Genomic DNA, 56,025 nt, shown 5'->3' with positions numbered 1-56,025 from the left:
CGCAGTTCGCGGTCTCGGGCAACGCCCAGGGCGGCCTGGTGGCCCATTCCCTGGCGCTGGCGCCGCGCATCGCCGCGCGCGGCGAGAGCGCCCTGGTCCCGGCCGAATGGCACTCGCCGCTGCGGCAGAGGATGGTGCTGCTGAAGGAGGCCGGGGCCGTCGCCGGGCGCTTCCACGACTACCTGTCGACCCCGGCGGCGCAGGCCACCCTCGGCAGGAACGGCTTCGTCCTGCCCGAGGGGACGCGCTGAGCGGCGGGAAGGAGGGGACGGGGTGGACTGGACCGCGCTCTGGCTGTCGCTTCGCCTGGCCGGCCTGACGGTGCTGATCCTGCTGCCGATCGGCATCGCGGCCGGGCGCTGGCTGGCCTACCGGGACTTCGCGGGCAAGGGCTTCGCCGAGGCGCTGGTCGCCCTGCCGCTGGTGCTGCCGCCGACGGTCTTCGGCTACTACCTGCTCGTCGCCTTCGGCGCGGCCTCGCCGATCGGGCGCTTCTGGGAGGCCGCCGTCGGCGGCCAGCTGGTCTTCACCTTCGAGGGGCTGCTGCTCGCCTCGATCGTCTTCAACCTGCCCTTCGCGATCCAGCCGATGCAGCGCGGCTTCGAGGCGATCCCGGCCGAGGTGCGTGCGGCGGCGGCCTGCTGCGGGCTGTCGCCCTGGCGCGCGCTGCTGAAGGTCGAGCTGCCGCTCGCCTGGCCGGGCGTGCTGACGGCGATGGTGCTGTCCTTCGCCCATACCCTCGGCGAGTTCGGCATCGTGCTGATGGTCGGCGGCTCGATCCCCGGCGAGACCCGGACCGTCGCGATCGCCATCTACGACCGCGTGCAGGCCTTCGACGACGCCGGCGCGGGCCGGATGTCCGCCCTGCTGCTGGTCATCTCCCTGACCACCATCGCCCTGACCTACGCCTTCTCGCGCCGCCTCGGCCGGCGGCTCGGGTGAGCGCGGTGGCGGGCCTGGAGGTCGAGCTCGAGCAGGCCGGCCCGATTCCGCTGGCTGCCGCCTTCTCCTGCGCGCCCGGGGAGGTGCTGGCGCTGGTCGGCCCCTCGGGGAGCGGCAAGTCGACGATCCTGCGCTCGATCGCCGGCACCTACCGCCCCAGGGGCGGGAGCATCCGGGTCGGCGGCGCCTGCTGGTTTTCGGCGGGCGAGGGAATCTTCGTGCCGCCGCACCGCCGGGCCGTCGGCATGGTGTTCCAGAGCTACGCCCTCTTTCCGCACATGAGCGCGCTCGGCAACCTCGTGATCGCCATGGGCCAGCGGCCGGCGCCGGAGCGGGAGGCGCGCGCGCGCGGCCTGCTCGAGCTGGTCCACCTGGCCGGCCTCGAGGACCGCCGGCCGGCCGAGCTGTCCGGCGGCCAGCAGCAGCGCGTCGCCGTCGCCCGGGCGCTGGCGCGCGAGCCCAAGGTGCTGCTGCTCGACGAGCCCTTCTCGGCGGTCGACAAGGCGACCCGCCAGCGGCTCTACCGCGAGATCGCCGAGCTCAGGCGCGGCCTCGAGATGCCGGTCGTGCTGGTCACCCACGACCTCGAGGAGGCGGCGATGCTGGCCGACCGCATGACCGTGCTGCATCGCGGGCGCACGCTGCAGACCGGCACGCCGGAGGAGGTGACGACACGGCCGGTCTCGGCCGGGGTCGCGCGCCTGGTCGGCCTGCGCAACCTCTTCGAGGGGCGGCTCGCGGCCCCCCGCCAGGCCGACGGGAAGGCCACCTTGGACTGGGCCGGTCTCGTCCTGGAGACCGCGGGCGGCCTCGAGGGCGCGCCCGGGCGGCCGGTCACCTGGGTCGTACCCGACGGCTTCGTCGTGCTGCATCGCCGCGACCGCCCGTCCCGGGGCGAGCACGAGAACCCGATCCCGGGGATCGTCGACACCCTGCTGGTGATCGGGCAGACGGCGCACCTGACGCTGCGGCCGGACCACGATCCGCGCCTGCCGATCCACTTTTCCGTGCCGCTGCACGTCGCCCGCCGCAACGCCGTCGCCAGGGGCGTCGCGGCGACGGTGTCCCTGCTCTCGGAAGGCATCCACGCCGTCGCGCCGACGCCCGAGGCCCAGGAGGCCGGCGGCTGACTCGCGCGGCCGTCGGCGTCGGTAACCAGTCGTTAACCAAAGCGGCGGAAGCTGGACGAAAAGGGAACGCTGGCGGCCGCCGGGGCCGGGCACCGATAGACGATGGGCCCGACGATCTCTATAAGGCGGCCATCATTCCAACAAGGTGTCGAGTCGAGCGGCCATGCACGATCTGAAGCGGATTCGCGAGCAGCCGGAGGCCTTCGACCGGGCCCTGGCGCGACGGGGCCTGGCCGGCCAGGCCGAGGCGCTGCTCGCGCTCGACCGGCGCAACCGCCAGGCGCAGACCGAGCTGCAGGAGCTGCAGGCGCGGCGCAACGAGGCGAGCCGCGAGATCGGCCGGCTCAAGCGCGAAGGGGGCGAGGCCGAGCCGCTGATGGCCGAGGTCCAGGCGATCAAGGAGCGCATGGCCGCCCTGGAGGAGGAGACCCGCAGCCTCGAGGAAACCCTGCGGCAGCAGCTCTCGGGCCTGCCCAACGTCCTGGCCGAGGACGTGCCCGACGGTCCCGACGAGAGCGCCAACGTCGAGCTCAGGAGCTGGGGCGAGAAGCCGGCCTTCGACTTCGACCCCAAGGAGCACTGGGAGCTGGGCGAGGCGCTCGGCCTGCTCGACTTCGAGGCGGCGGCCCGGCTGTCCGGCGCGCGCTTCGTCGTCATGAAGGGGGCGGTCGCGCGCCTGCACCGGGCGCTGGCGCAGTTCATGCTCGACCTGCACACCCGCGAGCACGGCTACCTGGAAGTGGCGCCGCCCTACCTGGTGCGCGACGATGCGCTCTACGGCACCGGCCAGCTGCCGAAGTTCGCCGAGGACCAGTTCCGCACGACCGAGGGCTTCTGGCTGATTCCGACCGCCGAGGTGCCGCTGACCAACCTCGCCGCCGGGCAGATCTTCAAGGAATCCGAGCTGCCGCTCCGGGTCGCGGCGCTGACCCCCTGCTTCCGCTCGGAGGCCGGCTCGGCCGGCCGCGACACCCGCGGCATGCTGCGCCAGCACCAGTTCGAGAAGGTCGAGATGGTCTCGATCGTCCACCCCGAGCAGTCCGAGGCCGAGCAGCAGCGCATGACCGGCTGCGCCGAGGCCGTGCTGCAGAAGCTCGGGCTGCCCTACCGGGCGGTCGTGCTGTCGGCGGGCGACACCGGCTTCGGCGCGCGCCGCACCTACGACCTCGAGGTCTGGCTGCCGGGCCAGGGCGCCTACCGCGAAATCTCGAGCTGCTCGACCTGCGGCGACTTCCAGGCGCGCCGGATGAACGGCCGCTTCCGGCCCGAGGGCGAGAAGGGCACGCGCTTCCTGCACACCCTGAACGGCTCAGGTGTCGCAGTTGGACGCGCATTGATTGCGGTGATGGAGAACTATCAGCGCGCCGACGGATCGATCGCCGTGCCCGAGGCGCTGGCACCCTATCTCGGCGGACAGGAGGTCATTGGCGCTCATGGCTGACAGCAAGCCCCTCTCGCCGAAGCCGCTGGCCGGCAAGCGAATCCTGGTCGGCAACGACGACGGCATCCACGCCCCGGGCCTGAAGGCCCTGGAGGAGGTCGCCCACAGCCTCTCCGACGACGTCTGGACGGTGGCGCCCGAGGTCGAGCAGTCGGCGACCAGCCACTCGCTGACCACCCGCCGGCCGCTGCGCCTGCGCCGTTTCGGCGAGCGCCGCTACGCGGTCGACGGCACGCCGACCGACTGCGTCGTCGTCGCTGTCGCCCACCTGCTGAAGGACCAGCGCCCCGACCTCGTGCTTTCGGGGTTCAATCACGGGGCCAACCTGGGCGAGGATGTCGGCTATTCAGGAACCGTCGCGGTCGCCATGGAGGCAGCCCTGTTCGGTATCCCGGCGATCGCCATGAGCCAGCAGCGCGAGCACGAGCAGCCCGTCGACTTCACCCCCGCCAGGACTCTGGCCGGCGACATCATCGCGCGCCTCTTCACCGAGGACTGGCCGCGCGACCTGCTGGTCAACGTCAACTTCCCGCCGCTCGCGCCCGAGGCGGTCAAGGGCGTGCGGGTCGGCCGCCAGGGCCGGCGCGACACCCAGATCGGGGTCGTCGAGGGCGCCGATCCCGGAGGGCGCCCCTACCTCTGGATCGGCGACTTCCTGCGCCACCACAGCGCCGACGGCGACAGCGACCTGGGTCTGGTCGCGCGCGGCTACGTCTCGGTGACGCCGCTGCACCTCGACCATACGCACCACGACGGACTGGAACGCCTGCGGGGACTGCTCGGATGAGCCTGGAGGCGCGCAAGATCCGCCTGCTGATGCAGCTGCGACGCGCCGGCATCACCGACACCGCCGTCCTGGCGGCGATCGAGAAGGTGCCGCGCGAGCGCTTCGTGCCGCCCTCCTTTCGCGACCAGGCCTACGAGAACATCGCCCTGCCGATCGGCCTCGGCCAGACGATCAGCCAGCCCGAGGTCGTGGCCACCATGACCCAGGCATTGGAGGCGACGCGCCGGCACACCGTGCTGGAGGTCGGCACCGGCTCCGGCTACCAGGCCGCCGTGCTGAGCCGGATCTGCCGGCGCCTCTACACCATCGAGCGGCACGCCGACCTGCTGAAGGAGGCCGAGGCGCGCTTCGCCGAGCTGCGCCTGCACAACATCACCTGGCGGCGCGGCGACGGCAGCCGGGGCTGGCCGGAGCCGCGCCGCTTCGACCGCATCATCGTGACCTGCGCGGCCGAGCTCACCCCCGAGCCGCTGCTGGAGCAGCTCCAGGAAGGCGGCTGCCTGATCCTGCCGGTCGGCGGCCAGGGCCGAACCCAGGAGCTGCTGCGCCTGCGCAAGACCAAGGACGGCATCCGCCAGGAGGAGCTCGGCTTCGTGCGCTTCGTACCCCTGGTGGCGGATCCCGTGGAAAGGCGGTCGGCAGGATGAGGCAGCGGCGGTCCGGTCCGGGAGTCGCGCGCGGGGTGGCGCCGCTTCGGGCCCGGCTGCCCCGGTTCGTCCTGCCCCGGTTCGTCCTGCCTCGGTTCCTCATGCCCCGCTTAGGCTTCCCGGGGCTGCTGCTGGTCCTGCTCGGCCTGTCGGCTTGCAGCGATCCGGAGCGGGTCGCCGAGGCGCTGTCGCAGCCGGCGCCGCCGCCGCCGCCGGAGCTGCCGCCGACGCCGGTGCCCTCGCCGCAGAAGCCCTGGCACTTCGCCAACAACCCGGAGGTCGGCGGCTACATCTGGGCGCAGCGCGGCGACACCCTCTACGACATCGCCCGCAAGTTCCGCCTGACGCCGCGCGAGCTCGCCGAGGCCAACGAGATCGCTCCGCCCTACGAGCTCAAGCACGGCCAGAAGCTGCGCATCCCGCCCCAGCGCCTGCACCTGGTCGCCGCCGGCGACACCGTCTACGGCCTGTCCCAGCGCTACCACCTGGGCATGGCCGAGCTGACCAAGCGCAACGGCATCGAGCCGCCCTACGAGATCGTCGTCGGGCAGCGCCTCTACCTGCCGGCCGAGAAGCCGGCGCCGGCCGGCCCCGCACCCTTCGCGCCGGCGCTGGCCGCCAGCCCGGGCAGCCAGGTGCCCTCGGCGACCCAGCAGGCCGCCGTGCCCATGCCGCCCGAGGAGCCGGCGCCCCTGCGCCCGACCCCCTCGGCCGCGGTGCCGATGCCGCCGCCGCTTGCCGACGGCCAGTTCGCCTGGCCGGTGCGCGGCCGCGTCGTCTCCTACTTCGGGCCGCAGGCCGACGGCCGGCACAACGACGGCATCAACATCGTGGTCGCCGCCGGGGCGCCGGTCGAGGCGGCCGAGAACGGCGTCGTCGCCTACGCCGGCAACGAGCTGCGCGGCTTCGGCAACATGGTGCTGATCAAGCACGCCGAGGGCTGGGTCACCGCCTACGCCCACAACCGGGAGCTCCTGGTCGCCAAGGGCGACGAGGTCGCCCGCGGCCAGGTCATCGCCCGCGCCGGGGCGAGCGGCAGCGTCAGCGAGCCACAGGTCCACTTCGAGGTCCGCAAGGGCACCCGCGCCCTCGACCCCCTGACCATGCTGGGCCCGCAGTCGGCCACGAACTAGCTTCTCTCGTCCCGCCGCACCGCCACGACGACGAACAGCCCGGCGTAGAGCAGCCCCAGGACCAGCGGCAGGCCGTTCGAGCCGAGGATGTCCATGGCGGCGCCGGCGAGCGGCGGGCCGGCCAGCCCGCCGGCGCCCCAGAGCAGGGCGAAGGCGGCATTGCCGGCGAGCAGCTGCGCGCCGCGGAAGCGGTCGCCGAGCTGAATCAGCGCCAGGGTGTAGACGCCGTAGGCCGCCGAGCCCCAGAGGAACAGCAGCGGCCAGAGCAGGGGCGGTGCGCCGACCGTCAGCGGCAGCAGCGCCGCGCCCGCGATGGTCAGGGCGCAGAGCAGCAGGGTCGTGCCGCGGCGCGACCAGCGGTCTGCGAGCCAGCCGATCGGAACCTGGAACAGCACGTTGCCGATCGCCAGGACCCCGACCGTCCCGGCGGCCAGCGCCTCCGGGAGACCGACGCGCAGCCCGTAGACCGGCAGCAGCGACAGCGCCGCCTGGTCGAAGGCCGCGGCGGCGCCGACCAGGAACAGCAGCAGCGGCGCGAGCCGGAGGAAGGCGAACAGCGAGCCGCCCTCGGAACCCTCCAGGCCGGGCAGGCGGTGCCGCGCCAGCAGCAGGAGGATCGTCGAGAGCAGGGCAATGGTGATGCCGACCAGGAAGGCCGGCCAGCCCTCCGAGCCCAGCAGCGCGACGACGAGGGGCCCGGTGGCGAAGCCGAGCGCCAGGACCGACGAGAAGAAGCCCAGGATCCGGCCGCGGCGTCGCGGCGGCGCCAGCTGGTTGATCCAGGTTTCGCAGGTGATGTAGAGGCCGTCGATCGCGAAGCCGAGCAGGAAGCGCGCGGGAAACCAGATCCACAGGCTGCGCGTGGCGCCGATCGCCGCCAGCAGCAGCGCGACGGCGAGCGCGCTGAACAGGGCGATCCTGAAGGGTCCGATCCGCCGCGCAAGCCCCGGCAGCAGCGGCGCCGACACGAGCAGCCCGAGCGGCGTCATCGCCGTGTTGAGGCCGATCAGCGTCGGCGAGACGTCCTGGCGCTCCAGGATCAGCGCGAGCAGCGGGTAGGTCAGGCCCTGGGTGACGGCGAAGACGCCGGCGAGCAGGACCACGACGAGGACGGCGGCTGGGGCGCCGTAGTCGCCGCCTGCTGTCGCCTTCGCGTGCTGCCCTCGACCCATCCCTCGCTTCCCTTCGCCCTGCATCGGAACCCGGCCGTTCCGGAACCGAACGCGCCCAGTCACGTTGCTCTGCCGGTTCGCATCGAAAGGAACAAGTGATGAAGTCTCTCTTCCCGCTGTTCGCAGCCGCGCTGCTCGCCAGCGGCGTCGCCCTCGCCGGTTGCGAGGAAGAGGACGGTCCGGCCGAGCGCGCCGGCGAGGCCATCGACGAGGCCGTGAAGGACACCGAGCGCGCCGTCGAGGACGCGGCCGACTGAGCCTCCGCCCGTCGCGGCCGAACCCGTCGCGGACAGGCGGCTCTGCGGACCCGCGAGGTCCGCTTCGGCTCCCGGGGGGCGCCGGAGCGCTCGAACGTTCTAGCTTGAGCCTTCGACGCCCCGCGCCCCAGGAGACCCATGCTCTTTCCTTTCCGTGCTCGCCCCGTCCAGGCCAGCGGCGACGACTCGCCGGCCCGCCACGTCTTCTCCTACGTCTGGCGCATGAGCGGCCACCACCAGGTCTGGCTCTGCCTGCTCGCGCTGTTCCTGGCCGCCTTGGGCGTCGCGCCCCTGGAGCTGCAGCGGCGGATCGTCGACGGCGCGCTGGAGGGGAGCGACGCTGTCCTCCTGTGGTGGCTCTGCGGCTTCTACCTCGTCGTGGTGCTGACGCAGGCAAGTGCCAAGTATGCCCTGCGGCTCTACCAGAGCTGGCTGGCGGAGAGCGCGATCCTCTACACCCGCCGGCACCTGTCCCGGCTCTACGAGACGCGCGCCGAGGAACGCGCGCGCAGCGAGTCCGGCGAAGGCGGACAGGCGGTCTCGATCATCGGCGCGGAGGTCGAGAAGCTCGGCGGCTTCGTCGGCGACGGCTTGTCGCAGCCGGTGGTCAATGCAGGCATGTTGCTGGCCCTGCTCGCCTACATGCTTGCGGTCGAGCCCCTGGTCGCCGTGGTCACCTTGCCCTTTCTGCTGCCCCTGCTGGTCGTGCTGCCGCTGATCCAGGTGCGCATCAACCGCCTGCTGGAGCGTCGCCTCGTCATCCTCCGTGACGTCGGTGACGAGATTGCCGCGGCGGGCGAGACGAACCTGGAAGAATTCGAGGGCGCGCTGCATCCCAAGTTGGAGCGGGTGTATCGGCTGCGGATCAAGCTGGCGCTGCTGAAGTTCGCCGCAAAGGGGCTGATCAACCTTTCCAACAACCTGGCGCCGGTCGCGATCCTGCTGACCGGCGGGCTGATGGTCATCGAGGGCTCGAGCACGGTCGGCACGGTGGTCGCCTTCGTCTCCGGCTTCCAGCGCATGACCGACCCTGCCCGGGAGCTGCTCAACTACTACCGCCTGGCCTCGCAGGCGCAGGTCCAGCACCGCATGATCGCAAAATGGATGTAGTGGGTCCGCCGCTTGCGGCGGCTGCGGGACGGCCGCAGCGCGGGCGGCGGGGTCCGATGCGGGCGCGGCCGCTTCAGCGGGGGCTCACTGCCCGCCGCTCTCCGCCCAGGCCTGGAGCCGCGGCCGCCGGGCCGCGCTGCAGGCGAGCAGCGCCTCGACCGCCGTGGCCAGCTCGGGGTGGCGGCGCGCGACGGAGCGGCCCCAGCCGACCAGCTCGCCCGGGGTCTGCAGGGCCATGGCTGCGACTGAGAGCAGCAGCAGCTCCGCGATATCGAGATTCTCGTCGCGAACCAGACGGTCCGCCGTGCGGGTCAAGAGGTCGCTGGCCGTCTCGTCCTCGGCGTAGTGGACCGCCGCACGCAGTTCGGCGACATATCGGCTCTCCGCCGCCTGCCGATCAGCCTCATCGGGCTCGGCCGTCACGTCCCGCCCTGGTCCGGCCCGCGCCGCCGGTCCTTTCGCCAGACGAATTGCATCAGCCAGCCGAGCGACAGGCCGAGCAGCAGGATCATCAGCGGCGGCACGACGTAGGCGACGTAGCTGGGCCCCACGAGACCCTCGAGCGCCAAGGGTTCGAAAAACGCGACAAAGGCGGCGACCGCGACGGTCAGGACGACCCACGCCTGGAACAGGCGGCGCCGTCTGTGGCCCGAGCGCCGTCCGCTTCGGTGCGGGGCCGCGTCGGAAGGGGGGCTGTGGCTCTCGGACATGGGCTCGCTCCGGCTCGCTGGCACCCGAACGAAAGATGCCGCTCGACAGGGGGAACGAATGGGGCACGCCCTTGTTCCCCGCCGAAACGCGTCCGGAAGGCGGAATCGAACCGGCCCCGGAGCGGCTGGTCCGGGCGGCGAGCGGTCCATCGGGAAAGCGGGATCGGGGGAGGGGTGGAACCGGCCGCGGCATCGGGGGGTGGGGGGCAGGGGTTGCCGCGACCGGTTCCGAGAAGTCTTGGCGACTTCTGACATCAAGAAAACGCCGTCCTCCGATATCGGTTCCAGCGCGGCGTGTTTTTTCGGCGGCCCTCGCTCCAGTCGCGCCCAGTGCGATTCGGAACCCTGCGAAAATGGCACGCGTTCCCTTTCACGAGGCGAGACGCGCCCAACGGCGCGCTACGCGCAAACCGGAAGGAAGGTTGGATGACGCGAAGGAAGAGTCACAGGGAGTTCGAGCACGAGCGGGATCTACCGGCCGACACGGCCTCGGGAGACCATCGCGACCGCCACGGTCACAGCCTCAGGGTCGGCGACGCCTTGCTGCGGCAGACCGAGGCCCGCAGCGCAGACCTGCGTGAGACGGAATTGCCGGGCGCTGGCGTGCGCGCCAATGCCGATGCCCGCGGCGACCAGGGCCGCAAGGCCGGCCCCTCCAAGGGCAAGGTCGGACGCTAGGTCGGCCGGGAGCCGGCGCTCGCTAGTCGCCGCCGCCGGTGCGGCCTTGCTCGGCCGTCAAGGTGAGGTGGTAGCGGTAGCGGTCGGCGCGGAAGTGCAGCTGGACCAGTTCCACCGGGCGGTCGCGATCGTCGCGGAACAGACGCTCGACCAGCAGCAGGGGACTGCCTTCGGCGGTGTCGAGGCAGCGGGCCAGCGTGCCGCAGGCCGCGGTCGCTCCGATCGACTGCTCGACCCGGCCGATGACCAGGCCGCTGCGCACCAAGAGAAGCAGGAGCGGCTCGCGCTCCAGAGCCGGTTCCGAGAGCGCCGGTGCGAAGCGGGCGGGCAGGTAGGCGAGCGAGCGGCAGAGCGGCTCGCCCTCCAGGCGGCGGAGGCGCAGGGAGCGATGCACCGGCTCGCCCGGCCGCAGCGCCAGCCGTGCTGCGACCTCCTCGGGTGCGGGCACGATGCCGACGTCCAGGACCTGGGCCTCGGTGCGGAAACCGAGGCTGATGATGCCGGCGATCTCGGCTTCCAGCGCCGGCGAGGCCTGGGCTTCCGGGGTGGCGAGCCGCGTGGCGCGGCCCTGGTGCCGCTCGATCAGGCCACGGTGCTCGAGTTCCTGGAGCGCCCGCCGCACGGTGATCCGGGAGACCCCGTAGGTGCGCTCGATGCAGGCCTCGCTCGGGATCTGGTTGTCCCGGTCGAACTGCCCCGCCGAGATTCGGCGCTCGAGGTCGGCCAGCAGCTGCCGGTAAAGCGGAACGGGCGACCCGGGGTCCAGGCGGCCTGCGTCCTCGGCCCCGCCGTTCCTGCTGCTCTCTGAGTCCTGGATCGTCATCGCCCCTGTCCGCCGCCCTCCGACGGCGCCCCTGCCCGAGACTTCGGTCGCGCCCTTTGTCAACGCCGCCCGGTCCCCGAGGTTCGCCTGCCCCCGGTAGGAGCCGGGGCGCGGGCAGGGCCTTGCGGTCGACCGGATCTGCGGGGAGGATCGGCCGTCTTCTCCCGTGAACCGCCCCAGCCGAGGACTCAGCATGCGCCCAACCGCCCGCTTCCGGAACCTGCTCGCCGCGCCGGAGATCCTGGTCATGCCTGGCGTGCACGACGCACTCTCCGCGAAGATCGCCGAGGCCGAGGGCTTCCAGGCGCTGACCATGGGAGGCTTCGCCGCGACCGGCGTGCTGCTCGGCGAGCCCGACACCGCGCAGCTGACCGCGATCGAGCTGGCGGACCACTACGCGCGGGTCTGCGATGCCGTCTCGCTGCCGGTCTTCGCCGACGCCGATACCGGCTTCGGCAACGTCACCAACGTCGCGCGCACGGTCCGCCTCTACGAGCGCGCCGGCGTCGCCGGCCTGTTCATCGAGGATCAGGTCTTCCCCAAGCGCTGCGGCCACATGCCGGGCAAGGGGGTGATCGGCCTCGAGGAGATGCTCGGCAAGCTCAAGGCCGCGCTCGACGCGCGGGTCGATGCCGACCTGGTGATCATGGCGCGCACCGACGCCCTGGTGGTCGAGGGCCTGGAGCCGGCGCTGGAGCGCGCGCAGCGGTTCCGCGAGGCCGGCGCCGACCTGATCTTCGTCGAGTCGCCACGCAGCGAGGATGAGATGCGGCGGATCGTCGCCGAGGTCGGTGGCCTGCAGCTCGCCAACATGGTCGAAGGGGGACTGACGCCACCCATGACGGCAGGTCGGCTGGAGGCGCTGGGCTTCGCCGCGGCGGTCTGGCCGGTCGCCGGCGTCTTCGCGGTCGCCTGGGCGCTGAAGCAGTTCTACGCCGGTCTGAAGCGCGACGGCGGCACCGCCGGCCTGCAGGACCGCATGCTGAGCTTCCGGGAGTTCACGGACCTGGTCGGCCTGCCCGAGCTGCGCGAGAGCGAGCAGCGCTACCTCGACGCGGCGGCGCAGCTGATGGCTAGACGCGGGTCCAGTTGAAGCAGCCGACCGGCAAGAGCGAGTTGCTGACCAGCAGCGCGCCGTGCCGGTAGAGCGCGCTCGCCTCGCCGCCTGAGGCTAGGTCGAAGGCCCAGAGCTGGCCCGAGGGGTCGCTCCAGAGCAGGCGCCCGTCGACGGCTGCCATGGCGTTCAATGCCGACACGGCGGTGGTTCCCGGCCTGAACAGCACGACGACGCTGGTCACGTCCGGCGGCGGCAGCGCCGCCACCGGCCCGGCGACGAGCGCGGCGAGGGCGAGCAGCGCCGGTGCCGTGCCGTGCCGGCCGGGCGCCCGCTCCCTGCGGCCCCCGGACCGGCCGCCCCCCGACCTGGCGCTACCGCCGCGCCGGAGCAGCCAGCCAGCGGCGACGAAGGCGACGCCGAAAAGGAAGAACCACAGCAGGTCCCAGAACAGCGGGTTGTCGACCTCGACGCGGATGCGGTGGATGCCCAGGATCCAGTGCGACAGGATGCTGTCGAGGATGTGCCAGGCGCCGAAGCCGATCAGGGCGTTGGCGAACAGCAGGCGGTCGGCGCCGGGCTCGCCGTATTCCCTGCGCGTGCGCCACAGCAGCCACAGGCCGGCACCGGCGATCAGGTACATCAGGACGTGGAACAGGCCGTCGGCGAGGATCTGCACCCGTATGTCCCGGAAGGCGGAGCCCTCGAGGGAGCTCAGCAGATGATGCCATTGCAGCACCTGGTGCAGCAGGATCCCGTCGAAGAACCCGCCGAGCCCGAAGCCCAGCAGGTAGCCGGCCCAGCCGAAGCGGCCGGTGAAGGAGGCCGGGCGGCTTACATGCCGCGCGCTGTCGCTCATCGTGCGGTCCTCGCCTGTAGCGCCCGCCCGCGAGGAGCGGGCGCGGGACGGGCCGGCTGACAGGTCGAACGATGCCCGAGCGGCCCGGGTTCCTGGCGCCGCGGCGGCTTCCCGGCCGCTCAGAAGCCGGCCAGCACCGTCTTGCCGATCGCCTTGCCGCTCTCGACCAGCGCGTGGACCCGCCGCAGGGTTGCGGCGTCGATCGGGCCGGCGACCTCGGCAAGGGTCGTCTTCAGCACGCCGGCGTCGACCAGGGCCGAGACCTCGTTCAGCAGGCGGTGCACCTCGATCATGTCCGGGGTGCCGAACAGCGAGCGCACGAACATGAACTCCCAGCAGACCCGCACGCTCTTGCGCTTGAAGGGCAGGATGTCGAGCGCCTTGGGGTCGTCGATCACGGCGAGGCCGCCCTGGGGCGCGATCAGCTTCGCGATCGCCGGCAGGTGCGTCTCGGTCGCGGTCAGGCTGGCGACCAGGTCGACCGGCCCGAGCCCCGCGGCGGCCAGCGCCTCGTCGAGCGGTTGGCGGTGGTCGATCACCCGGTGCGCGCCCATCGCCCGCACCCACTCGACGGTCTCGGGGCGCGAGGCGGTCGCGATCACCTCGAGCCCGGTCAGGCGGCTGGCGAGCTGGATCAGGATCGAGCCGACGCCGCCGGCGCCGCCGATGACCAGCAGCGAGCCGCCGCCGCTCTTGACGCCGTAGGGCACGCCCAGGCGCTCGAACAGCAGCTCCCAGGCGGTGATCGCGGTCAGCGGCAGGGCCGCCGCCTGGGCAAAGTCCAGGCTCGCCGGCTTGCGGCCGACGATGCGCTCGTCGACCAGGTGCAGCGCGCTGTTGCTGCCGGGCCGGTCGATCGCGCCGGCATAGAAGACCGCGTCGCCGGGCCGGAACAGGGTCGCCTCGGCGCCGACCGCCTCGACCGTGCCCGCCGCGTCCCAGCCCAGGACCTGGGCCTGGCCTTCGGCCGGCTGGGTGCGCATGCGCATCTTGGTGTCGACGGGGTTGACCGAGACCGCCTCGACCCGGACGAGCAGGTCGCGGGGCCCCGGCATCGGGTCGGGTAGCTCGAGGTCCAGCAGCGAATCCGGTTCGGCGATGGGCTTCGACTGGTGGTATCCGACGGCTTTCATGGCTCTCGCTCCTGACCTGTTGCGGCGCCACTGTGACCAGCCCCGGCGCCGCTGCGAAGGGATTTTTCGGCATAGCTTCTTGGCGAAGGCGCCGGCCCGGCAGGGGCGGATTAAGCGGTGGATTCCGCAAGGGAATTCCAGAGTCTGGAGTCGGCGACGTTGCCTTAGTTATTGCGATCTCTTGACTTTTACCGATTTTTTGACTAAACAGTCGTTCAATGAATGGCGACTGCGCGGCGGTTGCCTCCCCGAACCCCAGACCTTGGAGAGAGCCGAATGGCGCCGCTCGACGACGCGACGCGTGACCGCCGCCCCACCGCGGAGGCAGAGATTCGCGGCCTGCCGGCCTGGACCTACCGCAACGCCGAGCTGCTCGATCTCGAGTACCGGCGGGTGATCCTGGGCAGCTGGCAGATCGCCTGCCACGTCAACGACGTGCGCGAGCCCGGCGACTACTTCGTGCTGGAGCTGATGCGCGACTCGATCTTGGTGTTGCGGGGCCGGGACCGCGTGGTGCGCGCCTTTGCCAACGTCTGCCGGCACCGCGGGGCCAAGCTGCTCGACGGCACCGGGTCCTGCCCGAAGGCGCTGGTCTGCCCCTACCACGGCTGGGCCTACGAGCTCGACGGCCGGCTGCGCGGCGTGCCCAGCGAGCAGTCCTTCGCGAACCTCGATAAGTCCGCGCTCGGCCTGCGCGAGGTCGAGCTGGAGATCTTCTTCGGCTTCGTCTTCGTGCGCGTCGCACGCGCCGAGGACCACCGGGGCCCGGAGAGCGTCGCCGAGACCTGGGGCGACTTCGCCAGGCACCTCGAGCCCTACCGCCTGGAGGAGATGGAGCGCATCGAGTTCGGCGACGACATGGTCTGGGACGCCAACTGGAAGGTCGGCGTCGACAACAACCTGGAGAACTATCACATCCCGCTCGGCCACCCGGGCTACCACCGGATGCTCGACAACCAGCTGGAGGGCTTCGAGAACGCCCACGGCGTCGCCGGCTCGGTCTCGACCCTGAAGGCGCGGCCCTCCTCGAACTGGGTCGAGCGCTTCTACCAGAAGCTGGCGCCGAGCGTGCTCGCCGACCGGCCGGAGGCGCTGCGCAGCCAGTGGCTGTTCTTCACCATGCCGCCGAACATCGGCCTCGACTTCTATCCGGACTGCGTCGACTACTTCCAGATCCTGCCGCTCGGCCCGACCCGCTGCCAAGTTCGCTACGGCATTTACGGCCACCGCGACGAGAGCCGCGAGATGCGCGTGCTGCGCTACCTCAACTACCGGATCAACGGCAAGGTCGGCGAGGAGGACCGCTGGCTGTCGGAGCGCGTCCAGCAGGGCCTGGCCTCCCACGGCTACAATCCGGGGCCGCTGTCGCGCATCGAGAGCTCGCTGCGCCTGTTCCACCAGCAGATCCGCGACGCCTGCCCGGTCGCCACCCTGACCGAGGAGCCGCTGGCCGGCACGGTCGCGCGGGTCGACGCCGAGCTGGCGGCGGCGGAGTAGGGGCGGCGGAGCAGGGGCGGGCCGGGCGAAGGCTCCCTGCCGATGCCCCCGCCGAGGCCCCTGCGCCTGGGGCGCTCAGCCGCCCGGAACTTCCAGGACCAGCGCCCGGCTCGTCGACTGGCCCTCCTGGTTGGGCATCGAGAGATAGCTCGGCGTCATCTCGACCAGGCGGCAGCGGCCGGCCTGGACCAGCCTGTCGAGGTGCGCCTCGAAGGCCTCCTCGTAGAGCTTGTCCTTGACCGTCAGCACGACGTGGCCGCCGGGCTTCACGATGCGCAGCAGCTCGTCCAGGCCCTCGGGGCTGGCGTGGGCGATGGTGAAGACGCCGGCGCAGACCGCGGCGGCGAACTGGCCGTCCGCGTAGGGCAGCCGCTCGCCCAGCGCGGCCTGGCGCAGGTCGTCGTAGGCCTGCTTGCGCGCCGCCACCGCGAGCATGCCCTCCGACAGGTCGAAGCCCTCGACCTGCCGGTAGCCGAGAATCTTCAGCCACTCGCCGATGAGGCCGGTGCCGACCCCGGCGTCGACGATGCCGCCGGCGGCGACCGGGACGTGGCGCGCCAGCAGGCCGATGCAGATCATCGGGTGGCGGTAGCCGGCCTTCAGCATGTCGCTGTCGTAGTCCTCGGCCCAGCCGTCGTAGGTCTTGGTCAGGTCGTCGGGCGAACCCGCGCTGTAGACGTCGTTGAGGGGGTCGACCTGGTCGGCGGCGGTCATCGGCATTCTCCAGCTCTGTTGCGTCGATTGCGCGCCGGCGCGGTCGGCGCCGGGACGCGTTGGGAACCTGTGTTCTTGAAGGTTGCTGCTCGATCAATTACCACACAAACCCACAAAGCGCGACCGGGTCGCGAGCCGCCCGGCGGCGTCCGGCCGGTGGCGCTCGCGCGGCGCGGGTCGCCGCAGCCAAGGAAAGGAGCCCCCTTCGTGCCCGATCTCGAGCCGTACATCCGGCGCATCCCCGCGCTCCGCGACCTGCCGCCGGCTGCGCTGGAGGCCGAGCGCCTCGGCGGCATGACGAACCTCGTCTACCGCCTGCGCGGCGCGGGGGCGGACTATGTGCTGCGCGTCGCCGGCGCCGGCACCGAGGCCTACATCGACCGCAAGGTCGAGGCCCACAATTCGCAGGCGGCGGCGGCGGCCGGCGTGTCGCCGGAGGTCCTCTTCTTCGACCCCGCGGACGGGCTGATGCTGATGCCCCACGTCGAGTCGACGACCATGACGCCCGAGCTGTTCCGCTCGACCGCCGGCGCCCCGGCGCGCGCCGGCCGGGCCTTCCGGCAGCTGCACGACAGCGGCCGGCGCTTCGAGTTCCGCTTCGAGCTCTTCGCCATGATCGACGGCTACCTGAAGGTGCTGGAGCCGCTCGGCGCCGAGCTACCCGAGGGCTACCACCAAGCGGTTGGCGAGGCCGGGACGGTGCGCAGGCTGCTCGAGGCCCGCCCGGGCGAGCTCGCGCCCTGCCACTGTGACCCCCTGTGCGAGAACTTCCTGGATACCGGCGAGCGCATGTGGATCGTCGACTGGGAGTATTCGGGCATGAACGATCCCCTGTGGGACCTGGGCGACCTCTCGGTCGAGGCCGGCTTCGACGCCGAGGAGGAGGCGGAGCTGCTGGAGGCCTGGTGCGGCGGTCCGGTCGCGCCCGCCGTGCAGGGCCGGGTCGTGGTCTACAAGGCCATGTGCGACCTGCTCTGGACGCTCTGGGGCCTGATCCAGCACGCCAACGGCAACGCGGCCGAGGACTTCTGGGCCTACTCGACCGGCCGCTTCGAGCGCTGCCGGGCGCTGATGGCCGATCCCGTCTTCGCCCGCTCGCTGCGGGCCGTGGAGGAGGGCTGACTTGCCGCCGGGCTGAGTCGCTGGGCTCACCCGGCGATCAGCAGCTCGACCTCGCGCTCGCGCAGGCGCTCGGCGAAGGGCTCCGGCGGTGCCTGGTCGGTGACCAGGGTGTCGAGCGCCTCGATGTCGCAGACCTTGACCGGCGCCTGGTTGCGGAACTTGGAGACGTCGGCGACCGCGATCACCCGCGCCGCGCTGGCGATCACGGTCTGGCAGAACTCGGCCTCCTGGAGATGGAAGTCCATCACGCCCTCCTCCATGTGGAGGGCGCCGACCGAGATCACCGCGTAGCGCGCGCGGAAGCGGCGCACGAACTCCAGGGCGTTGGGGCCGAAGGTGGCGCCGTCGTCGCCGCGCAGCTCGCCGCCGGCCAGGTAGACGCGGTTGCCCTTGCGGCCGTTGGCCAGGAAGCGGGCGATCTCGACGCTGTTGGTGACGACGAAGAGGTCGCGGTGGTCGGCCAGGGCGCGCGCCACGTAGGCGGTCGTGCTGCCGGTGTCGAGCATCAGGGAATCGCCGTTCTCGATCAGGCTCGCGACCTTGCGGGCGATCGCGCGCTTGGCCTGGGCGTGCTGTCCCATGCGCTTCTGGAAGGCCGGCTCGTGGCGCAGGTCGGGCAGCAGGACGCCGCCATGCACGCGCTCGACCAGGCCCTTGTCGGCCATCGCCTTGATGTCGCGCCGGATCGTCTCGTCGGAGACGGAAAGCGCACGCATGAGCTCGGCGACCGACGCCGAGCCGGTGCGGCCGAGCGCCTCCAGGATTGCGTTCTGACGGACCGCGCGCTGCACCCCTTGGCCTCCCGGAAATGCCGGCCGCAAGGTTAGTGCCCCGCCCGGAACTGTCCAGTCTAAACTGTGGGATACTGTGGTTTTCAGTTGACAGTCCACAAGGCCGCTCCCCTAACATGACGCCACAGGGGAGCGATGCCGAGCGCATCTTCAGGGCGTATCGCAGGGCCGACAAGGCGCCGGAAAACCATAACAAGGCCGGCGTCGCGCGGAGTCCGATCCGGGGGCGGCCGCTCCTGGCGAGGCTCTGCCCGAACCGCAACCGACAGGGAAGGCGTAGATCGATGGCAAATGCACGAGGGACGACAGTCCAGCGATTCGAGCGAGGGCGCGCAGGACCGACCGGGAGGGCCTGTCTGCTCGCCGGCGTGCTGGCGGCGGGTGCCTGGGCAGGCACCTGGGCGGGGCCTGCCGCGGCGGCCGACTATCCGGAGTCCGACGACCCCATCAAGATGACCATCCACGACTGGACCGGCCAGTACCTGACGACGCACATCATGGGCAGCGTGCTCGAGGAGATGGGCTACAACGTCGAGTACGTGCAGGCCGATTACCTGGCGCAGTTCGCCGGCCTGGAATCGGGCGACCTCGACGTCGCCATGGAGATCTGGGAGACGACCGGCAAGGATGCCATGGACGCCTCGCTGGCGACCGGCGACACCGTCGATCTCGGCGAGACCGGCATGGATGCCATCGAGGAGTGGTGGTACCCGGCCTACGTCAAGGAGCAGTGCCCGGGCCTGCCCGACTGGAAGGCGCTCAACGACTGCGCCGAGCTCTTCGCCTCGCCCGAGACCCAGCCCAAGGGCCGCTACCTCGGCGGGCCGGTGACCTGGGGCGGCCACGACGAGGAGCGGGTCGAGGCGCTCGGCCTCGACTACGAGGTCGTGCATGCCGGCACCGACGCCGCGCTCTTCGCCGAGATCCAGTCGGCCGTGCAGCGCAAGCAGCCGGTGCTGGCCTGGGTCTACACGCCGCACTGGGCGCCGATCAAGTTCGAGGGCGAGTGGGTGGAGTTCCCGCGCTACACGCCCGAGTGCTACGACGACCCGAGCTGGGGCGAGAACCCGGACAAGGCCTTCGACTGCGGCAAGCCGCGCGGCTGGATCAAGGCCGTCGGCTGGGCCGGCGGCGAGCAGAAGTGGCCCGCCGCCTACGCCGCGATCCGCAACTTCGAGATGACCAACGAGGCGATGGGCGAGATGATCGGCAAGGTCGACCTCGAGGGCGTGCCGGCCGACGTCGTGGTCCAGCAGTGGATGGACGAGAACCAGGACGCCTGGAAGTCCTGGTTCCCGAAGCAGTAGCCGCCCCGCGCGGCGCGCCGGGCCTCCGCAGCGCTTCGCTGAGGGCCGGCGCGCCCGCCGGTTTCTCGCCCCCGCCCGCAACCGCTGGACTCTCGAGCGCCATGCCGCAGCCCCTGGCAGACGCATCCGGCCGGGCCCCCGGGACCGGCCCGGCGGTGCCCGCAAGCGATGCGTCCGCGACGAACGTCAAGCTGAGCTGCCGCGGGCTCTGGAAGGTCTTCGGCGAGGGCACCCGGCGCTTCCTCGACAGGCACGACCTCGAGAGTCGCGACGGCCCTCCGGGGACCGCGGAGCTCGCCGCCGCGGGCCTGATCGGCGCCGTGCGCGACGCCACTCTGGAGGTCCACGACGGCGAGGTCTTCGTCATCATGGGCCTGTCGGGCTCGGGCAAGTCGACCATCCTGCGGTGCCTGTCGCGGCTGATCGAGCCGACCGCCGGCGAGCTGCTGTTCGAGGGTCGCGACCTGCTGGCGGCGAGCGAAGCGGAGCTGACGGAGATCCGCCGCCACAAGATGGGCATGGTGTTCCAGCACTTCGCGCTGCTGCCGCACCTTGACGTGCTGCGCAACGTCGCCTTTCCACTCGAAGTCCAGGGCGTCGAGCGGGCGCGCCGGGAGGCGCGGGCCCTGGAGGTCATCGAGCTGGTCGGCCTGAAGGGCCGCGAAGGCTATTTCCCGCGCGAGCTCAGCGGCGGCCAGCAGCAGCGCGTCGGCATCGCCCGCTCGCTCGCCGCCGAGCCCGACGTCTGGTTCCTCGACGAGCCCTTCTCGGCGCTCGACCCCCTGATCCGGCGCGAGATGCAGGACGAGTTCATCCGCCTGCAGCGGGTCCTGGCCAAGACCATCGTCTTCATCACCCACGACTTCGACGAGGCGATCCGCCTCGCCGACCGCATCGCCATCATGAAGGACGGCGCGATCGTTCAGATCGGCACGCCGGAGCAGCTGGTGACGCGGCCGGCAACCGAGTACGTCGCCGAGTTCACCCAGGACGTGGCGCGCGCCAAGGTGCTCTCGGTGCGCTCGGTGATGGTGCCGGGGCCGATCCCGAACGAGGTCGCGGGCGAGCTGCCGGCGGCGGCGCGCATCGCCGAGGTCGCGCACCGCGTGGTCAGGGCCGAGCGGCCCTTCGCGGTGGTCGAGGCCGACGGCCGCCGGGTCGGCCTGCTCGAGCGCGACGCGGTGCTGGAGGTCCTGGCGCCGCCCGACCGGGGCGCGAAGGCCGCGCCATGACCGCCGCCGCCGCCACGGCGCCGGGGACCGCCAGGGTGCTGCGTCCCGGCCTCCTGCCCTGGGCCACGGCCCTCGCGGTGCTGCTCGTGCTGTGGCTGGCGGCGCCGCGCCTGCCCTGGCTCGTCGACTATCCCGACGCCTGGATCCTGCCGCTGCGCCACTGGATCAGCGACGCCATGCGCTGGCTGGTCAAGGAGGCGAGCTTCGGGCTCTTCACCTTCAAGGAGCTGACCCGGGCGCTCGCCTGGCTGCTCGACCTGCCGCTGCAGGCCTGCCTGGTCCTGCTGTCGCGCGGCTTCGAGCTGCCGCTCGGGGGCGGCGCCGTCGTCGCGGTGCCGCCGCTGTCCTGGCTCGGCGTGCTCGGGGCCCTGACCTTCCTCGGCTGGCGCTTCGGCGGCCGGCGCCTGGCGGTGCTGGTCGGCCTCTGCTTCGGCTACCTGGTCGTCTTCGGGCAGTGGGACAGCGCCATGGTCACGCTCTCGGCGATCCTGGTCGCGGTGCCGATCGGCGTCGTCGGCGGCTGCCTGCTCGGCGTGCTGAGCTACCGCCACCGTGTCGTCGAGCGCGCGCTGACGCCGCTGCTCGACCTGATGCAGACCGTGCCGGTCTTCGCCTACCTGGTGCCGGTGCTGTTCCTGTTCGGCTTCGGCCCGGTCTCGGCGATGATCGCGACCATCGTCTACGCCATGCCGCCGATGGTGCGGATCACCCTCCTGGCGCTGCGCGGCGTGCCCCACGAGATCGTCGAGTTCGGCCGCATGACCGGCTGCAGCCGGCGCCAGATGCTGTGGAAGGTGCTGCTGCCCTCGTCGCGCTACAGCCTGATGGTCGGCGTCAACCAGGTCATCATGCTGTCGCTCAACATGGTCATCATCGCCTCGATGATCGGCGCCGGCGGGCTCGGCCACGACGTGCTGACCTCGCTGCGGCGCCTGGCGATCGGCGACGGGCTGGAGGCCGGCGTCGCGATCACGGTCCTGGCGATCTCGCTCGACCGCCTGAGCCAGGCGATCGCCAGCCGCAAGGCCATGCCGGCGCACCTGCAGCAGGCGCGCGGCTTCATGGCGCGCCACGGCACCCTGCTCGGGGTTCTCGGCATCCTGGCCGGCAGCTACCTGCTGGCCTTCCTGCAGCCGCCCCTGCGCGGCTACCCGGCTTCCCTGGTCGTGGATACCGGGCCGCTGTTCGACGACCTGGTCGAGTGGATCAACGTCCACCTGTTCGTCTACCTGGACGCCGTCAAGTCGGCGCTGCTTATCCACCTGCTGATCCCCTTCAAGCGCTTCCTGGTCGAGGCGCCCTGGCCGGGCGTCGCCCTGCTGGTCGGCGTCGCCGGCTGGCGCCTCGGCGGGCCGCGCCTGGGCCTGCTGGTGGCGGCGCTGACGGTCTTCATCGCGGCGACGGGGAACTGGGAGAAGGCCATGATCTCGGCCTATCTCTGCGGCATCTCGGTCGTGCTGGCGATGCTGATCGGGCTGCCGATCGGCGTGCTGGCGGCGCGCAGCGAGCGCGTCCACCGGATCGCCCAGAACACCGCCGACACGCTGCAGACCCTGCCCAGCTTCGTCTACCTGATCCCGGTCGTCATGCTGTTCCAGGTCGGCGACTTCTCGGCGATGATCGCGATCACCCTCTACGCCCTGGCGCCGGCGGTGCGCTACACCGACCACGGCATCCGCGGCGTGTCGCCCGAGATCGTCGAGGCCGCGCGGATGTCCGGCTGCCGGCCGCGCCAGATCCTCTGGAAGGTGCAGTTCCCGCTGGCCCTGCCCGAGATCATGCTGGGCGTGAACCAGACCATCATGATGGCGCTCTCGATGCTGGTGATCACCGCCCTGGTCGGCACCCGCGACCTCGGCCAGGAGGTCTACATCGCCCTGACCCGCGCCGACATCGGCCACGGCCTGGTCGCCGGCCTCTGCGTCGCCTTCCTGGCGATCGTCGCAGACCGCCTGATCGGCGCCTGGTCGGCGCGGCGCCGCCAGGAGCTGGGGCTGGAGTGAGGGAGCAGCCATGACCGGCGCCTACGACGATCCCGCCGCGCGCGTCGCCGCGCTCGACATCTGGTCGGGCCGGGTCGAGCCGCGCCCGGTCGAGGGCGGCATAACCAACACGAACTTCCTGGTCGAGGACGCTGGCCGGCGCTTCTTCGTGCGGGTCGGCGCCGACATCCCGGTGCACGGCGTGATGCGCTTCAACGAGCTGGCGGCGGCGCGCGCCGCCGAGGCGGCCGGCATCTCGCCGGCCGTGGTTCACGCCCAGCCCGGCGTGCTGGTGACGCGCTTCGTCGAGGGCCGGACCCTGGGCGAGGCCGACCTGCGCGACCCGGCGATGCTGGCGCGCGCGGTGCCGCTGGTCCGGCGCTGCCACCGCGAGCTGGCGCAGCACCTGCGCGGCCCGGTGCTGATGTTCTGGGTCTTCCACATCCTGCGCCACTACGCCGCCGAGCTGCGCGAGGCCGGCAGCGCCCGCGTCGGGCAGCTGCCCGGCCTGCTGGCGCGCGGCGCGCGGCTGGAGCGGGCGGTCGGGCCAATCGAGGTGGTCTTCGGCCACAACGACCTGCTGCCGGCCAACTTCATCGACTCGGGCGACCGGCTGTGGCTGATCGACTGGGACTACGCCGGCTTCAACTCGCCCTTCTTCGACCTCGGCGGGCTCGCCTCGAACGGCCAGCTCGGACCCGAGGAGGAGGAGCGGCTGCTCGCGCTCTACCTCGAGCGGCCGCCCTCGGAGGCCGACCTGCGCGCGCTGGCGGCGATGAAGGCGGCCTCGCTGCTGCGCGAGAGCCTGTGGAGCATGGTCTCCGAGGTGCGCTCGGCCATCGACTTCGATTTCGCATCCTACACCGAAGAGAACCTCGCCCGCTTCGAGCGCGCCTGGGCCGCCTTCGAGCCCTTCGAACAGAACTAGACGCATCCGGGAGGTGCCGATGGCCCAGGTATCGAGCAGCGCGGCGCCGAGCAAGGCGGTACCGGACAGCGCCCAGGTCGTCGTCGTCGGCGGCGGCATCGTCGGCTGCAGCACCGCCTACCACCTGGCCCGGGCCGGGGTGCGCGACGTGCTGCTGCTCGAGCGCCACAGGCTGACCAGCGGCACCTCCTTCCATGCCGCCGGGCTGGTCGGGCAGCTGCGCAGCAGCGCGAACATCACTCGGCTGCTCAAGTACTCGGTCGAGCTCTACGGCCGGCTCGAGGCCGAGACCGGGCAGGCGACCGGCTTCAAGCAGAACGGCGGCCTGCGCCTCGCCTGCAACGCCGAGCGCATGACCGAGATCCGCCGCCAGGCGACGACCGCGCACTCCTTCGGCCTGGAGATGCACCTGCTGGGCCCCAAGGAGGCCCGGGAGCTGTGGCCGGTCATGGAGGTCTCGGACCTGGTCGGCGCCGCCTACCTGCCGACCGACGGCCAGGCCAACCCCTCGGACCTGACGCAGGCCCTGGCCAGGGGCGCGCGCCAGGGCGGCGTGCGGATCGTCGAGGGCGTGACGGTGACCGGCGTGCGCGTGGTCCGCGGCCGGGTCGCGGGCCTGGTCACCGACGCCGGCGAGATCGCCTGCGAGAGCCTGGTGAACTGCGCCGGCCAGTGGGCGCCGGAGATCGGCCGCCTCGCCGGGGTTTCGGTGCCGCTCAGCTCGATGCAGCACCAGTACCTGGTCACCGAGAGGATCGAGGGCGTGGCGCCCGACCTGCCGACCCTGCGCGACCCCGACGGCCTGATCTACTTCAAGGAGGACGTCGGCGGCCTGGTCATGGGCGGCTACGAGCGGCGGCCGCTGCCCTGGGCCGAGCAGGGCATCCCGGAGGGCTTCGTCTTCTCGCTGCTCGACTGGAACTACGAGCAGTTCGAGCCGCTGATGGAAAGCGCGCTGCACCGCGTGCCGAAGCTCGCCGAGGCCGGCGTGCGCCAGTTCGTCAACGGCCCCGAATCCTTCACCCCCGACGGCAACTTCATCCTCGGCGAGGCGCCGGGCCTGCGCGGCTTCTTCGTCGGCGCCGGCTTCAACGCCTTCGGCATCGCCGCGGCCGGCGGCGCCGGCTGGGCGCTGGCCGAGTGGGTCGCGCGGGGCGAGGCGCCGATGGACCTGGCCGCCGTCGACATCCGCCGCTTCGGCCAGCCGCACCGCAGCGCCGAGTGGGTGCGGGCGCGCACCGTCGAGGCGACGGGCAAGCACTACACCATGGCCTGGCCCCACGAGGAGCAGGAGTCGGGCCGCCCGGCGCGGGTCTCGCCGCTCTACGGCCGGCTCAAGGCGGCCGGCGCCTGCTTCGGCGAGAAGCTCGGCTGGGAACGCCCGAACTGGTTCGCGCGGCCCGGAGAGGAGCCGGTCGACCGCTACAGCTACGGCCGCCAGAACTGGTTCGAGGCGGTCGGCGAGGAGCACCGGGCGGTACGCGAGCGGGTCGGCCTGTTCGACCAGTCGTCCTTCGCCAAGTTCCTGATGGTCGGTCCGAGCGCCGCGGCCGCGCTGTCCTGGATCTGCGCCGGCGAGGTGGCGGGCGCGGTCGGCCGCCTGACCTACAGCCAGCTCTGCAACCGCCGCGGCGGCATCGAGTGCGACCTGACCGTCGCGCGCCTGGCCGAAGACCGCTTCTACATCGTCACCGGCACCGCCGCGGCGACCCGCGACTTCGACTGGATCGCGCGCAACATCCCGGAGGGCGCCGAGGCGCAGCTGGTCGACGTGACCTCGGCCTATGCGGTGCTGACGGTGATGGGGCCGCGCGCCCGCGACCTGCTCTCGCAGGTGACCCGGGACGATCTCTCCAACGAAGCCTTTCCCTTCGCCAGCTGCCGCGACATCGCGATCGGCGGCGCCCCGGTGCGCGCCCTGCGCGTCACCTACGAGGGCGAGCTGGGCTGGGAGCTGCACCTGCCGAGCGAGTGCGCCGCGGCGGTCTTCGACCGGCTCAGCGAGGCGGGCGGCGCCTTCGGCCTCGCCAACTGCGGCTACCGCGCCATCGAATCGCTGCGCCTGGAAAAGGGCTACCGCGCCTGGGGCAGCGACATCACCAGCGACGACACGCCGCTCGAGGCCGGCCTCGGCTTCGCCGTCAAGCTGACCGCCAACACGCCCTTTCTCGGCCGCGAGGCGCTGCTGGCGCAGCGCGAGGCGGGGCTGAAGAAGCGCCTCGCCTGCTTCACCGTCGAGGATCCCGCCGTCGTGCTGCTCGGTCGCGAGACGCTCTACCGCGACGGCGAGCGGGTCGGCTACCTGGCGAGCGCGGGGTGGGGTTATACCGTCGCCCGCAACATCGGCTACGGCTACGTCCGCGCGCAGGCGCCGATCGACCGCGCCTTTCTCGAGGGCGGGCGCTACGAGCTGGAGGTCGCCGGCGAACGCGTGCCCTGCGAGCTCAACCTGCAGCCGCTCTACGACCCGAGGATGGAGCGGGTGAAGGGGTAGGGCGGCGGAGCTGGCGCCGTCACGGCGCCCAGCCCTGCTGGCGATAGTAGAGGGCGGCCCCGGGGTGGACCGGCGCGGCGCCGGTGCGATGCACGGCGTTGGCGACGGACAGGGCCTCGAAGGCCGGGTGCAGCCGGCGGAAGTCGTCGAAGTCGTCGAACACCGCCCTGGCGATCTCGTAGGCCACGGCCTCGCTCATGCGGGTGGTTGTGACGACCACCGCGCGCACGCCGAAGCTCTCGACGTCGGCCGGGTTCGGCGAATAGGTGCCGCCGGCGATCACGGCGCGCTCGTAGTCCTCCTTCTCGGACAGCATCCGGTCGATGGCCGGGCCGCTGACCGGCACCAGCCGGCCGCGACAGGTCTGCGTCGCGTCCGCGATCAGCCCGTTGGGCTGGGCGACCGAGTAGACGATGGCGTCGACCTCCTCGGCGCAGAAGGCCCGGTTCTGCTCCGCGGGCGCCAACTCGCGCACCTCCGCGAAGTCGGCGCGCGTCAGGCCGAGCGCGGCCAGGACGTTCTCCATGTCGGCGCGCTGGCGCGATCCCGGATTGCCGATGCTGATGCGCTTGCCGCGCAGGTCGTCGAGCGAGCGGATCGTCGATTCCTGGTGGACGACCAGCGTGAAGACGTCGGCATGGCCGGCGAAGAGGACACGAAGCTCCCCCGCAGGCCCGGCGAGGGCGAAGGGACCGCGGCCGGCGACGGCGTCGGCGAGCAGGTCCGAGGTAGCGATGCCGACCTCTATGCGGCCGTCGCGCAGCGCTTCCAGGTTGGCGACGGCGCCCTCCGAGGGTCGCTCGGCGCAGCGCAGGCCGTGGCGGTCCCTGGCGAGGTTGAACAGGCGGCAGATGGAGCCGCCGAGCGGGTAGTCGATCTCGGTGGGGCTGGCGGTGCCGATCACCACGTCCGGACGCCGTGTCACCTGGGCGCAGCCAACCGCGCCGACCGCCAGGGCCGCCAGCGTGCAGGCCACTGTCAGCGAGCGCGCCCAACTCCGCCCAGACCGGGTTCCTCTAGGTCGCGAGCGCATATTCCAGGGTCTCCCCTTTGAACTCGACCAGGGCCTTAACCCAGCGCTGCTCCTCGTCGTAGAACAGGCTGCCGGCGTAGTAGGGCGTGATGATCCGGTGCCGGGTGGCGCGGATCCGGCCGCGGGGCGTCTCGACGGAGGCCTTGCCGAGCCGTTTCGTGACGAGACCGATCTCGCCGCCATGCTGGACGTCGATCAGTCTTGCCGCCTCGACGATCCGGCTGTCCCAGAGTGCGTCCGAGGTCAGCAGGTGCCCGGCGGCGAGGAAGGGGCCGTCCTTGCCGACGACGCGGAAGCCGTCGCCGACGGCCTCGCCGGCGACCTCGAGGCTCCTGCCCTCGCTCTGCGTCCTGGCCACGACCGCCTGCAGCCGCCCGCCCTGCCAGACCTCGCGCGCCTCGTGCCGCAGGCTGAAGACCGTGAAGAACAGGACCTTGGCGGTAATCTCGATGTAGGTCTCGACGACCAGGCGGTCGGCCTCGGCGCGGAAGGCGACCCGGTGCTCGCCGATCTCCGAGCCCTGCCACAGGCAGCGGAAGCGCAGGTCCCGGTCGCTCGCGGCCCGGGCCGAGGGCAGGCCGCCGCACAGCGCCGCGCCCCCGGCGGCGGCCTGGACGAGCAGTCGCCGACGGCTGATCGCAGCGCCGTCTTCTGTCCAGCGGGGAAGGGCCAAGGCTACCTCCAGGACCGGCGAACGACCGGAGCCCGCACGAGGAGCGGGCGCCGCAGCGAGCGTAGCACCCCCGGATGCGGGGAGGGAACCTTGCCCGCCGACTCAGGTCTTGGCGCCGTTGACCTCGCTCAGCACGTCGACCAGCTGCGGCACCAGCTCCTCGCCGTGGCCCAAGGCCACGGCCAGGGTCAGGGTCTGCAGGGCGGCCGGGGCCATCGCGCCGAACAGCCCGGCCTCGCTCGCCATGTTGTTGAAGTAGCGCAGGTCCTTGCGGGCGTTGCGGATGGCGAACTGCAGGCCGGAGGGATCGCCGTCGATGGCCTGGGCCATCATCTTCTGGAAGATGCCGCTGTTGACCGGCCCGGCCGAGACCAGCTCGTTGAGGCGGACGAGGTCGACGCCGACCGTCCGCGCGGCGGTCACCGCCTCGGCCACCAGGCTGGCCAGGCCCATGGCCATGAAGTTGTTGATCAGCTTGAGCTTGTGCCCGGCACCGAGCGGTCCGACGTGGAACACGTTCTCGGCGTAGCAGGCCATCACCGGCTTCAGCGTCGCGAACAGCGTCTCGTCGCAGCCGACCATGGTGTTGAGCTTGCCTTCCTCGGCTTCCTTGGGCGTGCGCGTCAGTGGCGCGTCGACGAGGTGCACGCCCCGGGCGGCGGCGATCTCGCCCAGGCGCAGGGTCGAGCTCGGGTCGGCGGTGCTGGTGTCGACGACGATCATGCCCTCGGCGGCGCCCTCGAGCAGGCCGTCCGGGCCGGCGACGATCGCCTCGACATGGTCGGAGGTCGGCAGGCACAGGAAGACGATGTCGCTGGCGCGCGCGACCTCGGCCGGCGTCTTGGCCTCCTTGGCGCCGCGCCCGACCAGGTCGTCGACCGGCTTGCGGTTGCGGTGGCCGAGGATGGTCAGCGGGTGGCCGGCGCCGTGCAGGTGCTTGGCCATGCCGTGGCCCATCAGGCCGACGCCGACGAATCCGATGCGTTGCTTGTCGCTCATGAAGCTCTCCCTTGGTTGGTCGTCATTCGTCGGCGCCGGATGCCTTGGCCGGCTCAACCTTGCCCCGGCGCAGCCGGAAGAACAGCGGTGCCACCCAGATCAGCAGGGTGACGACGCCGAGGCCGGCGGCGATCGGCCGCTCGAAGAAGGCGAACAGGTTGCCGTCGGCCTTGATCATCGAGGTGATGAAGCTGTCCTCGAGCAGCGGGCCGAGCACCAGGCCCAGGATCGCCGGGGCGATCGGAAAGCCGTTCTCCTCCATCAGGTAGGCGACCAGCCCGAGCACCAGCATGACGCCGACGTCGAAGACCGTGTTGTTGATGGCGAAGGTGCCGACGATGCAGAACAGCAGGATGATCGGCATCAGCACCTCGCGCGGCACCAGCAGCAGCTGCTTGGAGGACTTGATCGCCGCCAGGCCGAGCGGCAGCAGCATCAGGTTGGCGAGGAAGAAGGACAGGAAGACCGCGTAGATCAGCTCGGGCTGGTAGAGGAAGACCGTCGGCCCCGGGTTCATGCCCTTCATATAGAGCACGCCGATGACGATGGCGGTGATCGAGTCGCCGGGGATGCCGAACACCAGGGCCGGCACCCAGGAGCCGCCGAGCCCGGCGTTGTTCGAGGAGGCGGCATCGACGATGCCCTCGGGGTGGCCGGTGCCGAACTTCTCCGGCTCCTTCGAGAATTTCTTGCCGACCGCGTAGGAGATCCAGGCGGCGATGTCGGAGCCGGCGCCGGGCAGGGCGCCGACCAGGGTGCCGATCACGCTGCCGCGCAGCAGGTTCAGCTTGTAGCGCCGCAGCACCGGGCCCAGGCCCTTGAAGATGTTGCCGATATGCTCCTGGGGCGCCTTGTAGTGCGGGGTTGTGGCGGTGACGCTGCGGATCACCTCGGCGAGCGCGAACATGCCGATCATCGCCGGGATGAAGTTGATGCCGCCCATCATCTCGACGTTGCCGAAGGTGAAGCGCGGATGGCCCGACATGGGGTCGACGCCGATGGTCGCGATGAACAGCCCGATCAGGAGTGAGACCAGCCCCTTGACCGCCGAGCCCGAGGAGACGAAGGCGGCGCAGGTCAGGCCCATGCAGGCCAGCCAGAAGTACTCGAAAGAGCTGAACCTGAGGGCGATGTCGGCCAGCACCGGCGCCGCCGTGGCCAGCACGGCGCTGCCGAACAGGCCGCCGACGATCGCGCCGGACAGGCTGATGCCGAGCGCCAGCTCGGCCCGGCCCTTGCGGGTCATCGCGAAGGCTTCGTTGGTGTAGGCGGCCGAGGCCGGGGTGCCTGGAATGCGCAGCAGTGCCCCGGGAATGTCGCCGGCGAAGATCGCCATGGCCGTCGCGGTGACGATCGCCGCCAGCGCCGGCACCGGCTCCATGAAGAAGGTGATCGGCACCAGCAGCGCGGTGGCCATGGTCGCCGAGAGGCCGGGGATCGCGCCCATGAACAGGCCGAAGCCGCCGGCCGCCAGCATGACCGTCAGCACGTAGGGGTCGAGGATCAGCCCGAAGGCCAGCGAGATCGGGTCCATGGCGCGCCTACCACTGGACCGGCGGCAGGATGCCCCAGGGCAGGGGGACGCGCAGCAGCTGGCCGAAGGCCTGCTGCATGGCCACGGTCGCGACAGCGGCGATCGCCAGGCTCGAGGCCAGGTGCCGCACGCCGCGCAGCCGGGTCAGCAGCACGGCGAGCAGGAGGAAGGCGGTCGGGATGAAGCCGAGCGCCTTGGCGGCTAGGATGTAGAACAGCAGCAGTGCGATCAGCAGCAGGAAATTCGCGACGTGCCCGGGCGAGCGCATCCAGTCGGCGGCGACCAGCCAGGGGCTCTCGTGGCGCGCCTTGACGCCGCGCACGATCAGCAGGAGGCCGCTCAGCGCCATCAGGACGGCGATCGTCTGCGGGAACAGCTTCGAGCCGTAGTTCTGGCCCGGCATCGGGGGAAAGCCCAGGGTCTGGTAGAAGACCCCGGCGGCGAACACGATCAGGATCGTGCCCGCGACGGCGTCGTTGACCTTCACGGCGGGACTCCGCGGCAGGCGGGGGAAGGGCGACGGAAGGATCGCGTCAGGGCGGGGCGCCTGACTCGGACGCCCCCGCCCTGTTTCGCGCGATCCCTACTGGGCCAGGCCCGCCTTCTTCATCACGTCGCCGAGCTCCTTGTCGGAGGTCGCCATGAAGTCGTAGGCCTCCTGCGGGCCGCGCCAGACCATGCCGAAGCCGCGGTTGGTCATGAACTCCTTGAACTCCTCGCTCTCGTAGGCCTTCTGCAGGGCCTCCGAGGCCTTGGCGACGATGTCCTCGGGGATGCCCTTGGGACCGGCGATGACGCGCCAGGCGCCGACCGTCCAGTCCGAGCCGGTGGCCTCCTTCAGGGTCGGCACGTCCGGGAAGATGCCCAGGCGCTCCTCGCCCATGGTGGCGAGCGGCCGGACGCGGCCGGCCTCGATCAGGGCCTGGCCCTCGGGCAGCGAGGAGGTGACGATGTCGACGCCGCCGGCGACCATGTCCTTGAGCCCGGGCGCGGCGCCCTGGCTCGGCACCCAGGTCACCTGGTCGCCCGGCAGGCCCTCCGAGAGCATCCAGCCGGCGAGGCCGAGATGCCAAATCCCGCCCTGGCCGGTGCCCGAGGCCTTCATCGCGCCCTTGTCGCCGGCCTTGATCGCCTCGAGCAGCGCCTCGGCCGTCTCGTACTCGGAATCCGAGCTGACCATGACGCCGCCGGGATCGATGTTGACTTGGCCAAGCACCGTGTAGTCCTCGTAGCTGAGCTCGGTCAGGCCCTGCCAGTGCATCATCGCGATCTCGACGGTGACAACGCCGAAGGTGTAGCCGTCGGGGTCGGCCGTGGCGATCGCCGAGTGGCCGACGACGCCGCTGCCGCCGGTGCGGTTGACGACGTTGACCGGCTGGCCGAGGTCCTTCTCCATCAGGCTGCCGATGATGCGCCCGACCGCGTCGGTACCGCCGCCGGCGCCCCAGGGCACGATGATGGTGACCGGGCGCTCCGGCCATTCCGCCTGGGCGGCCGGCGTAGCGAGGCCTGCCGCGCCGAGCGCGGCGACAGCGGAGAAGGCGAGCAGGGTCCGTCTGAGCATCGAATTAGTCCTCCCGTGTCGTTTTTGTTCTGGCCGGGCATTGGCGCTCGGCCGGTTGGTCGTCATACACCGAAAGCACGTCCAGCATAAGTCATCATATGACTGCCGATGCGGGCCGCCTAGAGCCTGCTTGGTCGGGCGGCCCCGGCACAAGCCAATTCTTGCGCAGAGGTGGCATGCCAGGCGCAGGTGCGGGTGCGGGTGATGCGCGTGGCCCCGGTGGGGACGCCTGGGTTGGGCAAACCCTTCGGCACGCCGCTGCCGCGGCCGCGACGACCCCGGGGGCGGCCGGATGGCATACCGTCCGCCTCGCTGACGGTCCTTCGCTTTAGCGCCGGCCCCGCATGAAGGGCGTCCGGACCAGGCCGAGCAGCAGGAAGGTCAGGCAGACCGCGGTCATGATCCCCGGCAGGCCGTGCGGGCCGATCCAGTCCATGGCGGCGCCGGCGACCGGGGGGCCGGCGAGGTTGCCCAGGCAGTAGACCATGACGAAGAGCGCGTTGGCCTGGGCCAGGGTGCCGCCCCGGAAGCGGTCGCCGAGCATCGCCAGCCCGACCGTGTAGAGGCCGACGAAGACGCCGCCCCAGACGAACAGCACCGGCCAGAGCAGCCAGGACTGGCCGGCCAGGAAGGGCAGGGCCAGGGCCCCGGCGCCGCCGACCGCGCCGCAGGCCAGCAGCATGGCGCGCTTGTCGGCGCGGTCGGCGAGCCAGCCGATCGGCACCTGCAGGCAGACCGTGCCGGCGATCGCGACCGAGAGCATCAGCACCGCGGTGTCCTGCAGCATGCCGATGCGCAGGCCGTAGATCGCCAGCAGCGACAGCACGCTGGAATCCATGACGCCCGAGACCAGGGTCGCGGCAAAGAGCGTCGGGGCGATCAGCAGCGCCGACCAGCGGCCGTGCTCGCTGTGCGCCTCGATCACCGGGGCCGCCTTGCCGACCAGGATCAGCGGAATCGCGGCCAGGGAGATGGTGACGCAGATGAAGCCGAAGGGCGCGAAGCCCTCGATGTCGACGACGGTCAGCAGCAGGGGACCGGAGGCGAAGCCGATCGACAGCAGGGTCGCGTAGAGCCCCGCGAGCAGGCCGCGGCTGGCCTTTGGGGCCAGGGCGTTGAGCCAGGTCTCGCTGACGATCCAGTGCACCGCCATGCCGAGGCCGACCAGGAAGCGCAGCAGGAACCAGGCCTCGAGATCGCGGAAGCGTGCCATCAGCAGGAAGCTGACGACGATCAGGACGATGCCGCCGAGCAGCAGCGACAGCGCGCGGAAGCGGCGCAGCAGGACCGGCAGCAGCCCGCCCATCAGCAGGGTCGCGACAATCGGCACCGCCGAGTTCAGGCCGATCAGCCAGGTCGCGACGCCCTGGCGCTCGAGCAGCAGGGAGATCAACGGGATCGAGGTGCCGAAGGTCAGGCCGGCGGCCAGGATCGAGGTCAGCACGGCGATCAGTCCGCGACGCCGCAGCGCGCGGTCGAGCGGATGCTCGAAGTGCGCCTCCTGCTGCAGCGGCGGATGGGGAATCGGGTCGGGCGCGGTCATCAAGGAAGCGTCCCGGGCTGCGGCCGCGCCCCGGTGCAGAGGGCGTCGACGGCGAGGCAGCCCCGTTCCTGCACGATCACCGGATTGAGGTCCAGGCTGCCGAGCGAGCCGGCCAGGGCGGCCGCGGCGCGCGACAGCGCCGCGGTGGCCTCGGCCAGCGCCGGCAGGTCGCGCGCCGGCCGGCCGCGTCCGGCGGCCCGGCGGCGCCCCAGGCGCAGGCCCGCGAGGGCCCGCGCCGCCGTCGCTGCGTCGAAGGGCGCCAGCAGGAAGGCCGCGTCCCGCTCTTCCTCGATGCCGAGTCCGCCGGTGCCGAGCATCACAACCGGCCCGAAGTCGGGATCGTCGATCACCCCGAGCGCCGCCTCGACGCCGGGCGCGGCCATGCGGGCGACCAGCACCTCGGGCCCGAGCGCCGCCGTCATCTCGGCGTAGGCATGGATCAGCGCCGCCTCGTCGCCGAGGCCCAGGCGCACGCCGCCGAGGTCGCTCTTGTGCGCGAGACCCGGCCTGGCGGTCTTCAGCGCGACCGGATAGCCGAGCGCGTCGGCGGCCTCCAGCGCCGCCTCGACGCCGGCGGCGGTGCGGCAGGCGACGGTCGGCAGGCCGGCCTCCGCGACCAGGGCCAGGGCCTCGGCCTCCGACAGCGGTCCCAGGGCGAGGCGCGGCTTCCAGCGCTGGGCGAAGCTGGCGGGCAGGGCCGGCACCGCGGCCGGCCGCAGGCGGTCGCGCCGCGCCAGGACGTGCTTCGCCGCCTTCAGCGCCCACCACTCGCCGTCGATCACCGGCAGGCCGGCGCGGGTCAGCTCGATGTCCAGCGGGTCGCCGCCGCTGCCGTGGCGCGAGGTCACCAGGGTGACCGGCTTGCTCGTGCGCTTCGCCGCCTCCAGCGCCGCGCGGCAGTAGCTCGGCTCCAGGCGTCCGCCGCCCTCGCGGTCGAAGCAGAAGAAGGCGAGGGCGCTGTCCGGATCCTCGGCGAGCGCCGCCAGGCAGTCGGCAAAGACGGCCTCGCTGTCGCGCCCGGTGCCCCAGGCGTCGAGCGGGTTGGTCGGCGGCAGGCCCGGGTCGAGACGCGCCGCGAGGCGGGCGATGGTCTCGGGCGAGGGCTGGCCGTAGGGCACGCCCAGCTGCTCGGCGAGGTCGAGCCACAGGCCGCGTTCGCCGCCGCTGTCGTGCAGCGTCGCGAGGCCCCCGGCGGCGACCTTGCGCGGGTGCAGCAGCAGCTGCACCGTCGCCGCCAGCTCGTCCAGGGTCTCGACGCGGATCACGCCGTGGCGCTCGAAGAGCGCGCCGTAGACCGCGTCGTCGCCGGCCAGGGCGCCGGAGTGGCTGACCGCCAGCTCGGCGCTGCGGCGGCTGCGCCCGACCTTGAGCGCGACCACCGGCACGTCCTGCCGGTCGGCGCGCGCCAGCGCCGCCGCGAAGCCGGCGGGATCGCGCGCCGTCTCCATGAAGAGCGCCACGACCTCGGTCTCCGGCCGGTCCAGCGCCCAGTCCAGGTAGTCGGCCAGGGTCGTCGTCAGCTCGTTGCCGGTCGAGACGGCGAGCGACCAGCCGATGCGCTCCTCGCAGTCCGACAGCGCCGAGAGCACCGAGCCGGAGTGGCTGAGCAGGACGGCGCCGCCCTCCAGGCCTGGCGGCGAGGCCCGGAAGCCGCAGACGCTGACCCGGTCCCGGAAGTTGTGGAAGCCCATGCCGTTGGGGCCGCAGATCGCCACGCCGGCGCCCTGCGCCTTGGCCTTGAGGCGCGCCGGCAGCCCGGGGTCCTGCGCCGGGCTGCCGCTGGCGAAGATCGTCGCCGCCCGCACGCCGGCGGCCAGGGCCTCCTCGAAGGCCGCCTCCAGCCGCTCGTTGGGCAAGCAGAAGACGGCGAGGTCGGCAACCTCGGGCAGGCTGGTGCAGTCGGGATGGCAGGGCAGGCCGGCCAGCTCCCGGTAGCCCGGGTTGACCGGGAAGACGCGGCCCGCAAAGCCGCCGCCGAGCAGCTGCGCCAGGGTCAGCTGTCCGACGCTGCCCTCGCGCGCCGAGGCGCCGACGACCGCGACCGAGCGGGGCGAGAGCAGGGGGTCCAGGCGGTGGGGCATGGCTGGGCTCTGGTCGTTGATCGGAGGGTCCGCGGCGGCTTCGCCCCTCACCCGCCTCGCTGGCGCTCGGCACCCTCTCCCCGGAGGGGCGAGGGTTACCTTTCCCTCGCCCCTCCGGGGAGAGGGAGGGGCCCACGCGTGAGCGTGGGAGGGTGAGGGGTGATCCCCGCTGTGGCTTGAAAGTCCTGGCTGAAACCTACTCCCGCCGGTGCGCCGGCGCGTAGAAGCGCGGCTCGACGACGGTCGCGACGGCGTCGACGCGGCCCTGCGTCACTTCCTTCACGTAGTAGATCTCGGCGTTCAGCTTGCGGCCCGGCGTGGCGTAGCGCGCCTCCACCGTGGCCAGCGCGATGTTGCGCTTGAGCACCGGCGACCAGCAGGCTGAGGTGACCTGCCCGACCTCGCGGCGGCCGGCGTAGAGCCAGGCGCCGTGGGCCGGCTTGCGGCCCTCGACGTCGAGGCCGACCAGGCGGCGCTTCGGGCCGCCGGCCTCGCGCTCGGCGAGCAGCGCGCTGCGGCCGTTGAAGTAGCCGGGCTTGGCGAAGTTGACCGCCCAGCCCAGGCCGAGCGCCTCGGGCGTGCGGGTCTGGCTGGCGCGCAGGGCGTGGCCGGCGCCGACGTACTCGACGTTGACCAGCACGTGCCCGGCCTCCAGGCGCAGCACGTCGAGCGCCGCCGAGCCCATCGGCCGCAGGTAGTGGCGTTCGGCGACCGCCATCAGCCGGTCCCAGAGCGTCAGGGCGCGCTCCGCCTCGATCCACAGCTCGAAGCCCAGGTCGCCGGTGTAGCCGGTCCGGCTGACCTCGATCTCCCCGCCCTCGAAGGCGAAGCGGCCGAGGCCGAAGAAGGGCAGGCGGGCCGCCGCGGCGAGGCCGACGTCCTCCAGCACCCGCTTCGACAGCGGCCCCTGCAGGGCGAGGCCGGCAATCGCCCCGGTGACCTCCTCGACCGCGACCTCGAAGCCGTAGGCGCAATCCTCGAGCCAGTGCAGCTGCGGCTCGGCCGCGTTGAGCCGGAAGCTGTCCGCGCTCTCGCGGAACAGCGTGCCCTCCTCGATGACACGGCCGCGGCCGTCGCACCAGGGGCCGTAGAGCACGCGGCCCGGCTTCAGCTTGGTGACATCGCGGGTGAACATGCGATCCAGCATGGCCTCGGCCCCGGGGCCGGCGATCCGGTACTTCAGCATCGGCGAGACGTCGTAGAGCGAGGCGGCGGTGCGCGTCGCGAAGTACTCGTCATCCGGCGACAGGAAGGTCGAGACCGTGGTGTGGCCCTGCCAGCGCTCCCAGGCGTTGACGAGGTTGAGCGCGGCGGTGCGCTCGTGGAAGGGCGTCGGCTGCAGCATCGCGCCGGCGCCGGGGTCGAGGCTCTCGGGCATGTCTTTCCTGTCCTTCGGCTCAGCGCCGGGCCCTGGCCGCGGCCAGGGCGGCGCGCGCGGCGTTGGCGCCGGGCCGGCCGGTCACACCGCCGCCGGGATGGCTGCCGGCGCCGCACAGCCACAGGCCCTGGATTGGCGTCGCGTACTGCGCCAGCCCCGGCGCCGGGCGCAGCAGGTAGGTCTGGTCGAGGCCGGTCTCCAGGTGGTGCCAGTGGCCGCCGGGCGCGCCGGTCGCGGCCTCGACCTCGCGTGGGGTCAGCGCCTCGGCCGCCTCGATCGTCTCGGCGAGGCCCGGCGCCAGCTCCGAGAGAGTCGCGGTGGTGTGCTCGATCAGCGCCCGCTTGAGCGCCGCCTCGTCGCGGTTGCGCAGGCGGTAGGGCACGTTGGCGAGGGTCGCGCTGAGGATCGGTTGCGATTCGCTGCCGAGCTGGTGGCTGTCGGCGAGGCCGGGCAGGACGATCTCCATGGCCGGGCGCTCGGCCAGCTCGCCGTACTTGGCGCAGTCGTGGCCGCGCTCGAGGAAGCCGAGGTCGGGGGCGAAGACCAGGCGCGAGCGGCCGAGCGCGCTGGCCGCCAGGCCGAAGTCGGGGACCGCGCCGAGCCGCAGCCAGACCTTGGCGGTACCGCCCTCGCCGCGGGCGTGGCGCAGGCCGCGCACCAGGTCGGCGTCGAGCCGCCCGGCGCCGACCAGCTCCAGCAGGGTCGTCCTGGGGTGCGCGCTCGACAGCACCGTGCGGCAGTCGAGCTCGCTGCCGTCGGCCAGCACCAGGCCGTTGACCCGGCCGTTGTCGACCAGGATCTCGGCGACCCGGGCGCCGGTGCGGATCTCCGCGCCGGCGGCGCGCGCCGAGCTGGCCAGCGCCTCGATCAGCGCCCGCGGGCCGCCGCGCGGCAGGAGGCTCGCGCCGCGCCGCCCGGCCAGGGTGCCGGCCTTGCGCTGCAGCAGCGTGTAGACGGTGTTCGGCGAGCGCGGCCCGAAGCGGTTGCCGAGCACCGAGTCGAAGCCGATCAGGCCCTTCAGGGCGTCGGTCTCGAAGACCTCCTCGACCAGGTCGAAGCTGTTCATGCCGATGATGCGCAGCAGGTCGCGCATGTCGCGCCGGCCGAGCCGCCGCATCGCCCAGCCGAGCCTCAGGTACTCCAGGCGCTCGCTCCAGGCCTGGAAGCGCAGGCTCGGCGGCGTGCGGTCGAGGAAGGGCGCCAGCGCCGCGCTCAGCCGGCCGAGGCGTGCCTCGAAGAGCGGCAGCCGCTCGGCGTCGCGCGGCGAGAAGCGGCCGAGCGAGCGGCGCGTCGCCTCGGGGTCGCTGCCGGAGACGACGAGCAGCTCGCCGCCCGGCAGCAGCGCCACGTCGTCCATCGTCGCGACCGCGAAGGCCAGGCCGTGGCGCTCGAGCTCCAGGGTCCGGACCAGGGCCGGCGACAGCCCGTCGAGGAGGTGCGCCGCCCCGGCCGAATCGAAGCCCTCGCCCGCCGGTCCCAGCGTCGCCATGCCGCCGAGCCGCTCGGCCGCCTCCAGCACCACCACCGAGCGGCCGGCGCGGGCGGCGAGGGCGGCGGCGACCAGGCCGTTGTGGCCGCCGCCGATGACCGCGACCTCGTAGGTGCCGCCGCTCACGCCGCTGCCCCCCGGCCGAACTTGTGTCTCGCATCGGAGAGGATTTCGCGCGCGGCGTTGGCGCCGGGCGCGCCCATGACGCCGCCGCCGGGATGGGTCGAGGAGCCGCACATGTAGAGGCCGCCGAGCGGGCCGCGGTACTGGGCGTAGCCGGGGATCGGCCGGTTGAACAGCAGCTGGTCGAGGGTCAGCTCGCCGTGGAAGATGTTGCCCTCGGTCAGGCCGACCTCGTTCTCCAGGTCCCAGGGCGTGCGCACCCAGCAGTCCAGGACGAGGTCGCGGAAGCCGGGCGAGTAGAGCTCGATCGTGTCGAGCACGGTCTTGCCGAAGGCGTCGCGCTTCTCGGGGGTCCAGGGGCCGTCGGCCAGGGTCGGCGGCACGTACTGGACGAAGACCGACATGTAGTGCTGGCCCGGCGGCGCCATGGTCGGGTCGTAGTGCGTCGGCATGGTGATGTCGAGGAAGGGCTCGCGCGACCACTGGCCGTTCTTCCAGTCGTCGTAGCCGCGCTCCAGGTACTCCATCGACTCGCTGATCAGGATGCCGCCGCGCCGGAGCAGCGGCTCGCCGGCCAGGGCCGGGAACTCGGGCAGGCGCTCGAGCGCGATGTTGAGCTTGCCCGAGGAGCCGCGGATCTTGAAGTTGCGCACCGACTCCAGGAAGTCGTCGGGCAGGTCCGAGGGTGCCGCCAGCTTCAGGTAGGTCCGCTTGACGTCGAGGTTGGAGACGACGCGCGTCGCCCGGATCTCCTCGCCGCCGGCCAGGGCCACGCCCTCGACCCGGCCGTTGCGGACGATCAGCTGCTCGACCTCGGCGCCGGTGCGGATCTCGGCGCCGTGCTCGCGGGCGGCGCCGGCCAGGGCCTCGGAGACCGCGCCCATGCCGCCGACCGCGAAGCCCCAGGCGCCGACGTGGCCGTCGAGGTCGCCCATGACGTGGTGCAGCAGCACGTAGGCGCTGCCCGGCGAGTAGGGGCCGAGCGCGGTGCCGATGATCGAGTTGCCGGCCAGCGAGCCCTTCAGCAGGTCGGACTCGAAGTAGCGGTCCAGGAAGTCGCCGCAGCTCATCGTCCAGAACTGCATGGCCTGGGCCAAGCCGTCCTCGCCGAGCTGGGCGAAGGCCTTCTGCAGCTTGCGCAGGCCGCGCAGGTCCTTGAGGCTGAAGGAGGTCGGGTCGGGCGGCGTCTCGAGCAGCAGCGGCCGGATCATCCGGCACTGCCGGTAGATGTCCCGGTTGAACTCGGCGTAGGCGTCGGCGTCGCGCTGCGAATGCCGCGCGATCGAGCGGCGCGTCTTGGCCGGGTCGTGGAAGAAGCCCAGCGAGTCGCCGTCGCGCGCGATCACCGTCGAGTTCTCGTAGGGGATGATCCGCAGGCCGTGCTTCGAGAGCTCCAGGTCGCGCATGATCTCGGGGCGCAGCAGCGAGCAGACGTAGGAGCAGGAGGAGTAGAGGAAGCCGGCGTGGCGCTCCTCGCTGATCGCGGCGCCGCCGATCTGCTCGCGCCGCTCCAGCACGACCACCTCGAGCCCGGCGCGGGCCAGGTAGGCGGCGGCCGTCAGTCCGTTGTGGCCGGCCCCGACCACGATGGCGTCGTAGCGCTTCATCGGCTGCGCTCCCCTCCTCGCGACCGGCTCCCGGCCGGCCTCCACTTGCGCCGCGGCAGTCTAGGCAGGGGGCCGGGACCTGTCCAGTCGCTGAATGATCCGTCAGTCAAAATATCGACACGAAGGCAAGATTTTTCATTGCCTTAGTAGGTCGCCAGGGGATAGCCTCTCACCGCAATCCAGGAGGCGAGGGTGAGCCAGGAAGCCAAGCGGGACCGGCGCCGTCTGCAGCTGATCGAGGCGACGATCGACACCATCGCCGAGCGCGGCCTGGTCGGCACGACCCTGGCCCAGGTCGCCAAGGCGGCGGGCGTCAGCTACGGCGTCGTCGGCTTCTACTTCCGCAGCAAGGACGCGCTGCTGCGCGCCACGCTCGACCAGCTCGCCGACGACTACGAGGCGGTCGTGGCGCGCGCGCTCGCCAAGGCCGGTCCCTCGGACGCCGCCAAGCTGATCGCGATCCTGGAGGCCGACTTCTCCTCCGAGGTCGCGCAGCGCCGCAAGATCGCCGCCTGGACCGCCTTCTGGTCGGAATCGCGCGCGACGCCGGCCTTCCGGCAGCGCTGCGTCGAGCTGCAGGACGCCTACCTCGCGCTGACCGGCGAGCTCTGCCGGCGCCTGGTCGCGGACGGCGGCCACGACCTCGATCCCGAGGCCGCGGCGGCCGGCCTCAACGCCATGGTCTACGGCCAGTGGATCGAGCTGCAGCTGCGCGGCAGCAAGCTCGGCCGCGAGCAGGCCCGGCGACCCTGCCTGCTCTACCTCAAGGCCCTTTTCCCCGACGCCTGCGCCGGGCTGATCCGCGACGCCGCCTGAGCGCCCCCTCCCAAGCCCGCACCGGAAGAAAACCGCCGATGACCTATCCCCTCTCCGCCGAGCAGCGCGCCCTGCAGTCGCGCGTGCGCGGCTTCGTCGCCCGCTTCCTGATCCCCCACGAGGTCCACGCCGAGCACAGCGACGGCCTCTTTCCCGAGGGCGCCGAGGCGGCGGCCCGCGCCGAGGTCGCGCGGCTCGGCCTCGCCGCCATGAACATGCCGAAGGCGCTGGGCGGCGGCGGGCTGTCCTACCTCGAGCAGGCCCTGGTCTCGGAGCAGATCGGCCGGGTCACCAACGGGCTCGGCTGGCTGGTCACCACGCCGGCGCGCTGCCTCGCCGAGGTCGCGACCGACGCGCAGCTCGAGACCTGGGTCCGGCCGACGATCCGCGGCGAGCGCCACGAGTGCTACGCGATCACCGAGGAGGAGGCCGGCAGCGACGTCGAGGCGATCCGCACGACGGCGCGTCGAGAGGGCGACGGCTACGTCATCGACGGCGAGAAGTGGCACGTCACCAGCGCCAACCAGGCCGACTACCTGGTCGTCCAGGCCAAGCTGGCCGGGGGCGCCAGCGAGGGCGCCCACGCGCTGTTCTACGTCGACCGCGCGACCCCGGGCGTGCGCTTCGTGCGGACGCCGGCCTACACCCACACCTTCGCCCACCACCACCCGATCGTCGCCTTCGAGGGCGTGCGCGTGCCGGCCGGCAACCTGATCGGCGCGGAGGGGCAGGGCATGAGCTTCACCCACGACTGGTTCCGCTACGAGCGGCTGATGATCGCCGCGCGCTGCTGCGGCGCCGCCGAGCGGCTGATCGAGGAGGCCACGGCCTTCGCCAAGGCCCGGGTCGCCTTCGGCCAGGCGATCTTCGAGAACCAGTCGATCCAGTTCATGCTGGCCGACTCCCTGACCGAGCTCTGGGCCGCGCGGCTGATGGTCTACCGCCTGGCCGAGGCGCACGACGCCGGCGAGGACGTCAAGGTCCTGCACGGCCAGTGCTCGATGGCCAAGCTCTACGCCTCTGAGATGGCCAACCGGGTCGCCGACCGGGCGGTGCAGATCTTCGGCGGCCGCGGCTACATGCGCGAGAACGTCGCCGAGCGCTTCTTCCGCGAGCTGCGGGTCGACCGCATCTGGGAAGGTACCAGCGAGATCCAGCGCTCGATCATCGCGGGGCAACTCGCCAAGCGCGGCCAGGAGGCCCTGGTTGGCTAGGGGCGCGGTGCAGAACCACCCCTCACCCTCTCGGTGCCCCTGGTTTCCCCTCGCCCCTTGGGGGAGAGGGAGGGGCCCGCAGCCGTCAGGGCGTGGGAGGGTGAGGGGCGGTCCGGCGCTCGCTCTCCTGCTTCTGCTCGCCCTGCCTGCCGCCGCCGACGAAACCCCGACGCCGCCGGCCGAGCCGGCTCCGAGCTGTTCCGCCTGCACCGGCTCGGCGGTCAAGGCTTGGCGAATTCGCAAGGGCGATCCCAGCCGACCAGCGCCGACCAAGCCGCTGAAGGAAAACGATAAAGAACCAACAAAGTCCGATCTCGCTGAATGATTGGACAATCAAACGGGGCTGTGCCAGACTCCTCGTTTGGGAGGAGCACGAGCGACGATCCGCCGTCAGAATGCGGGCGCGCCTCGTGCCAGGGGATGAACCGCGTGCCTGCGCCGATGCCCTCGGCGCGCCGCCGGAGTGACCCGGCGGCGGCTTTCCGGCTTCGACCGGCGGGCACGAACCAACCGGGAGGCTGCCGATGACCGAGAACAGCAACACCGACAATCCTTCAGCGCGGAACCGTTCGGTTCCGCGTGCCGGCGCGCTCTCGCGCCGCCGCTTCAACAGCCTGATGGCCGGCACCGGCCTCGCCGTCGGCGGCTTGGCCGCCGGCGCGACGGCGCTGCTGCCGCGCCCGGCGCAGGCGGCCGTCGACCTGACCGTCTTCGAGTGGTCGGGCTACGACGATCCCTCGATGTTTCCGGAGTTCGTCGAGCAGTACGGCGACCAGCCGGCCTTCGCGATCTTCGCCGAGGAGGAGGAGGCCTACCAGAAGCTGCGCGCCGGCTTCCAGGTCGACCTCGCCCATCCCTGCACGCTCTCGGTCGGCCGCTGGCGCGATTCCGGCCTGCTGAAGCCGATCGACACCAGCCGGATCCCGCGCTGGAGCGAGATCCCGGCCTCGATGCTCGAGGCCAAGGGCATCAAGGCGGACGGCGAGATCTGGTTCATGCCCTTCGACTGGGGCAACTCGACGATCATCTACCGCCAGGACGAGCTGCCCGACGCCCGGCAGTCCTACGAGATGCTGCTCGATCCCAAGCTGCAGGGCCGCGTGTCGATCTTCGATTCGGTCGACGAGGCCTTCGTCATCGCCTCGGGCATCCTGGGCTACGACAGCCACATGGACCTCAGCGACGAGCAGATCGAGAAGTGCACCGAGGTGCTGCGCGAGCTGCACAAGAACGTGCGCTTCTACTGGGGCGACCCGACCGCGCTGCAGCAGTCCATGGCGGCCGGCGAGGTCCTGGCGGCCTGGGCCTGGACCGACTCCTACCTGGCGCTGAAGGGCGAGGGCGTGGACGTCAAGTTCATGTTCCCCGAGGAGGGGCTGTCGACCTGGATGTGCGGCATGGTCATGACCGAGGACGCGCCCGGCGACGAGAGCCAAGCCTACGACTACCTGAACGCCATGCTCGATCCCGCCGTCGGCAAGGTGCTGATCGACGACTGGGGCTACGGCCACAGCAACGCCGGCAGCTACGAGCTCGCCGAATCGGAGCTGGCGATCGAGCTCGGCCTGACCAGCGACCTCGACAAGTTCCTCGAGGGCACGCGCTTCCAGGGCGAGATCGACCCCGAGCGGCGCGAGAAGATGATCGAGATCTTCGAGACCGTGAAGCTCGGCGGCTGAGGCCGCCGCCGATTCCTGCGACCGGCAGGGGCCGGCCGGGGTTCGCCCTCGGCCGGCCCTTTTTTCGTCGCGGGCGGCCCCGACGGCGCAGGCTGCCGCTTCCCCCTTCGTCATTCCCGCGAAAGCGGGAATCCATAGGGAGGAACCGCCGGCACAGCCCCCCTGGCGTCCGCGCGCGCCGCTTCGTCCTCTGGATCCCCGCTTTCGCGGGGATGACGGGAAAGGGGGCGGGGATGACGGGCTGGGGGGACGACGGCCTGGGCGATGACGGCCTGGGTGACGACCGCCAGGGGGGCACGACGGCCTGGGGGCACCGCGGGTCCGCCCCCTTGTTCGTCATTCCCGCGAAAGCGGGACTCCAGGACGCGGAGCCACCGGCGTGCCCATTCCCGTCATTCCCGCGAAAGCGGGAATCCATAGGGAGGAACCGCCGGCACGGCCCCCCTGGCGTCCGCGCGCGCCGCTTCGTCCTCTGGATCCCCGCTTTCGCGGGGATGACGGGAGAGGGAGCGGGGATGACGGGAGAGGGCGCGTGGACGGCGGCCTGGGTGGACGACGGCCTGGGCGGACAACGGCCTGGACGGATTACGGCCTGGGGGGACGACGACCGGACCGGCCCGTCTCAGAAATCCAGCGGGCCGGACTCCTTGACCTCCTTCATGACGAAGAAGGTGCGGGTCTGGCGCACGCCGGGCAGGGCGATCAGGCGCTCCGCGCGCAGCTTGCCGAAGGCCTCGACGTCCTTGACGCGCATCTTCAGGAAGTAGTCGAAGTCGCCGGCGACCAGGTGGCACTCCAGCAGGAAGGGCAGGGCGCGCGCCGCCTCCTCGAAGGCGGCGAAGGATTCCGGCGTCGAGCGGTCCAGCACGACGCCGACCAGCGCGAGGCCGCCGCGCCCGACCTTGGCCGGGTCGACCAGCGCCGTGGTGCGCAGGATGTAGCCCTCGCGGAACAGCCGCTGGGTGCGCCGGTGGCAGGCCGAGGCCGAGAGCGCGACCCTGCGCGCCAGCTCGGCGCGCGCTCGGCATCGACACCGGCGCCGACCTGGCGATGACCCGCCAGGCGGTGACGCGCAGCGCCCGGGCGACCGCCGAGGCGATCGGCGTGACCCGGGACCTCGGCAACGACGAGATCGAGGTCGAGGGCGGCTTCTGCGGCCCGGCCTACGGCGTCCCCGACGCGACCACGGTGGCGGCGATCCGCCTGGGTGCCCGGCTCGAGGCCATGCTCACCGACCCGGTCTACGAGGGCAAGTCCCTCGCCGGCCTGATCGGCCTCGCCGAATCCGGCGCGCTGCCGAAAGACGCGCGCGTGCTCTACGTCCACCTCGGCGGCGCCCCGGCGCTCGACGCCTACCGCCAGGCCTTCGAGGGGTAGGCAGACGGCGCCGGCGCCGTCACGCCCCTCGACAGGCTCGGGACGAAGCGGAAAGAGGCGCAGACCTTCGCTTCGTCCCGCGCCCGTCGAGGGGCGTGGGTGCCCGGTCGCGGCCGCTCAGCCGCCCTCGTAGGCCTGCTGCAGGGTCGCCAGGTCCAGCTTCTTCATCTGCAGCAGGGCCGTCATGGCCCTGCCGGACCTTTCGGCGTCCGGGTCGGAGAGCATGGCCAAGAGCGGCTCGGGCACGATCTGCCAGGACAGGCCGAAGCGGTCCTTCAGCCAGCCGCACTGCTGGGCCTGCTCGGGACCGCCCTGGCCCAGGCGGTCCCAGAAGAAGTCGACCTCCTCCTGGCTCTCGCAGCGCACGACCAGGGAGATCGCCTCGTTGAAGGTGAAGTGGGGGCCGCCGTTGAGCGCGGTGAAAGCCTGCCCGGCGAGGCGGAAGCTCACGGTCAGCACCGTGCCTTCCGGCCGGCCGTGGACCTCGAAGCCTTCCTTGCCGTAGCGCGTGACCTGCTCGATCCCGGACTCGGGAAAGATTGAGACGTAGAGCTCGGCCGCCTGCTCCGCCTGGTCGTCGAACCACAGGCAGGGCGTTATCTTCTGCAGGATCGCCACGGGATGGTCCTTTCGCGCCGGCCGCCGTCAAGCGGCGCTGCTGCAGCCCTCGGCCGCCGTGCCGTACTCGTCGTGGCGCCGCACCCAGTCCATGATCTCGGTCTCATTGCGGCCCTTGGGCGTCATGTCCAGGTAGACGAAGGCGCCCGTCGCCTCCTCGTTGCCGCGCGCGTAGCTCGAGTAGGTGTGGAAGACCTGACCGGCCTCGTCCCGGTAGAAGACGCTGTGCCCCGGCAGCTCGGAGTGCTGGTACTTGGGGTCCTCGAGCATCTGGAAATTGTAGTAGATGCTGCCCTCGGCGAGCTCCTCCTCGGTGAAGGAGACGTGGAAGTCGTAGTTGAAGTCGCTGCCGTGGGAAGAGACCCAGGGGGCCTTCCAGCCCATGCGCCGCCGGTAGGCCTCGAGCTCGGCGAGCGGCGCGCGCGAGACGCGGACGTAGGCGGCGTCGTGGTTCTCCAGGTGGACCAGGGCGCCCTCGGCGTGGTCGGCCTCCAGCGAGCAGCTCGGGCAGCCGGCGGGCCAGCCGGGCCCGAACATGAAGTGGTGGACGATCAGCTGGCTGCGCCCGCCGAACAGCTCGCCGAGCGTGCGGCGGCCGCCCGGCGCCTCGAAGACGTAGGTCTTGTCGACCCTGACCCAGGGCAGCGCGCGGCGCTCGGCGGCGACCAGGTCGCGCATCCGCGTCAGCGCCTTCTCGTTCCTCAGGTGCGCCTTGCGCGCCTTCAGCCATTCCTCGCGGGTGACGATCGTCTGCTGTTGCATGGTCTGTCCTCCGGAATCCGGACGTGGGGTCAGGCCGCGGCCGCGGCCGCCGGGAAAGGCTCGCGCCAAGCCGGAAAGGCGCAGAGTCGGTCGTGCCAGCGCCGGACCTCGGCGAGGTCCTCGACCGGAATGTGCGCCTCCTCGGCGTAGGGCAGGGCGATGGCGACGGCGAAGTCGGCGATGCTCGGCGTCTCGCCGACCAGCCAGCGCCGGCCCTTCAGATGCTCGTCGAGGACGGCGGCGTACTTGCGAACCTGACCCTGCGCCTCCTCGACCTTGGCGGCGTCGGGGCTGCCGAGGCCGAAGGGGCCCTTGATCAGGTACTCGAAGTAGAGGCTGCCGGCGTGGCGGTTGAAGTGCTGGGCGCCCCAGCTCAGCCAGCGGATCACCTCGACCTGGCGCTCGTCGCCTGGCCAGAGCTCCGAGCCGGCCTCGCGCGCCAGGTGGCACATGATGGCGTCGGCCTCCCAGATCGTCCGCCCTGCGGTCTCCAGCACCGGCACCTTGCCGTTCGGATTGAGCGCCAGGAACGGCGGCCGGTACTGCGCGCCGGCGCCGAGGTCGACGCGCACGTACTCGACCGGCGACTCCAGGTAGCGGGCGACCGCGCAGGCCTTCCGGGGGCTGAGCGTCTCGGCGTAGTAGAGCTTCACGGGGGAATCTCCTTGCGGTCTGTGTCGCGAAGGAAGGTTGATATCAACGTGATCGGACAATGTCAACCGGGGAGGGCCTCGCTGGCGCTCCCGCTCTGCGCCCTTTTCCCGTCATCCCCGCGAAAGCGGGGATCCAGAGGACGCTGCGGTCTACACGGACCGTCGGCCGCCCTCGCACAGGTCGCCTTTCTCTGGATCCCCGCTTTCGCGGGGATGACGGAAGACAGGGCGGGGATGACGGTGAAGGGGACGGCGCGGCGAGGTGCGGGAAGATACAGTGTCGGCGGGGTTCTCACGCACCCCGCGCCGGCCTCACTCCGCGGGCAGCAGGATCGGGCCGCGGCGCTGCCAGGACAGCCAGACCGGTTCGCCGGACTGCAGCCAGCCTTCGGTCTCGCGGTCGACGTTCTGGGCGGCGACGGCGACCGGTCGCTCCACGCCCGGCAGGTTGACGTAGTAGTGGCTGCGGTCGCCCAGGTAGCTGGCGGCGGCGATGCGGCCCTCGACGGCGCCCTCCGGCGCGCGCTCGGCCGAGGCGGCGATCGACAGCTTCTCAGGCCGGATCGCGAGCAGCACCGAGGCGCCGGCCGCGAAGCTGCCGGCCTCTGCCCTCAGCGTGCCCAGCCCCTCGGCCTCGACCACGGCGTCGTCGGCCTCGCGCCCGCGCACCTGGCCCTTCAGGAAGTTCATCGAGCCGATGAAGGCGGCGACCTCGGCGCAGGTCGGGCGCTCGTAGAGCGTATGGGGGTCGGCGACCTGCAGCACCCGCCCGGCCGACATGACCGCGATGCGGTCGGACATGGTCAGCGCCTCCTCCTGGTCGTGGGTGACGAACACGAAGGTGATGCCGAGCTGCTCCTGGAGCTGGCGCAGCTCGATCTGCATCTCCTCGCGCAGCTTCTTGTCGAGCGCGCCGAGCGGCTCGTCGAGCAGCAGGACCTTGGGCCGGCAGACCAGGGCGCGGGCCAGGGCGACGCGCTGGCGCTGGCCGCCGGAGAGCTGGTCGGAGGCGCGCGCGGCGTAGCCCGGCAGCTTGATCATCGCCAGGGCTTCCTCGACCCGGCGCTTCAGCTCCTGCTTCGGCAGGCGCTCGCGGCGCAGGCCGTAGGCGATGTTCTGGCCGACGTTGAGGTGCGGGAAGATGGCGTAGCTCTGGAACACCATGTTGGTCGGCCGGCGGTGCGCCGCGACGGCGGCCATCGGCTGGCCGTCGATCAGGATCTCGCCCTCGCTCGGGCTCTCGAAGCCGGCGAGCATGCGCAGCAGGGTGGTCTTGCCGCAGCCCGAGGCGCCGAGCAGCGAGAAGAACTCGCCGCGCTCGATCGACAGGCTGACGGCGTCGACCGCGACGACGCTGCCGCCGAAGCGCTTGGTCACCTTCTGGATGTCGATGAAGCGGGCGGGATCGGTGGCCCCGTTTGCCGCCGGTGCGATCTGGGAAGACGTCATGGTCCTAGCTCCACATGCCGGGGCCGGCCCTGACCTGGCCGCGCCGGCGGATCCATTCGGCGGCGACGACGAGCACGGCCGAGACGACGAGGATGCAGGCGCCCAGCGCCAGCACCGTCGGCAGGCGCTGCGGGAAGCGCAGTTGGCTCCAGATGAAGACGGGCAGGGTGGTGTCGGTCGCCGAGAGGAAGAAGGCGATGATGAACTCGTCGAAGGAGATCGTGAAGGTCAGCAGCAGGCTGGCGACGACGCCGGGCAGGATCAGCGGCAGGGTGACCCGGAAGAAGGTCGCGACGGCCCCCTCGCCGAGGTCGAGCGAGGCCTCCTCGAGGTTGCGGTCGAAGCCCTCCATGCGGCTCATCAGCACGGCGATCGCGAAGGGCAGGCAGATCAGCGTGTGGCCGATGACCACCGAATGGGTGCCCAGGCCCAGGCCGATCTGGTTGAGCAGGATCAGCAGCGAGACGCCGACGATGATCTCGGGCAGCACCATCGGCAGCATGACCACGCCCAGGGTCGGGCGCTGGCCGCGGTAGCGGTAGCGGGTGAAGGCCTTGGCGGCGAAGATCGCCAGGCCCGTCGCCAGGGTCGAGGAGATCAGCGCGATCTCCAGGCTGTTGCGAAGCGCCTCGTGCAGCCGCTCGTCCTCCAGCAGCGTGCCGTACCAGCGCACCGTCCAGCCCTCGATCGGAAAGGCGATGTAGATCGACTCGTTGAAGGAGAAGAGCGGCAGGAACAGCACCGGGACGTAGAGGAAGGCGAGGTAGAGGAAGGCGTAGCCGGCCCGGAAGCCGCGGCCCTGGCGCGAGATGCTGCTCATGGTGCGGGGGCCCTCACGCGATCCTCGCCGTCGCCCGCTTCGAGAACCAGACGAAGAGGCAGGCGATCAGGGTGACGGTCAGCATCGAGGCGATCGAGAGGGCCGCGCCGAGCGGCCAGTCGTTGGCCTTGCTGAACTGGGTCTGGATCAGGTTGGCGATCATCAGCCCGCTGGGCCCGCCGACGAGGGTCGGGGTGACGTAGTCGCCGACGGTCGGGATGAAGATCACGATGGCGGCGGCGATGACGCCCGGCATCGACAGCGGGAAGGTGACCCGCCAGAAGCGCCTCAGCGGCCCGTCGCCGAGATCGGTCGCGGCCTCGAGCAGCGAGCGGTCGATCTTCTCCAGGCTGACGTAGATCGGCAGGATCGCGAAGGCCGCCCAGGCGTGGGCCAGGGTCAGCACGACGGCGAAGGGATTGTAGAGCAGGAACGACAGCGGCTCGTCAATCAGGCCGAGCCAGGCGAGTCCCGAGTTCACGACGCCGTCGTAGCCCAGGATGATCTTCCAGGCGAAGACGCGCAGCAGGTAGCTGGTCCAGAACGGCAGGGTGATCAGCACCAGCCAGACCATCTTGTGCCGGCTGACGTCGAAGGCGACGTAGTAGGCGAGCGGGTAGGCCAGCAGCACGGTCAGCAGGGTGACCAGGCCGGCGATCAGGACCGAGCGCAGGAAGACCGTCAGGTAGATCGTCCGCTGGGCGATCTTCTCGTAGTTGGCCAGGGTCAGGTCGGTGTCGAGGGTGACGTAGTCCTGGGTCCAGAAGCTGAACAGGACCAGCAGGGCGAGCGGCACCGCGAGGGCCGCGACCACGAAGGAAAGCGCCGGCAGGCTGAGGCACCAGCCCCGGATCGCCTCGCTCTGCAGGTAGCCGCGCCGCCAGCGGCTCCGCCAGCCGCCGGCGGCGGGCGGCACGGCGCTCGCGGCGAGGGCGCCGTCGCTCACCGGCGCCCTCCGGTCGCCGCGGCCGGCGCCCGCGCCGCCTCCGTCCCGGCCACTGCGGGCAGCGCGAAGTGGGCGGGAAAGAGCGCGGCCAGGTAGGTCCGGCAGGTCCGCTTGGCGGTCTCCCGCTCGAAGGTCGCGGGCGCCAGCAGCAGCTCCAGCCAGAGGCCGTCGATCATGCAGCGCAGGCCCTTGGCGGCGACCGCCGGCTCGACCGCATAGCCGCCCTCGGCGACGATCTCCGCGGTCAGGCCCTCCATGGCTGCGGCGAAGTCGGTGTCGGCGCGCGCGCAGACCTCCATGTAGGTCGGCCGCGATTTCGACTCGCCCCAGAAGGCGTACCAGACGGCGATCTTCTTGCGATTGCAGACCTGCGGGTGGAAGTCGGCCTCGAGGATGGCGTTCAGCTTGCCGGCGGCGTCCAGGCCGGGCCGGGAGATCGCCTTCATCCAGAAGGTCCGGTACTCCTCGGTCAGGTGGCGCAGCGTCGCGACGAGCAGCTGCTCCTTGCTCTCGAAGTGGAAGTTGACCAGGGAGCGGGAGACCTGGGCGCGCGCCGAGACCTTGTGCAGCGTCGTCTCGGCGAAGCCGCTGGCGGCGATCGAATCGACCGTCGCCGCGATCAGCTGCTGCCGCGTGACTTCCTTCTTCTCGGCACGCTTGAGCGGCTGTGCGGGGGCGGCGCGTTGGGGCATCCGGTTATCCCAACCTGGTCCATGTGTCGGGGGAAGCGGCGCTCGGCGGAGCCCAGTCCGGGAGCCGCCAGGCGCCTCCCAGGGGCGGCCTCCAGGCGGCCCGCCCTGATCTAATTCCCTGTTATCGCGCTCATACTGCGCAAGGCCGGGACGATATGAAAGAATTATTTTGATCGAACAGTCGTTCGACGTTTCGCTGGACAGACGTTCAGCGAGTCCCCATTATCAGAGGATCCGAAACGACTCGTGGAACAACATCATGCAGCGCAAGCTGGAGCGGTCCCGCGCGCATTTCCGCCAGGCCGCGAAGCGGCTGCCGCTCGGCGTCGCCTCGAACTTCCGCTACTGGGGCGACGACGACACCTTCTACATCGAGCGCGCCGAAGGCGGCCGCCTGTGGGACATCGACGGCAACGCCTACATCGACTACCGACTGGGCTACGGTCCGACCATCCTGGGCTACTGCGACCCGCGGGTCGACGCCGCGGCGATGGAGGGCATGCGCCAGGGCTCCGTCTTCGCGCTCTCGACCGAGCGCGAGCTGGCGGTCGCCGAGCGCATCTGCAAGATGGTGCCGGCGGCCGAGATGGTGCGCTTCTCCTGCTCCGGCACCGAGGCGGTGATGGCGGCGCTGCGCGTCGCGCGCGCCTTCAGCGGCAAGGACGGCTACGTCGTCGCCGAGGGCGGCTACCACGGCGTCTTCGACGCCGCGCTCTGGACCACCGACATGGAGGGCTGGAGCGGCCAGGGCGATCCCGAGCTGGTCGCCTACAGCGAAGGCGTGCCGGGCATCCTGCGCAGCCTGGTCTGGCAGGTGCCGCTCAACGACGCCGACCGGCTCGAGGACCTCTTCAAGCGCAAGGCGGACAAGATCGGCGCCCTGCTGATCGAGCCGATCCAGGGCAACTGCTGCGCGATCTCGGCCGATCCCGCCTACATGAAGGCGGTGCGCGAGCTCTGCACGCGCTACGGCGTCGTGCTGATCGTCGACGAGGTCAAGACCGGCTTCCGGGTCGCGCGCGGCGGCGCCCAGGAGATCTACGGCATCCAGGCCGACCTCTGCACCTACGCCAAGGCGATGGGCAACGGCTACCCGATCTCGGCGCTGGCCGGGCGGCGCGACATCATGTCGATCATCGGCCAGACGGTGGTCCACGGCGGCACCTTCACGGCCCATGCGGTCTCGCTGGCCGCCGCCGAGAAGACCCTGGAGATCCTCGACGAGACCGACGCCCTGGCGACCATCGCCGGCTACGGCGAGCGCCTGCGCGAGGGCCTGGCCGGCGTGCTGGAGGCGCGCGGCATCCCGCACTGCTTCGTCGGCCACCCGGCGCTCTCGGGCCTGTTCTTCTCGGAGACGCCGCCGGCCGGCTACCGCGACTGGAAGACCAGCGACCATGTCTTCTACGATACCCTGGCGCCGCTGCTGGTCGACCGCGGCGTGCTGATCGAGCCGGACTCGCGCGAGCCCTGGTTCATGTGCGAGGCCCATGCCAAGGGCGGCTGCCTGGAAGAGACCCTCAAGGCCTTCGCCGCCGCGGTCGACGCCACGCTGGAGCAGCTCGGCGACCGCGGCCAGAGCGCGGCGGAATAGCCGGCCGCGCTGGCGGTCCCCTCGCTTCATGGTGAGCCTGTCGAACCATGAGGCGTGGGCGCCAGGCCGGCGAACAAGGAGGAAGGAACGGCAATGCGACTAGAGGAACTGGACAAGCTGGACCGCAAGGGCTGGGGCACGCTGGCCGAGGGCCTGCAGCTGCGCACGCGGCTCTTCATCGACGGCGAGTTCGTCGAGGCCGCCGACGGCGGGCGCTTCCAGACGATCAACCCGGCGACCGGCGAGGTGCTGGCGGAAGTCTCCCGCGCCCGCGAGGCCGACGTCGACCGCGCCGTCGCGGCGGCCCGGCGCGCCTTCCGCTCGGGCGTCTGGTCGCGGATGGCGCCGCGCGAGCGCATGGCCGTGCTCTACCGCTTCGCCGACCTGATCGAGGCCAACGCCGGCGAGCTGGCGCTGACCGACACCCTGGACATGGGCAAGCCGATCTCGGACATGGTCGGCATCGACCTGCCCTCGGTGGTCGAGACCTTCCGCTACTTCGCCGAATGCATCGACAAGGTCGAGGGCAAGGTGACCGCGACCGAGTCCGACGTGCTGCACTACGTGCTGCGCGAGCCGCTCGGCGTGGTCGGGGCGATCTCGCCCTGGAACTACCCGATGCTGATGGCGGTCTGGAAGATCGCGCCGGCCCTGGCCGCCGGCAACACCGTGGTGCTGAAGCCGGCCGAGCAGGCGCCGCTCAGCTGCCTGCGCCTGGCCGAGCTGTTCGTCGAGGCCGGCGGCCCGGCGGGCGTGCTCAACGTCCTGGCCGGCTACGGCGAGGACGCGGGCCGCGCGCTGGCCCTGCACCCCGACGTCGCCAAGATCACCTTCACCGGCTCGACCGAGGTCGGCAAGAAGATCCTGACCTACGCCGGCGAGAGCAACATGAAGAAGGTCTCGCTGGAGTGCGGCGGCAAGACGCCCCAGCTGTTCCTCGGCGACCTGCCCGACCTCGAGCGCGCCGTCGAGGCCGCCTACAACGGCATCTACGCGAACATGGGCGAGGTCTGCAACGCCGGTTCGCGCCTGCTCGTCGACGGCCGGATCCACGACGACTTCGTCGCCTGCTTCGTCGAGAAGGGCCGCGAGGCCTATCGGCCCGGCGACCCGCTGGATCCCGCCACCACCATGGGCCCGCTGGTCACCGCCGAGGCGCAGCAGCGCGTGCTCGGCTACGTCGAGGCCGGCAAGGGCGAGGGCGCCGAGCTGCGCTTCGGCGGCGTCGTGCCCGAGGGCCTGGAGCGGGGCGCCTACGTCAGTCCCGCACTCTTCACCGGCGTGCGCAACGACATGCGCATCGCCCGCGAGGAGATCTTCGGACCGGTCGCCTCGGTGATCCGCTTCGACGGCCTGGAGCAGGCGGTCGAGATTGCCAACGACACGATCTACGGCCTCGCGGCCTCGGTCTGGACCCGCGACCTCGGCACCGCGCACCGCCTGGTCCGCGACCTCGAGGCCGGCGTGATCTGGGTCAACTGCTTCGACGAGGGCGACATGACCCAGCCCTTCGGCGGCTACAAGCAGTCCGGCAACGCCCGCGACAAGTGCTTCGACAGCCTGCTCGAGTACACCCAGACCAAGTCGGCCTGGTTCCGCCTGTCCTGAAGGAAGCAAGAGACATGACCGTGGCAAAGAAGGCCGAGACCGCCGAGCACCCGGGCGCGCAGCCGGCGGAGCGACCCGGCAGCACGGGCGGCACCGAACTGGGCGCCAACGCCGTGGCCGCGCTCGAGAGCCTGGCGACGCGCCACCTGGTGCAGCCCTGGGAATCCCTGGAGCACCTGGGCGAGGAGGCGCGCACCCTGCTGACCGGCGCCGACCGCATCTACGTCCAGGACGCCAAGGGCAACCGCCTGCTCGACGGTCCGGCCGGCATGTGGTGCATGCAGGTCGGCTACGGCCGCCGGGAGATCGCCGAGGCCATGGCCGAGCAGGCCATGAGCCTGGCCTACAACTCGCCCTGGTACTCGACCAGTCCGGTCGCCGCCGAGCTGGCCGGGCGCATCGCCGAGATGACGCCGGGCGACCTCGACCACGTCTTCTTCACGACCGGCGGCTCGACCGCCGTCGATTCGGCCCTGCGCTTCGTGCAGTTCTTCAACAACTACCGCGGCCGGCCCGAGAAGAAGATCATCCTGTCGCGCGGCGGCGCCTACCACGGCAGCACCTTCCTGTCGGCCTCCTGCTCGGGCAAGGAGCGCGACCGCAACTTCTTCGACTTCGCGACCGACCGGGTCGTCCATCTCTCCGCGCCCCATCCCTACCGCCGGCCCGAGGGCATGAGCGTCGAGGGCTTCTGCGACTTCCTGCTCGAGGAGATGGAGGCGAAGATCCTGGAGCTCGGCCCCGAGCGCGTCGCCGCCTTCATCGCCGAGCCGATCCTGGCCTCGGGCGGCGTGCTGATGCCGCCGGAGGGCTATCACCAGCGCGCCCAGGCGCTGTGCCGCAAGTACGACATCCTGACCATCGCCGACGAGGTCGTGACCGCCTTCGGCCGCCTCGGCCACTGGTTCGCCAGCGAGGCGGTCTTCGGCTTCGTCCCCGACATCGTGACCTTCGCCAAGGGCGTGACCTCGGGCTACGTGCCGCTCGGCGGCTTCGCCATCTCCAGCAAGGTGATCGAGCAGATCAGCGGCGCCGCCAACAAGGGCTCGGTCTACGCCAACGGCTACACCTACTCGGGCCACCCGGTGTCCTGCGCCGCGGCCCTGGCCAACATCCGGATCATCGAGCAGGAGGGCCTGCTGGCGCACGTCCGCGAGATCGCGCCCTACTTCCAGGCGCGGCTCAAGGAGCTCGAGGAGCTGCCGCTGGTCGGCGAGGTCCGCGGCATCGGCCTGATGGCCTGCGTCGACTGCGTCGCCGACAAGGCCAGCCGCAACCCGCTGGCCCTCGACAAGGAGGTCGGCGCGCGCATCGACGCCCACTGCCAGGAGCTCGGCCTCGTCGTGCGGCCGATCTACAACATGTGCGTGATGTCGCCGGCGCTGATCATCGAGAAGCCGGAGATCGACAAGCTGGTCGAGATCCTGCGCAAGGGCATCGAGCTGACCCAGGACGACCTGGAGCGCGAGGGGCTCTGGCACCGCTGAGGGGAGGCCGCGGCGGCGTCGCCCCTCACCCGCCTCGCTGGCGCTCGGCACCCTCTCCCTCAAGGGGCGAGGGTTACCTTTCCCCTCGCCCCTTGAGGGAGAGGGAGGGGCCCACGCGCAAGCGTGGGAGGGTGAGGGGTGACGCCCGCACCGGCGGCATGCTAGGCCGCGCTGCGTCGCGACGATGTCGCGGCGGGACGGGACGGGCGCTTCGGCGCCCGTTACTTCGTCGGCTACCGCCGGCGGCGGGGCGCCTCTTGGCGAGCTTCGTCCTTCGACAGGCTCAGGATGAAGCTCGCCAAGAGGCGACGGAAAGGCCGCAGGGGTGCTGGGGTGGGGGGGG

General features: G+C 71.7%; 51 protein-coding genes and 2 pseudogenes (1 of these 53 only partly in view). 25 read left to right on the top strand and 28 right to left on the bottom strand.

Annotation, left to right across the window (positions count from 1 at the left end; all coding sequences use genetic code 11):
* The 7 genes from modA to WD341_RS10855 all read left to right on the top strand — a co-directional run.
* Window positions 1–251, top strand: partial view of a molybdate ABC transporter substrate-binding protein gene (gene modA / locus WD341_RS10885; RefSeq protein WP_368425476.1) — the 3' portion only. The gene continues 562 nt to the left of window position 1, outside the view; the window shows 251 of its 813 coding nt (coding positions 563–813); the start codon falls outside the window, past its left edge; it ends in the stop codon at window positions 249–251.
* A gap of 22 nt (window positions 252–273) precedes the next feature.
* The gene (modB, locus tag WD341_RS10880) at window positions 274–942 is read left to right on the top strand and encodes a molybdate ABC transporter permease subunit (protein ID WP_368425475.1); all 669 of its coding nucleotides are present in this window, start codon (window positions 274–276) and stop codon (window positions 940–942) included.
* The gene (locus WD341_RS10875; RefSeq protein WP_368425474.1) at window positions 939–2,072 is read left to right on the top strand and encodes an ABC transporter ATP-binding protein; all 1,134 of its coding nucleotides are present in this window, start codon (window positions 939–941) and stop codon (window positions 2,070–2,072) included. Before modB ends, WD341_RS10875 begins: the two co-directional genes overlap by 4 nt.
* A 163-nt stretch (window positions 2,073–2,235) precedes the next feature.
* Window positions 2,236–3,513, top strand: coding sequence for a serine--tRNA ligase (gene serS, locus WD341_RS10870; RefSeq protein ID WP_368425473.1), 1,278 nt, complete (start codon window positions 2,236–2,238; stop codon window positions 3,511–3,513).
* Entirely contained in the window at window positions 3,506–4,300 is a 795-nt protein-coding gene (gene surE / locus WD341_RS10865; protein WP_368425472.1) for a 5'/3'-nucleotidase SurE, read from the top strand. The genes serS and surE overlap by 8 nt, the downstream gene beginning before the upstream one ends.
* Window positions 4,297–4,947, top strand: coding sequence for a protein-L-isoaspartate(D-aspartate) O-methyltransferase (locus tag WD341_RS10860; protein ID WP_368425471.1), 651 nt, complete (start codon window positions 4,297–4,299; stop codon window positions 4,945–4,947). Before surE ends, WD341_RS10860 begins: the two co-directional genes overlap by 4 nt.
* 101 nt (window positions 4,948–5,048) lie before the next feature.
* Entirely contained in the window at window positions 5,049–6,080 is a 1,032-nt protein-coding gene (locus tag WD341_RS10855) for a peptidoglycan DD-metalloendopeptidase family protein (RefSeq protein ID WP_368425470.1), read from the top strand.
* Here WD341_RS10855 and WD341_RS10850 read toward each other — a convergent pair.
* On the bottom strand, window positions 6,077–7,252 hold the full coding sequence (locus WD341_RS10850; RefSeq protein ID WP_368425469.1) for an MFS transporter: 1,176 nt from the start codon (window positions 7,250–7,252) through the stop codon (window positions 6,077–6,079). The genes WD341_RS10855 and WD341_RS10850 overlap by 4 nt on opposite strands.
* 98 nt (window positions 7,253–7,350) lie before the next feature.
* Between WD341_RS10850 and WD341_RS10845 the strand changes: the two genes are divergently transcribed.
* Both WD341_RS10845 and WD341_RS10840 read left to right on the top strand, forming a co-directional pair.
* Window positions 7,351–7,509 carry a hypothetical protein gene (locus WD341_RS10845; protein ID WP_368425468.1) on the top strand — a complete coding sequence of 53 codons (159 nt, stop codon included), beginning with the start codon at window positions 7,351–7,353 and terminating at the stop codon, window positions 7,507–7,509.
* Between the two features lie 138 nt (window positions 7,510–7,647).
* A complete protein-coding gene (locus WD341_RS10840) occupies window positions 7,648–8,619 on the top strand; it encodes an ABC transporter ATP-binding protein (RefSeq protein ID WP_368425467.1) in 972 nt (323 codons plus the stop codon).
* Between the two features lie 84 nt (window positions 8,620–8,703).
* Here WD341_RS10840 and WD341_RS10835 read toward each other — a convergent pair whose 3' ends face one another.
* Complete coding sequence (locus WD341_RS10835) at window positions 8,704–9,042, bottom strand: hypothetical protein (RefSeq protein WP_368425466.1); 339 nt, start codon at window positions 9,040–9,042, stop codon at window positions 8,704–8,706.
* Window positions 9,039–9,329: a hypothetical protein gene (locus WD341_RS10830; protein ID WP_368425465.1), complete on the bottom strand. Its 291-nt coding sequence runs from the start codon at window positions 9,327–9,329 to the stop codon at window positions 9,039–9,041. Before WD341_RS10830 ends, WD341_RS10835 begins: the two co-directional genes overlap by 4 nt.
* A gap of 426 nt (window positions 9,330–9,755) precedes the next feature.
* Between WD341_RS10830 and WD341_RS10825 the strand changes: the two genes are divergently transcribed.
* Window positions 9,756–10,007 (top strand): hypothetical protein, encoded by a 252-nt coding sequence (locus WD341_RS10825; RefSeq protein WP_368425464.1) that lies wholly within the window; start codon window positions 9,756–9,758, stop codon window positions 10,005–10,007.
* A 22-nt stretch (window positions 10,008–10,029) separates the two neighbouring features.
* Here WD341_RS10825 and WD341_RS10820 read toward each other — a convergent pair whose 3' ends face one another.
* Entirely contained in the window at window positions 10,030–10,830 is an 801-nt protein-coding gene (locus WD341_RS10820) for a GntR family transcriptional regulator (protein WP_368425463.1), read from the bottom strand.
* Between the two features lie 193 nt (window positions 10,831–11,023).
* Here WD341_RS10820 and WD341_RS10815 point away from each other — a divergent pair, with 193 nt between their 5' ends.
* On the top strand, window positions 11,024–11,923 hold the full coding sequence (locus WD341_RS10815; protein ID WP_368425462.1) for an oxaloacetate decarboxylase: 900 nt from the start codon (window positions 11,024–11,026) through the stop codon (window positions 11,921–11,923).
* Here WD341_RS10815 and WD341_RS10810 read toward each other — a convergent pair.
* Together WD341_RS10810 and WD341_RS10805 are read right to left on the bottom strand one after the other, a co-directional pair.
* Complete coding sequence (locus WD341_RS10810) at window positions 11,904–12,743, bottom strand: DUF2243 domain-containing protein (RefSeq protein WP_368425461.1); 840 nt, start codon at window positions 12,741–12,743, stop codon at window positions 11,904–11,906. The genes WD341_RS10815 and WD341_RS10810 overlap by 20 nt on opposite strands.
* A gap of 119 nt (window positions 12,744–12,862) precedes the next feature.
* Window positions 12,863–13,876, bottom strand: coding sequence for a zinc-binding alcohol dehydrogenase family protein (locus tag WD341_RS10805; RefSeq protein WP_368425460.1), 1,014 nt, complete (start codon window positions 13,874–13,876; stop codon window positions 12,863–12,865).
* Between the two features lie 276 nt (window positions 13,877–14,152).
* On the opposite strand from WD341_RS10805, the gene WD341_RS10800 reads away from it, so the two are divergent.
* Window positions 14,153–15,373 carry an aromatic ring-hydroxylating dioxygenase subunit alpha gene (locus WD341_RS10800; RefSeq protein WP_368425459.1) on the top strand — a complete coding sequence of 407 codons (1,221 nt, stop codon included), beginning with the start codon at window positions 14,153–14,155 and terminating at the stop codon, window positions 15,371–15,373.
* Between the two features lie 75 nt (window positions 15,374–15,448).
* Here the strand turns inward: WD341_RS10800 and WD341_RS10795 are convergent, their stop codons facing one another.
* Complete coding sequence (locus WD341_RS10795; RefSeq protein WP_368425458.1) at window positions 15,449–16,087, bottom strand: class I SAM-dependent methyltransferase; 639 nt, start codon at window positions 16,085–16,087, stop codon at window positions 15,449–15,451.
* A gap of 207 nt (window positions 16,088–16,294) precedes the next feature.
* On the opposite strand from WD341_RS10795, the gene WD341_RS10790 reads away from it, so the two are divergent.
* Window positions 16,295–17,209, top strand: a complete 915-nt coding sequence (locus WD341_RS10790) for a phosphotransferase (protein WP_368425457.1) — start codon at window positions 16,295–16,297, stop codon at window positions 17,207–17,209.
* 26 nt (window positions 17,210–17,235) lie between these two features.
* On the opposite strand, the gene WD341_RS10785 is transcribed toward WD341_RS10790, so the two are convergent.
* Window positions 17,236–18,000, bottom strand: a complete 765-nt coding sequence (locus WD341_RS10785) for a DeoR/GlpR family DNA-binding transcription regulator (protein ID WP_368425456.1) — start codon at window positions 17,998–18,000, stop codon at window positions 17,236–17,238.
* A gap of 452 nt (window positions 18,001–18,452) precedes the next feature.
* Between WD341_RS10785 and WD341_RS10780 the strand changes: the two genes are divergently transcribed.
* The 5 genes from WD341_RS10780 (at window position 18,453) to WD341_RS10760 (ending at window position 25,943) form a co-directional block, all read left to right on the top strand.
* Window positions 18,453–19,307, top strand: a complete 855-nt coding sequence (locus WD341_RS10780; protein ID WP_368425455.1) for an ABC transporter substrate-binding protein — start codon at window positions 18,453–18,455, stop codon at window positions 19,305–19,307.
* A 155-nt stretch (window positions 19,308–19,462) separates the two neighbouring features.
* Window positions 19,463–20,539 carry a glycine betaine/L-proline ABC transporter ATP-binding protein gene (locus tag WD341_RS10775; RefSeq protein ID WP_368425454.1) on the top strand — a complete coding sequence of 359 codons (1,077 nt, stop codon included), beginning with the start codon at window positions 19,463–19,465 and terminating at the stop codon, window positions 20,537–20,539.
* Window positions 20,536–22,542, top strand: coding sequence for an ABC transporter permease (locus tag WD341_RS10770; RefSeq protein ID WP_368425453.1), 2,007 nt, complete (start codon window positions 20,536–20,538; stop codon window positions 22,540–22,542). Before WD341_RS10775 ends, WD341_RS10770 begins: the two co-directional genes overlap by 4 nt.
* A gap of 10 nt (window positions 22,543–22,552) precedes the next feature.
* Window positions 22,553–23,449: a phosphotransferase gene (locus tag WD341_RS10765; RefSeq protein WP_368425452.1), complete on the top strand. Its 897-nt coding sequence runs from the start codon at window positions 22,553–22,555 to the stop codon at window positions 23,447–23,449.
* A gap of 19 nt (window positions 23,450–23,468) precedes the next feature.
* Window positions 23,469–25,943 (top strand): FAD-dependent oxidoreductase, encoded by a 2,475-nt coding sequence (locus WD341_RS10760; protein ID WP_368425451.1) that lies wholly within the window; start codon window positions 23,469–23,471, stop codon window positions 25,941–25,943.
* A gap of 19 nt (window positions 25,944–25,962) precedes the next feature.
* Here the strand turns inward: WD341_RS10760 and WD341_RS10755 are convergent, their stop codons facing one another.
* The 11 genes from WD341_RS10755 to WD341_RS10705 form a co-directional block, all read right to left on the bottom strand.
* The gene (locus WD341_RS10755; RefSeq protein WP_368425450.1) at window positions 25,963–26,919 is read right to left on the bottom strand and encodes a TAXI family TRAP transporter solute-binding subunit; all 957 of its coding nucleotides are present in this window, start codon (window positions 26,917–26,919) and stop codon (window positions 25,963–25,965) included.
* Window positions 26,920–26,959: 40 nt separating this feature from the next.
* Window positions 26,960–27,649, bottom strand: a complete 690-nt coding sequence (locus tag WD341_RS10750) for a DUF6134 family protein (protein WP_368425449.1) — start codon at window positions 27,647–27,649, stop codon at window positions 26,960–26,962.
* 102 nt (window positions 27,650–27,751) lie between these two features.
* Window positions 27,752–28,648, bottom strand: a complete 897-nt coding sequence (locus WD341_RS10745; protein ID WP_368425448.1) for an NAD(P)-dependent oxidoreductase — start codon at window positions 28,646–28,648, stop codon at window positions 27,752–27,754.
* 22 nt (window positions 28,649–28,670) lie between these two features.
* On the bottom strand, window positions 28,671–30,182 hold the full coding sequence (locus tag WD341_RS10740) for a tripartite tricarboxylate transporter permease (protein WP_368425447.1): 1,512 nt from the start codon (window positions 30,180–30,182) through the stop codon (window positions 28,671–28,673).
* 7 nt (window positions 30,183–30,189) lie between these two features.
* The gene (locus tag WD341_RS10735; protein WP_368425446.1) at window positions 30,190–30,669 is read right to left on the bottom strand and encodes a tripartite tricarboxylate transporter TctB family protein; all 480 of its coding nucleotides are present in this window, start codon (window positions 30,667–30,669) and stop codon (window positions 30,190–30,192) included.
* 96 nt (window positions 30,670–30,765) lie between these two features.
* Window positions 30,766–31,746, bottom strand: a complete 981-nt coding sequence (locus WD341_RS10730; RefSeq protein ID WP_368425445.1) for a tripartite tricarboxylate transporter substrate binding protein — start codon at window positions 31,744–31,746, stop codon at window positions 30,766–30,768.
* Window positions 31,747–32,074: 328 nt separating this feature from the next.
* Complete coding sequence (locus WD341_RS10725; protein WP_368425444.1) at window positions 32,075–33,289, bottom strand: MFS transporter; 1,215 nt, start codon at window positions 33,287–33,289, stop codon at window positions 32,075–32,077.
* Window positions 33,289–35,370: an acetate--CoA ligase family protein gene (locus tag WD341_RS10720; protein WP_368425443.1), complete on the bottom strand. Its 2,082-nt coding sequence runs from the start codon at window positions 35,368–35,370 to the stop codon at window positions 33,289–33,291. Before WD341_RS10720 ends, WD341_RS10725 begins: the two co-directional genes overlap by 1 nt.
* Before the next feature lie 196 nt (window positions 35,371–35,566).
* Window positions 35,567–36,748, bottom strand: a complete 1,182-nt coding sequence (locus WD341_RS10715; protein WP_368425442.1) for an aminomethyltransferase family protein — start codon at window positions 36,746–36,748, stop codon at window positions 35,567–35,569.
* A 19-nt stretch (window positions 36,749–36,767) separates the two neighbouring features.
* Window positions 36,768–38,363 (bottom strand): phytoene desaturase family protein, encoded by a 1,596-nt coding sequence (locus WD341_RS10710; RefSeq protein ID WP_368425441.1) that lies wholly within the window; start codon window positions 38,361–38,363, stop codon window positions 36,768–36,770.
* Window positions 38,360–39,967: a phytoene desaturase family protein gene (locus WD341_RS10705; protein ID WP_368425440.1), complete on the bottom strand. Its 1,608-nt coding sequence runs from the start codon at window positions 39,965–39,967 to the stop codon at window positions 38,360–38,362. The genes WD341_RS10710 and WD341_RS10705 overlap by 4 nt, the downstream gene beginning before the upstream one ends.
* A gap of 192 nt (window positions 39,968–40,159) precedes the next feature.
* Between WD341_RS10705 and betI the strand changes: the two genes are divergently transcribed.
* The 3 genes from betI to WD341_RS10690 all read left to right on the top strand — a co-directional run bounded on the left by betI (window position 40,160) and on the right by WD341_RS10690 (window position 43,676).
* Window positions 40,160–40,783, top strand: coding sequence for a transcriptional regulator BetI (betI, locus tag WD341_RS10700; protein WP_368425439.1), 624 nt, complete (start codon window positions 40,160–40,162; stop codon window positions 40,781–40,783).
* A 38-nt stretch (window positions 40,784–40,821) separates the two neighbouring features.
* On the top strand, window positions 40,822–41,997 hold the full coding sequence (locus WD341_RS10695) for an acyl-CoA dehydrogenase family protein (RefSeq protein ID WP_368425438.1): 1,176 nt from the start codon (window positions 40,822–40,824) through the stop codon (window positions 41,995–41,997).
* Between the two features lie 524 nt (window positions 41,998–42,521).
* Window positions 42,522–43,676 (top strand): PotD/PotF family extracellular solute-binding protein, encoded by a 1,155-nt coding sequence (locus WD341_RS10690; RefSeq protein WP_368425437.1) that lies wholly within the window; start codon window positions 42,522–42,524, stop codon window positions 43,674–43,676.
* Window positions 43,677–44,298: 622 nt separating this feature from the next.
* Here WD341_RS10690 and WD341_RS10685 read toward each other — a convergent pair.
* On the bottom strand, window positions 44,299–44,544 hold the full coding sequence (locus WD341_RS10685) for an Lrp/AsnC ligand binding domain-containing protein (RefSeq protein WP_368425436.1): 246 nt from the start codon (window positions 44,542–44,544) through the stop codon (window positions 44,299–44,301).
* A gap of 78 nt (window positions 44,545–44,622) precedes the next feature.
* Window positions 44,623–44,685: pseudogene (locus tag WD341_RS10680) on the bottom strand (hypothetical protein); the annotation flags it as partial.
* On the opposite strand from WD341_RS10680, the pseudogene WD341_RS10675 reads away from it, so the two are divergent.
* A pseudogene (locus tag WD341_RS10675) lies at window positions 44,679–45,053 on the top strand (pyridoxal-phosphate dependent enzyme); the annotation flags it as partial. The pseudogenes WD341_RS10680 and WD341_RS10675 sit on opposite strands and share 7 nt — an antisense overlap.
* A 117-nt stretch (window positions 45,054–45,170) precedes the next feature.
* On the opposite strand, the gene WD341_RS10670 reads toward WD341_RS10675, so the two are convergent.
* The 7 genes from WD341_RS10670 to WD341_RS10640 all read right to left on the bottom strand — a co-directional run bounded on the left by WD341_RS10670 (window position 45,171) and on the right by WD341_RS10640 (window position 50,993).
* Window positions 45,171–45,671 carry a VOC family protein gene (locus WD341_RS10670; protein ID WP_368425435.1) on the bottom strand — a complete coding sequence of 167 codons (501 nt, stop codon included), beginning with the start codon at window positions 45,669–45,671 and terminating at the stop codon, window positions 45,171–45,173.
* A 27-nt stretch (window positions 45,672–45,698) separates the two neighbouring features.
* The gene (locus tag WD341_RS10665; RefSeq protein WP_368425434.1) at window positions 45,699–46,433 is read right to left on the bottom strand and encodes a DUF899 domain-containing protein; all 735 of its coding nucleotides are present in this window, start codon (window positions 46,431–46,433) and stop codon (window positions 45,699–45,701) included.
* Between the two features lie 29 nt (window positions 46,434–46,462).
* Window positions 46,463–47,086 carry a glutathione S-transferase family protein gene (locus WD341_RS10660; protein WP_368425433.1) on the bottom strand — a complete coding sequence of 208 codons (624 nt, stop codon included), beginning with the start codon at window positions 47,084–47,086 and terminating at the stop codon, window positions 46,463–46,465.
* A gap of 312 nt (window positions 47,087–47,398) precedes the next feature.
* Window positions 47,399–48,535: an ABC transporter ATP-binding protein gene (locus WD341_RS10655; protein WP_368425432.1), complete on the bottom strand. Its 1,137-nt coding sequence runs from the start codon at window positions 48,533–48,535 to the stop codon at window positions 47,399–47,401.
* A gap of 4 nt (window positions 48,536–48,539) precedes the next feature.
* Window positions 48,540–49,355, bottom strand: a complete 816-nt coding sequence (locus WD341_RS10650) for an ABC transporter permease (protein WP_368425431.1) — start codon at window positions 49,353–49,355, stop codon at window positions 48,540–48,542.
* A gap of 13 nt (window positions 49,356–49,368) precedes the next feature.
* A complete protein-coding gene (locus WD341_RS10645) occupies window positions 49,369–50,301 on the bottom strand; it encodes an ABC transporter permease (RefSeq protein ID WP_368425430.1) in 933 nt (310 codons plus the stop codon).
* On the bottom strand, window positions 50,298–50,993 hold the full coding sequence (locus WD341_RS10640; protein ID WP_368425429.1) for a TetR family transcriptional regulator C-terminal domain-containing protein: 696 nt from the start codon (window positions 50,991–50,993) through the stop codon (window positions 50,298–50,300). The genes WD341_RS10645 and WD341_RS10640 overlap by 4 nt, the downstream gene beginning before the upstream one ends.
* Window positions 50,994–51,252: 259 nt before the next feature.
* On the opposite strand from WD341_RS10640, the gene WD341_RS10635 reads away from it, so the two are divergent.
* The 3 genes from WD341_RS10635 (at window position 51,253) to WD341_RS10625 (ending at window position 55,682) form a co-directional block, all read left to right on the top strand.
* Window positions 51,253–52,587 (top strand): aspartate aminotransferase family protein, encoded by a 1,335-nt coding sequence (locus tag WD341_RS10635; RefSeq protein WP_368425428.1) that lies wholly within the window; start codon window positions 51,253–51,255, stop codon window positions 52,585–52,587.
* Window positions 52,588–52,680: 93 nt separating this feature from the next.
* On the top strand, window positions 52,681–54,195 hold the full coding sequence (locus WD341_RS10630) for an aldehyde dehydrogenase (protein ID WP_368425427.1): 1,515 nt from the start codon (window positions 52,681–52,683) through the stop codon (window positions 54,193–54,195).
* A 14-nt stretch (window positions 54,196–54,209) separates the two neighbouring features.
* Window positions 54,210–55,682 carry an aminotransferase gene (locus tag WD341_RS10625; protein WP_368425426.1) on the top strand — a complete coding sequence of 491 codons (1,473 nt, stop codon included), beginning with the start codon at window positions 54,210–54,212 and terminating at the stop codon, window positions 55,680–55,682.
* Window positions 55,683–56,025: the final 343 nt, after the last annotated feature.

Origin of the sequence: Tistlia sp. (assembly GCF_040905785.1) — a bacterium.
GTDB lineage: Bacteria > Pseudomonadota > Alphaproteobacteria > Kiloniellales > DSM-21159 > Tistlia.
The sequence above is the reverse complement of the archived record's forward strand: the minus strand, read 5'-3'. Positions and strand labels throughout refer to the sequence as shown.

Excerpts from the sequence above, each read along its gene's own strand:
- serS (WP_368425473.1), top strand. The coding sequence starts at position 2,236 with ATGCACGATCTGAAGCGGATTCGCGAGCAGCCGGAGGCCTTCGACCGG.
- surE (WP_368425472.1), top strand. The coding sequence starts at position 3,506 with ATGGCTGACAGCAAGCCCCTCTCGCCGAAGCCGCTGGCCGGCAAGCGA.
- WD341_RS10860 (WP_368425471.1), top strand. The coding sequence starts at position 4,297 with ATGAGCCTGGAGGCGCGCAAGATCCGCCTGCTGATGCAGCTGCGACGC.
- WD341_RS10855 (WP_368425470.1), top strand. The coding sequence starts at position 5,049 with ATGCCCCGCTTAGGCTTCCCGGGGCTGCTGCTGGTCCTGCTCGGCCTG.
- WD341_RS10850 (WP_368425469.1), bottom strand. The coding sequence starts at position 7,252 with ATGGGTCGAGGGCAGCACGCGAAGGCGACAGCAGGCGGCGACTACGGC.
- WD341_RS10845 (WP_368425468.1), top strand. The coding sequence starts at position 7,351 with ATGAAGTCTCTCTTCCCGCTGTTCGCAGCCGCGCTGCTCGCCAGCGGC.
- WD341_RS10840 (WP_368425467.1), top strand. The coding sequence starts at position 7,648 with ATGCTCTTTCCTTTCCGTGCTCGCCCCGTCCAGGCCAGCGGCGACGAC.
- WD341_RS10830 (WP_368425465.1), bottom strand. The coding sequence starts at position 9,329 with ATGTCCGAGAGCCACAGCCCCCCTTCCGACGCGGCCCCGCACCGAAGC.
- WD341_RS10825 (WP_368425464.1), top strand. The coding sequence starts at position 9,756 with ATGACGCGAAGGAAGAGTCACAGGGAGTTCGAGCACGAGCGGGATCTA.
- WD341_RS10820 (WP_368425463.1), bottom strand. The coding sequence starts at position 10,830 with ATGACGATCCAGGACTCAGAGAGCAGCAGGAACGGCGGGGCCGAGGAC.
- WD341_RS10815 (WP_368425462.1), top strand. The coding sequence starts at position 11,024 with ATGCGCCCAACCGCCCGCTTCCGGAACCTGCTCGCCGCGCCGGAGATC.
- WD341_RS10810 (WP_368425461.1), bottom strand. The coding sequence starts at position 12,743 with ATGAGCGACAGCGCGCGGCATGTAAGCCGCCCGGCCTCCTTCACCGGC.
- WD341_RS10805 (WP_368425460.1), bottom strand. The coding sequence starts at position 13,876 with ATGAAAGCCGTCGGATACCACCAGTCGAAGCCCATCGCCGAACCGGAT.
- WD341_RS10800 (WP_368425459.1), top strand. The coding sequence starts at position 14,153 with ATGGCGCCGCTCGACGACGCGACGCGTGACCGCCGCCCCACCGCGGAG.
- WD341_RS10795 (WP_368425458.1), bottom strand. The coding sequence starts at position 16,087 with ATGACCGCCGCCGACCAGGTCGACCCCCTCAACGACGTCTACAGCGCG.
- WD341_RS10780 (WP_368425455.1), top strand. The coding sequence starts at position 18,453 with ATGACCATCCACGACTGGACCGGCCAGTACCTGACGACGCACATCATG.
- WD341_RS10770 (WP_368425453.1), top strand. The coding sequence starts at position 20,536 with ATGACCGCCGCCGCCGCCACGGCGCCGGGGACCGCCAGGGTGCTGCGT.
- WD341_RS10765 (WP_368425452.1), top strand. The coding sequence starts at position 22,553 with ATGACCGGCGCCTACGACGATCCCGCCGCGCGCGTCGCCGCGCTCGAC.
- WD341_RS10760 (WP_368425451.1), top strand. The coding sequence starts at position 23,469 with ATGGCCCAGGTATCGAGCAGCGCGGCGCCGAGCAAGGCGGTACCGGAC.
- WD341_RS10745 (WP_368425448.1), bottom strand. The coding sequence starts at position 28,648 with ATGAGCGACAAGCAACGCATCGGATTCGTCGGCGTCGGCCTGATGGGC.
- WD341_RS10740 (WP_368425447.1), bottom strand. The coding sequence starts at position 30,182 with ATGGACCCGATCTCGCTGGCCTTCGGGCTGATCCTCGACCCCTACGTG.
- WD341_RS10730 (WP_368425445.1), bottom strand. The coding sequence starts at position 31,746 with ATGCTCAGACGGACCCTGCTCGCCTTCTCCGCTGTCGCCGCGCTCGGC.
- WD341_RS10725 (WP_368425444.1), bottom strand. The coding sequence starts at position 33,289 with ATGACCGCGCCCGACCCGATTCCCCATCCGCCGCTGCAGCAGGAGGCG.
- WD341_RS10720 (WP_368425443.1), bottom strand. The coding sequence starts at position 35,370 with ATGCCCCACCGCCTGGACCCCCTGCTCTCGCCCCGCTCGGTCGCGGTC.
- WD341_RS10715 (WP_368425442.1), bottom strand. The coding sequence starts at position 36,748 with ATGCCCGAGAGCCTCGACCCCGGCGCCGGCGCGATGCTGCAGCCGACG.
- WD341_RS10705 (WP_368425440.1), bottom strand. The coding sequence starts at position 39,967 with ATGAAGCGCTACGACGCCATCGTGGTCGGGGCCGGCCACAACGGACTG.
- WD341_RS10695 (WP_368425438.1), top strand. The coding sequence starts at position 40,822 with ATGACCTATCCCCTCTCCGCCGAGCAGCGCGCCCTGCAGTCGCGCGTG.
- WD341_RS10690 (WP_368425437.1), top strand. The coding sequence starts at position 42,522 with ATGACCGAGAACAGCAACACCGACAATCCTTCAGCGCGGAACCGTTCG.
- WD341_RS10665 (WP_368425434.1), bottom strand. The coding sequence starts at position 46,433 with ATGCAACAGCAGACGATCGTCACCCGCGAGGAATGGCTGAAGGCGCGC.
- WD341_RS10655 (WP_368425432.1), bottom strand. The coding sequence starts at position 48,535 with ATGACGTCTTCCCAGATCGCACCGGCGGCAAACGGGGCCACCGATCCC.
- WD341_RS10650 (WP_368425431.1), bottom strand. The coding sequence starts at position 49,355 with ATGAGCAGCATCTCGCGCCAGGGCCGCGGCTTCCGGGCCGGCTACGCC.
- WD341_RS10640 (WP_368425429.1), bottom strand. The coding sequence starts at position 50,993 with ATGCCCCAACGCGCCGCCCCCGCACAGCCGCTCAAGCGTGCCGAGAAG.
- WD341_RS10635 (WP_368425428.1), top strand. The coding sequence starts at position 51,253 with ATGCAGCGCAAGCTGGAGCGGTCCCGCGCGCATTTCCGCCAGGCCGCG.
- WD341_RS10630 (WP_368425427.1), top strand. The coding sequence starts at position 52,681 with ATGCGACTAGAGGAACTGGACAAGCTGGACCGCAAGGGCTGGGGCACG.
- WD341_RS10625 (WP_368425426.1), top strand. The coding sequence starts at position 54,210 with ATGACCGTGGCAAAGAAGGCCGAGACCGCCGAGCACCCGGGCGCGCAG.